Origin of the sequence: Bradyrhizobium sp. Y36 (genome assembly GCF_002531575.1) — a bacterium.
Classification (GTDB): Bacteria; Pseudomonadota; Alphaproteobacteria; order Rhizobiales; family Xanthobacteraceae; genus Bradyrhizobium.
In genome coordinates this window covers 284,362-338,151 of the sequence record NZ_NWTI01000004.1, presented here as the reverse complement: position 1 = coordinate 338,151, position 53,790 = coordinate 284,362, and the positions used below count along the sequence as shown (strand labels likewise).

Annotated in this window: 63 protein-coding genes (2 of these 63 cut by a window edge); 33 read left to right on the top strand and 30 right to left on the bottom strand. The window is 64.9% G+C overall.

The genetic code is table 11. The features are described from left to right. A protein-coding gene (locus tag CO669_RS10390) for a Do family serine endopeptidase (protein WP_198963934.1) crosses the window boundary here: on the top strand, positions 1–114 show its final stretch. Its footprint begins 1,434 nt before the window's first position; only the last 114 of its 1,548 coding nucleotides appear in the window; its start codon lies off the left edge, out of view; it ends in the stop codon at positions 112–114. A 274-nt stretch (positions 115–388) separates the two neighbouring features. After that, positions 389–751 (top strand): hypothetical protein, encoded by a 363-nt coding sequence (locus tag CO669_RS10385; RefSeq protein WP_097659702.1) that lies wholly within the window; start codon positions 389–391, stop codon positions 749–751. A 12-nt stretch (positions 752–763) separates the two neighbouring features. On the opposite strand, the gene CO669_RS10380 is transcribed toward CO669_RS10385, so the two are convergent. Both CO669_RS10380 and CO669_RS10375 read right to left on the bottom strand, forming a co-directional pair. Further along, the gene (locus CO669_RS10380; protein WP_097659701.1) at positions 764–1,054 is read right to left on the bottom strand and encodes a DUF6496 domain-containing protein; all 291 of its coding nucleotides are present in this window, start codon (positions 1,052–1,054) and stop codon (positions 764–766) included. A gap of 80 nt (positions 1,055–1,134) precedes the next feature. Beyond that, entirely contained in the window at positions 1,135–1,329 is a 195-nt protein-coding gene (locus CO669_RS10375; protein WP_097659700.1) for a DUF3072 domain-containing protein, read from the bottom strand. A gap of 115 nt (positions 1,330–1,444) precedes the next feature. On the opposite strand from CO669_RS10375, the gene CO669_RS10370 reads away from it, so the two are divergent. Continuing rightward, positions 1,445–1,666, top strand: coding sequence for a hypothetical protein (locus CO669_RS10370; protein ID WP_097659699.1), 222 nt, complete (start codon positions 1,445–1,447; stop codon positions 1,664–1,666). A gap of 23 nt (positions 1,667–1,689) precedes the next feature. Then, entirely contained in the window at positions 1,690–1,899 is a 210-nt protein-coding gene (locus tag CO669_RS36315; RefSeq protein WP_097659698.1) for a hypothetical protein, read from the top strand. A gap of 100 nt (positions 1,900–1,999) precedes the next feature. On the opposite strand, the gene CO669_RS10360 is transcribed toward CO669_RS36315, so the two are convergent. Together CO669_RS10360 and CO669_RS10355 are read right to left on the bottom strand one after the other, a co-directional pair. Then, the gene (locus tag CO669_RS10360) at positions 2,000–2,248 is read right to left on the bottom strand and encodes a hypothetical protein (protein WP_097659697.1); all 249 of its coding nucleotides are present in this window, start codon (positions 2,246–2,248) and stop codon (positions 2,000–2,002) included. A 94-nt stretch (positions 2,249–2,342) separates the two neighbouring features. Continuing rightward, positions 2,343–2,600, bottom strand: a complete 258-nt coding sequence (locus tag CO669_RS10355; RefSeq protein ID WP_097659783.1) for a hypothetical protein — start codon at positions 2,598–2,600, stop codon at positions 2,343–2,345. Between the two features lie 139 nt (positions 2,601–2,739). Here CO669_RS10355 and CO669_RS10350 point away from each other — a divergent pair, with 139 nt between their 5' ends. After that, positions 2,740–2,955: a hypothetical protein gene (locus tag CO669_RS10350; protein WP_097659696.1), complete on the top strand. Its 216-nt coding sequence runs from the start codon at positions 2,740–2,742 to the stop codon at positions 2,953–2,955. A gap of 87 nt (positions 2,956–3,042) precedes the next feature. Here CO669_RS10350 and CO669_RS10345 read toward each other — a convergent pair whose 3' ends face one another. Both CO669_RS10345 and CO669_RS10340 read right to left on the bottom strand, forming a co-directional pair. Continuing rightward, positions 3,043–4,533 carry an HWE histidine kinase domain-containing protein gene (locus tag CO669_RS10345; protein WP_097659695.1) on the bottom strand — a complete coding sequence of 497 codons (1,491 nt, stop codon included), beginning with the start codon at positions 4,531–4,533 and terminating at the stop codon, positions 3,043–3,045. A 14-nt stretch (positions 4,534–4,547) separates the two neighbouring features. Further along, positions 4,548–10,844 carry a HAMP domain-containing protein gene (locus CO669_RS10340; protein ID WP_097659694.1) on the bottom strand — a complete coding sequence of 2,099 codons (6,297 nt, stop codon included), beginning with the start codon at positions 10,842–10,844 and terminating at the stop codon, positions 4,548–4,550. 278 nt (positions 10,845–11,122) lie between these two features. Between CO669_RS10340 and CO669_RS10335 the strand changes: the two genes are divergently transcribed. Next, complete coding sequence (locus tag CO669_RS10335) at positions 11,123–11,416, top strand: hypothetical protein (protein ID WP_097659693.1); 294 nt, start codon at positions 11,123–11,125, stop codon at positions 11,414–11,416. A gap of 6 nt (positions 11,417–11,422) precedes the next feature. Here the strand turns inward: CO669_RS10335 and CO669_RS10330 are convergent, their stop codons facing one another. After that, positions 11,423–11,935: a DUF4142 domain-containing protein gene (locus CO669_RS10330; RefSeq protein ID WP_097659782.1), complete on the bottom strand. Its 513-nt coding sequence runs from the start codon at positions 11,933–11,935 to the stop codon at positions 11,423–11,425. A gap of 95 nt (positions 11,936–12,030) precedes the next feature. On the opposite strand from CO669_RS10330, the gene CO669_RS36310 reads away from it, so the two are divergent. The 3 genes from CO669_RS36310 (at position 12,031) to CO669_RS10320 (ending at position 12,750) form a co-directional block, all read left to right on the top strand. Further along, positions 12,031–12,225: a hypothetical protein gene (locus CO669_RS36310; RefSeq protein ID WP_097659692.1), complete on the top strand. Its 195-nt coding sequence runs from the start codon at positions 12,031–12,033 to the stop codon at positions 12,223–12,225. Further along, on the top strand, positions 12,222–12,473 hold the full coding sequence (locus tag CO669_RS34950; RefSeq protein ID WP_143278650.1) for a hypothetical protein: 252 nt from the start codon (positions 12,222–12,224) through the stop codon (positions 12,471–12,473). The genes CO669_RS36310 and CO669_RS34950 overlap by 4 nt, the downstream gene beginning before the upstream one ends. A gap of 70 nt (positions 12,474–12,543) precedes the next feature. Beyond that, positions 12,544–12,750, top strand: coding sequence for a hypothetical protein (locus CO669_RS10320; protein ID WP_097659691.1), 207 nt, complete (start codon positions 12,544–12,546; stop codon positions 12,748–12,750). Positions 12,751–12,884: 134 nt separating this feature from the next. Here CO669_RS10320 and CO669_RS10315 read toward each other — a convergent pair whose 3' ends face one another. After that, on the bottom strand, positions 12,885–13,133 hold the full coding sequence (locus CO669_RS10315) for a hypothetical protein (protein WP_097659690.1): 249 nt from the start codon (positions 13,131–13,133) through the stop codon (positions 12,885–12,887). A gap of 172 nt (positions 13,134–13,305) precedes the next feature. On the opposite strand from CO669_RS10315, the gene CO669_RS35940 reads away from it, so the two are divergent. Next, the gene (locus tag CO669_RS35940) at positions 13,306–13,464 is read left to right on the top strand and encodes a hypothetical protein (protein WP_198963933.1); all 159 of its coding nucleotides are present in this window, start codon (positions 13,306–13,308) and stop codon (positions 13,462–13,464) included. A 148-nt stretch (positions 13,465–13,612) separates the two neighbouring features. On the opposite strand, the gene CO669_RS10305 is transcribed toward CO669_RS35940, so the two are convergent. The 7 genes from CO669_RS10305 to CO669_RS10275 all read right to left on the bottom strand — a co-directional run bounded on the left by CO669_RS10305 (position 13,613) and on the right by CO669_RS10275 (position 18,887). After that, positions 13,613–14,098, bottom strand: a complete 486-nt coding sequence (locus CO669_RS10305; RefSeq protein WP_097659688.1) for a DUF3147 family protein — start codon at positions 14,096–14,098, stop codon at positions 13,613–13,615. Further along, positions 14,098–14,445: a DUF3147 family protein gene (locus CO669_RS10300; protein ID WP_097659687.1), complete on the bottom strand. Its 348-nt coding sequence runs from the start codon at positions 14,443–14,445 to the stop codon at positions 14,098–14,100. Before CO669_RS10300 ends, CO669_RS10305 begins: the two co-directional genes overlap by 1 nt. After that, the gene (locus tag CO669_RS10295) at positions 14,442–15,020 is read right to left on the bottom strand and encodes a phosphatase PAP2 family protein (RefSeq protein ID WP_097659686.1); all 579 of its coding nucleotides are present in this window, start codon (positions 15,018–15,020) and stop codon (positions 14,442–14,444) included. The genes CO669_RS10300 and CO669_RS10295 overlap by 4 nt, the downstream gene beginning before the upstream one ends. A gap of 95 nt (positions 15,021–15,115) precedes the next feature. Further along, entirely contained in the window at positions 15,116–16,006 is an 891-nt protein-coding gene (locus CO669_RS10290; RefSeq protein WP_198963949.1) for an SDR family oxidoreductase, read from the bottom strand. 216 nt (positions 16,007–16,222) lie between these two features. Beyond that, positions 16,223–16,774, bottom strand: a complete 552-nt coding sequence (locus CO669_RS10285; RefSeq protein WP_097659684.1) for a DUF4142 domain-containing protein — start codon at positions 16,772–16,774, stop codon at positions 16,223–16,225. A gap of 85 nt (positions 16,775–16,859) precedes the next feature. After that, a complete protein-coding gene (locus tag CO669_RS10280) occupies positions 16,860–17,087 on the bottom strand; it encodes a hypothetical protein (protein ID WP_097659683.1) in 228 nt (75 codons plus the stop codon). A 3-nt stretch (positions 17,088–17,090) separates the two neighbouring features. Next, positions 17,091–18,887, bottom strand: coding sequence for a thiamine pyrophosphate-requiring protein (locus CO669_RS10275; RefSeq protein ID WP_097659682.1), 1,797 nt, complete (start codon positions 18,885–18,887; stop codon positions 17,091–17,093). Positions 18,888–19,026: 139 nt separating this feature from the next. Here CO669_RS10275 and CO669_RS10270 point away from each other — a divergent pair, with 139 nt between their 5' ends. Continuing rightward, complete coding sequence (locus tag CO669_RS10270) at positions 19,027–19,401, top strand: PRC-barrel domain-containing protein (protein ID WP_097659681.1); 375 nt, start codon at positions 19,027–19,029, stop codon at positions 19,399–19,401. A gap of 24 nt (positions 19,402–19,425) precedes the next feature. Continuing rightward, entirely contained in the window at positions 19,426–19,584 is a 159-nt protein-coding gene (locus CO669_RS35935; protein WP_198963932.1) for a hypothetical protein, read from the top strand. Positions 19,585–19,689: 105 nt separating this feature from the next. Here CO669_RS35935 and CO669_RS10265 read toward each other — a convergent pair whose 3' ends face one another. Further along, the gene (locus CO669_RS10265) at positions 19,690–20,154 is read right to left on the bottom strand and encodes a winged helix-turn-helix transcriptional regulator (protein WP_097659680.1); all 465 of its coding nucleotides are present in this window, start codon (positions 20,152–20,154) and stop codon (positions 19,690–19,692) included. A 162-nt stretch (positions 20,155–20,316) separates the two neighbouring features. On the opposite strand from CO669_RS10265, the gene CO669_RS10260 reads away from it, so the two are divergent. The 6 genes from CO669_RS10260 to CO669_RS10230 all read left to right on the top strand — a co-directional run bounded on the left by CO669_RS10260 (position 20,317) and on the right by CO669_RS10230 (position 25,933). Next, positions 20,317–21,054 (top strand): SDR family oxidoreductase, encoded by a 738-nt coding sequence (locus tag CO669_RS10260; protein WP_097659679.1) that lies wholly within the window; start codon positions 20,317–20,319, stop codon positions 21,052–21,054. A gap of 164 nt (positions 21,055–21,218) precedes the next feature. Further along, positions 21,219–22,220: an NAD(P)H-dependent flavin oxidoreductase gene (locus CO669_RS10250; RefSeq protein ID WP_097659678.1), complete on the top strand. Its 1,002-nt coding sequence runs from the start codon at positions 21,219–21,221 to the stop codon at positions 22,218–22,220. A 108-nt stretch (positions 22,221–22,328) separates the two neighbouring features. After that, positions 22,329–22,748 carry a hypothetical protein gene (locus CO669_RS10245; protein ID WP_097659677.1) on the top strand — a complete coding sequence of 140 codons (420 nt, stop codon included), beginning with the start codon at positions 22,329–22,331 and terminating at the stop codon, positions 22,746–22,748. Between the two features lie 70 nt (positions 22,749–22,818). Further along, positions 22,819–23,151: a hypothetical protein gene (locus CO669_RS10240; protein WP_097659676.1), complete on the top strand. Its 333-nt coding sequence runs from the start codon at positions 22,819–22,821 to the stop codon at positions 23,149–23,151. 118 nt (positions 23,152–23,269) lie between these two features. After that, positions 23,270–24,844 (top strand): alkaline phosphatase D family protein, encoded by a 1,575-nt coding sequence (locus tag CO669_RS10235; protein ID WP_097659675.1) that lies wholly within the window; start codon positions 23,270–23,272, stop codon positions 24,842–24,844. 270 nt (positions 24,845–25,114) lie between these two features. After that, positions 25,115–25,933 carry an aldo/keto reductase gene (locus CO669_RS10230; protein WP_097659674.1) on the top strand — a complete coding sequence of 273 codons (819 nt, stop codon included), beginning with the start codon at positions 25,115–25,117 and terminating at the stop codon, positions 25,931–25,933. A gap of 182 nt (positions 25,934–26,115) precedes the next feature. Here CO669_RS10230 and CO669_RS10225 read toward each other — a convergent pair whose 3' ends face one another. Both CO669_RS10225 and CO669_RS10220 read right to left on the bottom strand, forming a co-directional pair. After that, positions 26,116–26,346: a hypothetical protein gene (locus CO669_RS10225; RefSeq protein ID WP_063203543.1), complete on the bottom strand. Its 231-nt coding sequence runs from the start codon at positions 26,344–26,346 to the stop codon at positions 26,116–26,118. A 151-nt stretch (positions 26,347–26,497) separates the two neighbouring features. Beyond that, positions 26,498–26,950 carry a hypothetical protein gene (locus CO669_RS10220; RefSeq protein WP_198963931.1) on the bottom strand — a complete coding sequence of 151 codons (453 nt, stop codon included), beginning with the start codon at positions 26,948–26,950 and terminating at the stop codon, positions 26,498–26,500. Between the two features lie 157 nt (positions 26,951–27,107). On the opposite strand from CO669_RS10220, the gene CO669_RS10215 reads away from it, so the two are divergent. Further along, the gene (locus CO669_RS10215; RefSeq protein ID WP_174719210.1) at positions 27,108–27,380 is read left to right on the top strand and encodes a helix-turn-helix domain-containing protein; all 273 of its coding nucleotides are present in this window, start codon (positions 27,108–27,110) and stop codon (positions 27,378–27,380) included. 18 nt (positions 27,381–27,398) lie between these two features. Continuing rightward, entirely contained in the window at positions 27,399–28,253 is an 855-nt protein-coding gene (gene hpaD, locus CO669_RS10210) for a 3,4-dihydroxyphenylacetate 2,3-dioxygenase (RefSeq protein WP_097659781.1), read from the top strand. A 6-nt stretch (positions 28,254–28,259) separates the two neighbouring features. Here the strand turns inward: hpaD and CO669_RS10205 are convergent, their stop codons facing one another. Both CO669_RS10205 and CO669_RS10200 read right to left on the bottom strand, forming a co-directional pair. Continuing rightward, a complete protein-coding gene (locus CO669_RS10205) occupies positions 28,260–29,492 on the bottom strand; it encodes an aminotransferase-like domain-containing protein (RefSeq protein WP_097659671.1) in 1,233 nt (410 codons plus the stop codon). 94 nt (positions 29,493–29,586) lie between these two features. After that, complete coding sequence (locus CO669_RS10200) at positions 29,587–30,114, bottom strand: DUF3124 domain-containing protein (protein WP_198963948.1); 528 nt, start codon at positions 30,112–30,114, stop codon at positions 29,587–29,589. Positions 30,115–30,181: 67 nt separating this feature from the next. Between CO669_RS10200 and CO669_RS10195 the strand changes: the two genes are divergently transcribed. From CO669_RS10195 to CO669_RS10180, 4 genes are all read left to right on the top strand, one after another. Then, positions 30,182–31,912, top strand: coding sequence for a cation:proton antiporter domain-containing protein (locus CO669_RS10195; protein WP_097659669.1), 1,731 nt, complete (start codon positions 30,182–30,184; stop codon positions 31,910–31,912). A gap of 174 nt (positions 31,913–32,086) precedes the next feature. After that, on the top strand, positions 32,087–33,163 hold the full coding sequence (ribB, locus tag CO669_RS10190; protein ID WP_097659668.1) for a 3,4-dihydroxy-2-butanone-4-phosphate synthase: 1,077 nt from the start codon (positions 32,087–32,089) through the stop codon (positions 33,161–33,163). Between the two features lie 139 nt (positions 33,164–33,302). Next, a complete protein-coding gene (locus tag CO669_RS10185) occupies positions 33,303–34,517 on the top strand; it encodes an acyl-CoA dehydrogenase (protein ID WP_097659667.1) in 1,215 nt (404 codons plus the stop codon). Positions 34,518–34,707: 190 nt separating this feature from the next. Next, on the top strand, positions 34,708–35,628 hold the full coding sequence (locus CO669_RS10180; RefSeq protein WP_097659666.1) for an MBL fold metallo-hydrolase: 921 nt from the start codon (positions 34,708–34,710) through the stop codon (positions 35,626–35,628). 113 nt (positions 35,629–35,741) lie between these two features. On the opposite strand, the gene CO669_RS10175 is transcribed toward CO669_RS10180, so the two are convergent. Together CO669_RS10175 and CO669_RS10170 are read right to left on the bottom strand one after the other, a co-directional pair. Beyond that, on the bottom strand, positions 35,742–36,596 hold the full coding sequence (locus tag CO669_RS10175) for a DUF1499 domain-containing protein (RefSeq protein ID WP_097659665.1): 855 nt from the start codon (positions 36,594–36,596) through the stop codon (positions 35,742–35,744). Between the two features lie 165 nt (positions 36,597–36,761). Further along, positions 36,762–38,390 carry a fatty-acid--CoA ligase gene (locus tag CO669_RS10170; RefSeq protein WP_097659664.1) on the bottom strand — a complete coding sequence of 543 codons (1,629 nt, stop codon included), beginning with the start codon at positions 38,388–38,390 and terminating at the stop codon, positions 36,762–36,764. 64 nt (positions 38,391–38,454) lie between these two features. On the opposite strand from CO669_RS10170, the gene CO669_RS10165 reads away from it, so the two are divergent. Beyond that, positions 38,455–39,552, top strand: coding sequence for an extensin family protein (locus CO669_RS10165; protein ID WP_097659663.1), 1,098 nt, complete (start codon positions 38,455–38,457; stop codon positions 39,550–39,552). A gap of 36 nt (positions 39,553–39,588) precedes the next feature. Here the strand turns inward: CO669_RS10165 and CO669_RS10160 are convergent, their stop codons facing one another. Then, a complete protein-coding gene (locus CO669_RS10160; RefSeq protein ID WP_097659662.1) occupies positions 39,589–40,275 on the bottom strand; it encodes a L,D-transpeptidase in 687 nt (228 codons plus the stop codon). 337 nt (positions 40,276–40,612) lie between these two features. Between CO669_RS10160 and CO669_RS10155 the strand changes: the two genes are divergently transcribed. Next, positions 40,613–41,590, top strand: a complete 978-nt coding sequence (locus CO669_RS10155; protein ID WP_097659661.1) for a magnesium transporter CorA family protein — start codon at positions 40,613–40,615, stop codon at positions 41,588–41,590. Between the two features lie 184 nt (positions 41,591–41,774). Beyond that, complete coding sequence (locus tag CO669_RS10150) at positions 41,775–41,993, top strand: hypothetical protein (RefSeq protein ID WP_097659660.1); 219 nt, start codon at positions 41,775–41,777, stop codon at positions 41,991–41,993. Positions 41,994–42,143: 150 nt separating this feature from the next. On the opposite strand, the gene CO669_RS10145 is transcribed toward CO669_RS10150, so the two are convergent. Further along, positions 42,144–42,896 carry an SDR family NAD(P)-dependent oxidoreductase gene (locus CO669_RS10145; protein ID WP_097659659.1) on the bottom strand — a complete coding sequence of 251 codons (753 nt, stop codon included), beginning with the start codon at positions 42,894–42,896 and terminating at the stop codon, positions 42,144–42,146. A gap of 25 nt (positions 42,897–42,921) precedes the next feature. Continuing rightward, positions 42,922–43,563, bottom strand: a complete 642-nt coding sequence (gene pdxH / locus CO669_RS10140; protein ID WP_097659658.1) for a pyridoxamine 5'-phosphate oxidase — start codon at positions 43,561–43,563, stop codon at positions 42,922–42,924. A gap of 92 nt (positions 43,564–43,655) precedes the next feature. Here pdxH and CO669_RS10135 point away from each other — a divergent pair, with 92 nt between their 5' ends. Then, positions 43,656–44,084: an RT0821/Lpp0805 family surface protein gene (locus CO669_RS10135; protein WP_245444258.1), complete on the top strand. Its 429-nt coding sequence runs from the start codon at positions 43,656–43,658 to the stop codon at positions 44,082–44,084. Positions 44,085–44,192: 108 nt separating this feature from the next. Beyond that, the gene (locus CO669_RS10130; protein WP_097659657.1) at positions 44,193–45,155 is read left to right on the top strand and encodes a DnaJ C-terminal domain-containing protein; all 963 of its coding nucleotides are present in this window, start codon (positions 44,193–44,195) and stop codon (positions 45,153–45,155) included. Positions 45,156–45,469: 314 nt separating this feature from the next. On the opposite strand, the gene CO669_RS10125 is transcribed toward CO669_RS10130, so the two are convergent. Beyond that, positions 45,470–46,240, bottom strand: coding sequence for an anti-sigma factor family protein (locus CO669_RS10125; protein ID WP_097659656.1), 771 nt, complete (start codon positions 46,238–46,240; stop codon positions 45,470–45,472). A gap of 106 nt (positions 46,241–46,346) precedes the next feature. After that, positions 46,347–46,835: a sigma-70 family RNA polymerase sigma factor gene (locus CO669_RS10120; RefSeq protein WP_097659779.1), complete on the bottom strand. Its 489-nt coding sequence runs from the start codon at positions 46,833–46,835 to the stop codon at positions 46,347–46,349. Between the two features lie 173 nt (positions 46,836–47,008). Here CO669_RS10120 and fabI point away from each other — a divergent pair, with 173 nt between their 5' ends. The 4 genes from fabI to CO669_RS10100 all read left to right on the top strand — a co-directional run bounded on the left by fabI (position 47,009) and on the right by CO669_RS10100 (position 50,897). Beyond that, complete coding sequence (fabI, locus tag CO669_RS10115) at positions 47,009–47,824, top strand: enoyl-ACP reductase FabI (RefSeq protein WP_097659655.1); 816 nt, start codon at positions 47,009–47,011, stop codon at positions 47,822–47,824. Between the two features lie 13 nt (positions 47,825–47,837). Next, positions 47,838–48,437: a histidine phosphatase family protein gene (locus CO669_RS10110; RefSeq protein WP_097659654.1), complete on the top strand. Its 600-nt coding sequence runs from the start codon at positions 47,838–47,840 to the stop codon at positions 48,435–48,437. Between the two features lie 105 nt (positions 48,438–48,542). Continuing rightward, entirely contained in the window at positions 48,543–49,631 is a 1,089-nt protein-coding gene (gene aroC / locus CO669_RS10105) for a chorismate synthase (RefSeq protein ID WP_097659653.1), read from the top strand. A gap of 75 nt (positions 49,632–49,706) precedes the next feature. Next, positions 49,707–50,897 (top strand): adenylate/guanylate cyclase domain-containing protein, encoded by a 1,191-nt coding sequence (locus CO669_RS10100; protein WP_097659652.1) that lies wholly within the window; start codon positions 49,707–49,709, stop codon positions 50,895–50,897. Positions 50,898–50,939: 42 nt separating this feature from the next. Here the strand turns inward: CO669_RS10100 and CO669_RS10095 are convergent, their stop codons facing one another. The 3 genes in view from CO669_RS10095 to leuC are tightly spaced (at most 46 nt apart) and all read right to left on the bottom strand, a layout consistent with a single transcriptional unit that may run on beyond the window. Further along, positions 50,940–52,262, bottom strand: a complete 1,323-nt coding sequence (locus CO669_RS10095; RefSeq protein WP_097659651.1) for a 2-hydroxycarboxylate transporter family protein — start codon at positions 52,260–52,262, stop codon at positions 50,940–50,942. 46 nt (positions 52,263–52,308) lie between these two features. Beyond that, positions 52,309–52,911, bottom strand: a complete 603-nt coding sequence (gene leuD, locus CO669_RS10090; protein ID WP_097659650.1) for a 3-isopropylmalate dehydratase small subunit — start codon at positions 52,909–52,911, stop codon at positions 52,309–52,311. Beyond that, positions 52,908–53,790, bottom strand: the 3' portion of a protein-coding gene (gene leuC / locus CO669_RS10085) for a 3-isopropylmalate dehydratase large subunit (protein ID WP_097659649.1). 542 nt of this gene lie beyond the right edge of the window; 883 of the gene's 1,425 nt are visible here — the last part of the coding sequence; its start codon lies off the right edge, out of view; it ends in the stop codon at positions 52,908–52,910. The genes leuD and leuC overlap by 4 nt, the downstream gene beginning before the upstream one ends.

Genomic DNA, 53,790 nt, shown 5'->3' with positions numbered 1-53,790 from the left:
GTCGGCGACGTGCGCGCGGAGCTGACGCAGGCCAAATCGTCCGGCAAGCGCAGCGTGCTGCTGCAGGTCAAAAGCGCGGAGGCGACGCGGTTCGTCGCGGTGCCGCTCGCCTGAGGCGAACGACCATTCCTCTCCATTCAAAAGGGCGACCCTCGGGTCGCCCTTTCCTTTCGCCTTCAAGCTCGCGGCGGGCCCCCGATAACATTCTCGTTAACGGCAGAGATGGTGACCCGCTTCATACGAAAAAGCCGTGTTCGCCGCTCAGAGTTCCGTGTCGCGCAACCTTCTGCGGCAATGACGCCGCACAGACAGGGTTGCAAGCGTGGAACTTCGAACTTCCGCCCGCTTTGTGGAACTGGCCGGTGGTTCGGATTTGATCGGTGCCGACATGGATCGATTGAAGCTCTCGCTGAGGGGGGCGCTGCTTGCGGCGCCATTCGTGCTCTGGGGCGGCAACGCGCTCGGCCGTGATGACGGCCGCTACGCGGACTCGCCGCTCAAGCCCTGGTTCGACAGCCTGCGCAGCCATCTCGGGCCGTGCTGCTCGGATGCCGATGGCTTTGCCGTCGCCGATCCCGACTGGGATTCGCACAACGGGCACTATCGCGTGCGTCTCGACGGGGAGTGGGTCGAAGTGCCTGATGAAGCCGTCATCACCGAGCCGAACCGCGCCGGCCGCACCATGGTGTGGCCGGTGAAGACCGCGTTCGGGGTTTCGATCCGCTGCTTCATGCCGGGCAGCATGATCTGAGATCAGTCAGCGTCAACGCTTGCTGGATTTGCGCTTCGACGATTTCCTGGCTGTCTTCCTGGCCGTCCTCTTCTTGGCCGCCTTCTTCTTCGCGGCCTTCTTCGCTGTTTTCTTGGGGACCTTCTTGCCCTTCTTGCGTGCCTTCGACAGTCCGATCGCGATCGCCTGCTTGCGACTCTTCACGCGTCCGCCACGGCCTTTGCGACCGCTCTTCGCCGTGCCCTTCTTGTATCGCCGCATCTCGCTTTCGACATCGCTGCCGGAGCTGCGCGAGTAGCGGCGCTTCTTTGCCTTGCGTGCCATGCATATTCTCCCTTGGCCGGGGGAGAACCATTCGACGCGGGCATCGTTCCGAAAAGGCGTAGCAGGTTGCGGGCGCAAACCTAGAAGGAATTCGCCAGCTCGATCTCCGCTTCCAGCACCCGGATGCGCCGTGCAGCTTCAGTGAAGGACAGATCGCGCGCAAATTGTGCGGGCTGATAGGCCTCTTCACTCAGCCGTTTCAGCTTCAGCCCCTGCGCCCGGGTCATCTGCTCGGCGAGAAAGACCCTGGCGTTGAATTGACCTTGAACCTGCATCTGACATCTCCCTCCTGAATTCCTGGCTTGACTATATGTTCTTATTTTGTTCTAACAAGCCATGGACAACAGAATTAATGAAATTCGACGCAAAATCAGCGCCTTGAGACTGGAAATGGCCGGCGCCGAGGCGGCCGTGCGCGCTTCCATCGACAGCGATCGCGATTGCACCGAGAAGGCCCTGGCGCAGATGGAGCTGCGCCGGAAGATCAATCTTCTGATCGGCGAGTGGAAGGCTGCCGGCGGCGGCGATGTCCTGCCTGACGTCCGCAACCCGGTTCGCCTTCATTTCGTGAAGACCGTCGGCAGGTCCGGGCGCGCGATCTCGCGGCGCTGAACCGTCGAGGAGGGGGAGGCGTCGTGGAGGACGACCCGGACGCTTACCGGATCCTGCGGTTACGCGCTGAGATTCTCGAACTCGGCTCTGCCATCCGGCAATTGCAGCGTGCGGGTCTCGATGATGCCGCGGCCCAGCTTCTGATCGGACGTAAGCGGGCGCAGCTCGAGCAACTCGTGAAGACGGACTCTGCAAGCCGCGGGCTCAGCCTCGGAATGCGTCGACCGCAATGAGCTGACGCCGGCGTCCGCCGATGCCGCGTGCGAGCCGACAATCATCACGACATCAAAGGCCCCGCGTTGCCGCGGGGCCTTTGGTGGCAGTGGCATGAGCTCACTTGGTGTTGCTCATGCCCTTGCTGTTCTGGTTCGTCATGGTGCCACCCTGGTCTGAACCGGGACCCGAACCGCCCTGGCCTGAGGGATCTGCGCCCTTCGACGCCTTGGTGTTGGCGCCGGTGGTCTGCGACGACGACATCGAAGAACCATGTTTGGCCTTGTGCGACTTGGCCTGCGCGGCGAGCGGCGCGGCGGCAAGGCCGGTGGCCAGCATTGCGGTGAGAACGAGCTTGGTCGTTGTCATGCGGAGGAACTCCCTGAGTTAAATTGACGCAGGCAGCCAACCGACATTTGGCGCTGGAGTTCCTCACAAAGGTTCTGCCGCGCTTCACCATGCTTCAAGATTGCTTGTCCTCGACGAGGATGAACACGACGCCGGTGAGGGTCGCGCCGATCGCGAACGTCGTCACCAATGTGAGGGCAAAGACAGTCGCGGCCTGGCTTCCGCCGTGATTGAGCAGGCTGGCGACGGCGGGATTGCAAAGGATCAGTACGAGACCGAAGACGAGGCCGAGGGCCGCGCCCATCATGGCATGCGTCATCAGCTTGATGAGGCCTCTCGCAGAGATCAGGTCGTGCGACTTTCTTGCGCGCATGGGAACCATATCCCGATCTGACGTGCAACGCCCGCGCGATTTGCCGGTTCCAAACGAATGAAGGAATTGTCATCTTCGGCTTCATCGGGCGTTCATGCCGGGCTTGCGAGGATGGGCACGTCAAACGGGAACATTCGCTATGGGTAAGGTTGTCTTTCTTTACCGCTCGCTGGCCTACCGCAACGCGGCCGCGGACATTCTGCGCAAGGCGCGCAAGCTACCGCGCGGCGCGGAGCGAAGCGCGGCGCGACGCTACGCCCGGGCGCTCCGCGATCTCGCCTGTACGGAGGCCTGGCTCGAAGGCCGGGTCGCGCGCGAACCGCGGGCGGCGCGACGGATGATGGCGTCCGGCTAAGCTCTTTGCCTTCCGGTCTCGCCGGAAGGCACGGCTCGCTTCCCTCGTGCTGCCGCGGTCTCGATGCGACCATTCGCTCGAAAACGTCTAACCCGATGCGCGCTGCAATTCCGCGGAGCTGGCATCCTCGAACTTGCCGGATGCGCTCGTCGCCGACGTCTTGCGTGTCAACGGCACCTCCAGACGGCATAACAGGCCTTCAGCTCGCCAGTCGAACTGTGCTTGTCCACCAAGCTGCGACTCGACGCTCGCAAGCAGGCTCCGCGTGCCGAAGCCGCGGGATTTCGGCGTCATGACGAGCGGACCGCCGGATTCCTCCCAGCTCAGCGTCAGCAACTGGTCCTCGACCTGCCAGCCGATCGCGAGCCGTCCCGACCGGGTCGAGAGCGCGCCGTACTTGGCCGAGTTGGTGAACAGCTCGTGCAGCGCGAGCGCCAAGGTCTGGGCCGTCGTCGGCAGCAGCTGGACCTTGGGCCCCGCCAATACGATCTGGCCGCCGAGCGAGTAGGGCGCAAGCTCCTCGTCGATCAGCCTGGAGAGCTCGGCGCCCTGCCAGCTCGACAGCGACAGGATGGTGTGCACGCGCGCGAGCGCATTGATGCGGCCCTCGACGGCGCTGACATAGGCCTTGACCTCGTCGGCACGGGTGAGGCGCACGATCGACTGCGCCAGCGCCAGCGCATTCTTGGCACGATGATCGACTTCCCGTGCCAGCAGGTTCTGCCGTTCCTCGGCACGCTTGCGTTCGGTGATGTCCACGGTGACGCCGCTCACGCGCACGACCCGGCTGTTGTCGTCCACCGTCGCCGCCGCCGTGCCGACGCACCAGCGCACCTCTCCGTCGGGCCGAATGATGCGGAATTCGGTCTCGTAGGCCCGCGTGCCTTTGTTGAACTCGGCAATCGCCTTGCGCAACTGATCGACGTCATCGGGATGCAGCAGCGCCTGAACGTTGGGCGGGTTGACCTCGAAGCTCTCGGGGCTGACGCCAAAGATGCGATACTGCCCCTCGTCCCACATCCAGTCGCCGCTGATCCAGTCCCAGTCCCAGGAGCCCATCTTGCCGGCGGCGATCGCCATGCTGCGCCGCTGCTCGCTCTCGCGCAGCTTCGCGGTGGAGTTTTCCAGTTCCGCCGTGCGTGCGCGGACGCGATCCTCAAGCTCCTGGTTCAGCCGTTCGAGCTCGCGGGTCTTGCGGTAGAGTTCGCAGAACACCTTGATCTTGGCACGCAGCACCTCCGGCACGACCGGGACCGGCACGTAGTCGACCGCGCCCATCTCGTAGCCGCGCAACCGGTCGATGTCGCTGACCTGGATGGCGGAGATGAAGATCATCGCGGTCTTCTGGAAGCGCGGATGCTCGCGGATCATCGCGGCGAGCTCGAAGCCGTCGAGCTCGGGCATGCAGACGTCGACCAGGATCACCGCGATCTCGGTCTTGAGCAGCACCTCCAGCGCCTCGCGTCCGGACGAGGCGATGACGAGGTTCTCGTCGAGATCCTTCAAGATCACCTCGTAGGCGAGCAGCTTGGCCGGCTGGTCGTCGACGAGGAGGATGTTGACCTTTTCGTGGTCCATTCGCGGATCCAAACTCAGCGGTGCAGCCACATGCGGATCGCAAGCAGCAATTGATCGGTGTTGACGGGTTTGGCGAGATAGTCGGACGCGCCGGCCTCCAGGCATTTTTCGCGGTCGCCCTTCATCGCCTTGGCGGTCAGTGCGATGATCGGAAGGCGGGCGAAGGCCGGATTTTCGCGAATGACGCCGATGGTCTGATAGCCATCCATCTGCGGCATCATGATGTCCATCAGCACGATGGCGATCTCCGGGTTGGATTCGACCAGGGTCACCGCCTCGCTGCCGGTCGTCGCCGTCAGCACCTTCATGCCGCGCCGTTCCAGCACGCTCGACAGCGCGAAGATGTTGCGGGCGTCGTCGTCGACGAGCAGCGCGGTCTTGCCGATCAGATCCTCGTCGGAACTGTTCAGCTTCTCCAGCATGCGCTGCTTCTCGAGCGGAAGTTCCGTGATGACGCGGTGCAGGAACAGCGCGGTCTCGTCGAGCAGCCGCTCCGGCGATTCCACGCCCTTCACCACGATGCTGCGCGCCATGGTGTGGAGTTCCGCGTCCTCCTCCGCCGAAAGCTCGCGGCCGGTGAAGACGACGACCGGAACGTTCGACAGCGCCTCGTCGTTGCGGATCTGGTCCAGCACCTCGAAGCCGCTCATGTCGGGCAGGCGGAGGTCGAGCACCACGCAGTCGCAGGGCGCCTCGCGCAGCGTCGAGAGTGCGCCGGCACCGGTGTCGGTCGTGACGATTTCGATGTCGTCGTGATGCAGCAGCTCGCGGATCGAGAGTTGCTCGGCCTCGTTGTCCTCGACGATCAGGAGCCGTTTGCGTCGCGGCCTTGCATATTCCTTGATCTGGGTCAGCGCGGCCGAAACGCCTTCGGTCGTCGTCGGCTTGTTGACGAAGGAGAACGCGCCGCGCGCCAGCGCATGTTGGCGGTCCTCGTCGAGCGTGATGATCTGCACCGGGATGTGGCGGGTCAGCGGATTGTGCTTGAGCTGGCTCAGCACGGTCCAGCCGAGCATGTCGGGCAGGAACACGTCGAGCGACACGGCGCGCGGCTGGTATTGCTTGGCGAGCTCCAGCGCCTCGGCGCCGAGGGCGGCGACCAGGACCTTGAAGCCCTTGTCGCGCGCGAGGTCGACCAGCACGCGCGCATAATGCGGGTCGTCCTCGACGATCAGGAGAATGCTGTCGCCGGGTTCGAGGTTGAGCCGGTCGTCGGGAAGCTGCTCGATGACGCGCTGCTGTTCGGGGGCGGCGGGCTGCAGCGCCGGCGGCTGCCCATGCAGCTGCGGCGCGGGCGCGGTGCGCGGTGCCAGCGTCGGGCCGGAATATTTGAGCGGCAGATAGAGCGTGAAGGACGAGCCCTTGCCCGGCGAGCTGCGCAGATGGATCTCGCCGCCGAGCAGGCTGGCGAGCTCGCGGCTGATGGCGAGGCCAAGACCGGTGCCGCCGTATTTGCGGCTGGTGCCGGCGTCGGCCTGCTGGAACGCCTCGAAGATCAGCTTCTGCTTCTCCAGGGGAATGCCGATGCCTGTGTCGGACACCTCGAACGCGATCACGGCCGGGGCGGAGTTCAGCACCGGGTGATCCGTTCCCCAGCCGCCGAGCGCGCCGGTCACCTTGAGGCGCACCTCGCCTTCGGCGGTGAACTTGAAGGCGTTGGAGAGCAGGTTCTTCAGGACCTGTTGCAGACGCTTGGAATCGGTGACGATGCTGCGCGGCAGGTTCGGATCGATGTCGATCTTGAACGACAGATCGCGATTGTCCGCCTCGTGCCGGAACGGGCGCCCGACGGTTTCGAGCAGGTTCGCGGTCAGGATTTCCTCGGCGTCGACCGTCACCGTGCCGGACTCGATCTTGGACAGGTCGAGAATGTCGCTGATGAGATTGAGCAGGTCGGTGCCAGCGCCGTGGATGGTGCGGGCGAACTCGACCTGCTTGGCCGAGAGGTTGCCGTCCGGATTGTCGGTGAGCTGCTGTCCCAGGATCAGGATCGAGTTCAGCGGCGTGCGCAGCTCGTGGCTCATATTGGCGAGGAATTCGGACTTGTACTTCGAGGTCAGCGCAAGCTCGGTCGCCTTTTCCTCCAGGGCGCGGCGGGCCTGCTCGATCTCCTGGTTCTTGCGTTCGACCTCGACGTTGCGCTCGGCGAGCTGCTGTGCCTTCTGCTCGAGCTGGTCGTTGGTCTGCTGCAATTCGCGCTGCTGGGTCTGAAGCTCGCCGGCGAGCTGCTGCGACTGCTTGAGCAGGCCTTCGGTCTGCATCGTCGCTTCGATCGAATTGAGCACGATGCCGATGGAGTCGGTGAGCTGCTCCAGGAACGTCATCTGCGAGGTGGTGAAGGAGACGAGCGAGGCGAGCTCGATCACGGCCTTGACCTGGCCCTCGAACAGCACCGGCAGCACCACGAGGTTCTTCGGTGCGACGCGGAACAGCGCCGAGTTGATCGGCACCACGTCGGATGGAATGTCGGCGATCACGCGCGGCCGCTTGTCGAGCGCGCACTGGCCGATCAGGCCGTCGCCGAACTGCAGCACGCGCTGATAGGGGTAGATGCCGTCGCTGGCGTAGGAGGCCAGCAGCAGCAGCTGCGGATTGTCCTCGCTCTCGACCTGGTAGATCACGCCGGTATGGGCGTTCACCAGCGGCGACAGCTCGGTGAGCAGCAGCCGGCCGACGGTGGTGAGGTCGCGCTGGCCCTGGAGCATGTTGGTGAATTTGGCCAGGTTGGTCTTCAGCCAGTCCTGCTCGGTGTTCACGTCCGTCGTCAGACGGAGGTTCGTGATCATCGTGTTGATGTTGTCCTTGAGCTCGGCGAGCTCGCCGCGGGCATCGACCTGGATCGACGGGGTGAGGTCGCCCTTGGTCACGGCGGTCGCGACCTCCGCGATCGCGCGCACCTGCGAGGTGAGGTTGGCCGCCAGCAGGTTGACGTTGCCGGTGAGGTCCTTCCAGGTGCCGGCGGCGCCCGGCACGTCGGCCTGACCGCCGAGGCGGCCTTCGACGCCGACCTCGCGCGCCACCGACGACACCTGGTCGGCGAAGGTCGCGAGCGTCGCGGTCATGTTGTTGATGGTGTCGGCGAGAGCTGCGACCTCGCCCTTCGATTTCACCGTGAGGTTCTGCTTGAGGTCGCCGTTGGCGACCGCCGTCACCACCTTGACGATGCCGCGAACCTGCTCGGTCAGGTTCGCCGCCATGACGTTGACGGTGTCGGTGAGGTCCTTCCAGGTACCGGCGACACCGGGCACCTGGGCCTGGCCGCCGAGTTCGCCCTCGGTGCCGACTTCGCGCGCGACGCGCGTGACTTCGCCGGCGAAGGCGTTGAGCTGGTCCACCATGGTGTTGATGGTGTTCTTGAGCTCGAGGATTTCGCCCTTCACGTCGACGGTGATCTTGCGCGACAGGTCGCCGCGCGCCACGGCGGTGGTGACTTCGGCGATGTTGCGGACCTGGGTGGTGAGGTTCGCGGCGAGCAGGTTGACGTTGTCGGTGAGATCCTTCCAGGTGCCGCCGACGCCGGGCACGACGGCCTGACCGCCGAGGCGGCCTTCGGTGCCGACCTCGCGCGCCACGCGCGTCACTTCGGCGGCGAAGGAGCGGAGCTGCTCCACCATGGTGTTGAGGGTGTCCTTCAGCAGAAGGATCTCGCCTCGCACGTCCACCGTGATCTTCTTGGAGAGGTCGCCGCCGGCGATCGCGGTTGCGACCTCGGCGATGTTGCGGACCTGGGCCGTGAGGTTCGAGGCCATGAAGTTGACGTTGTCGGTGAGGTCCTTCCAGGTGCCGGCAACGCCGGACACTTCGGCCTGGCCGCCGAGCTTGCCTTCGGTGCCGACCTCGCGGGCGACGCGCGTCACTTCGCCGGCGAAGGCGTTGAGCTGGTCGACCATGGTGTTGATGGTGTTCTTGAGCTCGAGGATTTCGCCCTTCACGTCGACGGTGATCTTGCGCGACAGGTCGCCGCGCGCCACGGCGGTGGTCACCTCGGCGATGTTGCGGACCTGGGCGGTGAGATTGCCCGCCATCGAGTTCACGGAGTCCGTCAGATCCTTCCAGGTGCCGGCGACGCCGGGCACGTTGGCCTGGCCGCCGAGGCGACCTTCGGTGCCGACCTCGCGCGCCACGCGCGTGACCTCGCCCGCGAAGCGGTTGAGCTGGTCCACCATCGTGTTCAGCGTGTCCTTCAGCTGAAGGATCTCGCCGCGCACGTCCACGGTGATCTTGCGCGAGAGGTCGCCGCCGGCGATGGCGGTCGCGACCTCGGAGATGTTGCGGACCTGGGCGGTCAGGTTGCCCGCCATCGAGTTGACGTTGTCGGTGAGGTCTTTCCAGGTGCCGGCGACGCCCGTGACCTGGGCCTGGCCGCCGAGCTTGCCTTCGGTGCCGACTTCGCGCGCCACGCGCGTGACTTCGCCGGCGAAGGCGTTGAGCTGATCGACCATGGTGTTGAGCGTTTCCTTCAGCTGAAGGATTTCGCCCGACACGTTCACGGTGATCTTCTTCGACAAATCGCCCTTCGCGACGGCGGTCGCGACCTCGGCGATGTTGCGGACCTGACCGGTCAGGTTCGAGGCCATCGAGTTGACGCTGTCGGTGAGATCCTTCCAGGTACCGGCAACGCCGCGCACCTGGGCCTGGCCGCCGAGCTTGCCTTCGGTGCCGACCTCGCGCGCGACGCGGGTGACTTCGCCGGCGAAGGCGTTGAGCTGGTCCACCATGGTGTTGATGGTGTCCTTCAGCTCGAGGATCTCGCCGCGCACGTCCACGGTGATCTTCTTCGAGAGGTCGCCGCCGGCAACCGCCGTCGTCACCTCGGCGATGTTACGAACCTGTGCGGTCAGGTTCGACGCCATCGAGTTGACGCTTTCGGTCAAATCCTTCCAGGTGCCGGCGACGCCGAGCACGTTGGCCTGGCCGCCGAGCCGCCCCTCGGTGCCGACCTCGCGCGCCACGCGGGTGACTTCGCCGGCAAAGGCGTTGAGCTGGTCCACCATGGTGTTGAGCGTTTCCTTCAGCTGAAGGATCTCGCCCGACACGTTCACGGTGATCTTCTTCGAGAGGTCGCCGCCGGCGATGGCGGTGGCGACGTCGGCGATGTTGCGGACCTGTGCGGTCAGGTTCGATGCCATGAAGTTGACGTTGTCGGTGAGGTCCTTCCAGGTGCCGGCGACGCCGGGCACTTGCGCCTGGCCGCCGAGCTTGCCTTCGGTACCGACCTCGCGCGCCACGCGCGTAACTTCCGAGGCGAAGGAGTTGAGCTGGTCCACCATGGTGTTGATGGTGTCCTTCAGCTCCAGGATTTCGCCGCGCACGTCCACCGTGATCTTGCGCGAGAGGTCGCCGCGCGCCACGGCAGTCGTCACGTTGGCGATGTTGCGCACCTGCGCGGTCAGGTTGCCGCACATCGCGTTGACGGAGTCGGTCAAGTCCTTCCAGGTGCCGGCGACGCCGGGCACGATGGCCTGGCCGCCGAGCTTGCCGTCGGTGCCGACCTCGCGCGCCACGCGCGTCACTTCGGAGGCGAAGGAGCGGAGCTGGTCGACCATCGTGTTGATGGCTTCCTTGAGCTGGAGGATCTCGCCGCGGACGTCGACCGTGATCTTCTTGGAGAGGTCGCCGTTGGCGACCGCGATCGTCACCTCGGCGATGTTGCGAACCTGGTTGGTCAGGTTGTTCGCCATCGAGTTGACGCTCTCGGTCAGGTCCTTCCAGACGCCGGTCACCTCAGGCACCTGGGCCTGGCCGCCGAGCTTGCCTTCGGTGCCGACCTCGCGCGCCACGCGCGTCACCTCGGAGGTGAACACGCCGAGCTGCTTGATCATGGTGTTGACGATGTTCGCCGACTGCAGGAATTCGCCCCGCAGCGGACGGCCGTCGACGTCGAGCTTGACGGTCTGGAGCAGGTCGCCTTGCGCGACGGCGGCGACTGCGCGCGTCACCTCGCGCGTCGGCCACAGCAAATCGTCGATCAGCGTGTTGACCGAGCCTTCCATGTCGGCCCAGGAACCGGAGGCGAGGCCGAACTTGACGCGTTGCCGGGTCTTGCCCTCGCGGCCCACGACCTGGCCGACCAGCTCGAGCTGCTGCGCCATGCGCTGGTTGGCCGCGATGATTTCATTAAAAGTGTCGGCGATCTTGCCGTCGATGCCGAGATAGTCGCCGCTCATGCGCACCGAAAAATCGCCGCTGCGCATCGCCTGCAGGGCGAGCAGCAGTTCGGCCCGGGAATCCGGATCCGACACACCGTTGGTTTTTGGCTTTGGGACGCGACGACCGGACCGTGATGCAGCTCCGGGATCGAGGTCGCTCATACTGTTTCCCCCGCAGGCGTCGGCCGAATCTTAAGGCAGACGCGTTTGGTCAAAATAGAGCGTCAGCCAAATTCGAAATCAAGCGCCAAGGTACGACGCGAGGAATGGAACCTGCCTTGCTCAGCCCGACGTCAATAACCGCAATCCTATGAAAAGGTTCCACCCGGGTTCCCAAAAAAACTTGCGACGGCGGAGCGCTGCCAATCCAAGTCCTTTCCGGCCTCTGCCGGAACGGAGCGCGGAGCCTCGCGGTTAGCCTGCAAAACAGGAGAAACACTATGAGAGCAGGACTGGCCGCCATCATCGTCGTGCTGTTTGCAGGAACGGCCTTGGCCCAGGGCGGCGCCCCCAGCGGCCGCGGATCCGTGACCGGTGATCCCGCCGCCAGCTCCGCCAACCCAAAGGCGGATACGCCGACCACGGGCTCGGCGGCCCGGTCAAACCCGAGCGGTAGCGGCACGTCGTCGTCGGGCGGCAAGGATGACAATGGCGATGCCGGCCGGGACAAGATGCCGGAGAGCAATCGCACGGTGCGGCCGGAGAGTCAGCAGCATCATCCGAACGACAAGTAGCGGCCTCTACTTGTCCGCCATGGTGCGCTCGGCATCCCTAACCTGCGCGCGCAGCAGCGGCAGTTGCTCGCGCGCGAACGCCGCAAGGGCCGCATTGTCGGGCGCCTTCAGATAGCGTTCGAGCAGGTCGATGGCGGAGTCATATTCGGGAATTTGCGAAGCATAGAAGCTTCGGACGTAAGTGGGTCCGTCCGACGTTTCGGGCTCGACGAGGCTTGCGGCGACGGACGCCGTTTTCCCGGCATGGGGCTCTGCTCCTATGGCGTCCTGAATCGGCTTCAGGGCCTTGTCGCGCTTGGCGGCTTCCTCCGCGCGCAAGGCGGCGAGGTTCTTGACCTCGGCATTGCCCTTCAGATCGGTGCTTTCGAGAAGGCCCTGCTGGAAGCGGCTGAAGTTGTAGAGGCCGCTGATGACGTCGGTCGCGCTCGGCGGACGGCCGAGCGACTTCTGCTCACCGGAGCTGTCGGCAAGCGCTGCGGTGCCGATAAAGGCCAGAACGATCGCGACGGGAATTCGCATCGCGGTCAACTGCCGAGAGCGGCGCGAAGTTCCGGGGAACATTACGATCTGGCAACCGGGTTGCGAGGCGCCAGTTCCGTCCCCACGTCTTATCCATGAAACAGTCCGACATCTTCAGAGACAACGCCGACAATTGTCTTCAGCTCGCCGAGCGAGCCGACGGACAACCCGCTCACAAGCGCTATTCGCGTATGGCGGACGCCTGGAGGGCGCTCGCCCATGAACAGGATTGGCTGGACGGCGAAATCCCGCCCCTGACGGGGCGTTTCCCGCGACCGCAGGACGCGTGAGCGATCTTCGCTTTGTGAACTCGCGTGTGAGCGCGCTCACAGAATGGAAGCAACCCATCCAGCATGATCGGGGACAGTCAATCGCCTTGATTTCGATTCCAGAAGGAGGTTTTGCGATGGCTCCACGTCTGGCTCTTCTTTCACTCGTTCTCGCCTTTGGCGTCTCGGTCGCATTTGCGACGGTAACGACGGTGCGTCAGGTTCATCTGGAGAATACGTCGGCCACGATCCACGCCGCGCACAGCTAGCGCCGCTTCGGAACATTCGCCGCCGTGATGCGTAACCGCTTCGACACATCAGGAGAGGCGAAGGTACATCATGGCCCATTCCGACCACGGCATCGTCAAGGACAAGCGGGCAGAGGATCAGCCGCGCGACAAGCAGCGTGCCCAGACCGTGCACGAGACCGATCCGCAGAAGAGTTCGCCGTCGCGTGAGGCGACGCGCGATCCCAAGTTGAACGACAACAGCAAGACGCCGGGCTCCGGTGCGATGCCCGACGGTTCAAGCGACGCGACAGGGTAGGTTCGGGGAACCAATCCACATGTGACGAGTCGAATGATTGCTTTCGGCTGTCATGCCCCCGGTGCGCCGGAAGCAATCTCCAAGAGCGACCCCGGTACGCCCCGTGCCGGGGTCGTTTGCTTGAGGAGTACGGGTCAGTCCTCGGCGCCGCCCTCGGGGTCCCCTTGGGTATGTCCATCAGGGCCGCGGCCAAACACACCGAAGCTGCTCGATTTCACGCCGGGGCTTGCATCGACGTCAGCTGCGGCGAGGCCGAACTTGAGCAGCTCGCGGACTGCGGCGGCGCGTGTCGGCATGCGATGCTTGAACCGGAAATCGTCAACGGCGGCCAACTCTTCCGGCGAGAGCATGACTTGAAGCCGCTCGGCGCGAAGGTCGTTCATGGTCGATCACGCAAAATGAGTAGGTTGAGTAGGATGCTCAACAAGCCAACTTGTCGCGAGTTCCACAAGAGTCGCGAAAGTTGCCAAATGAGTATAAATAACTAGCAAAATCAATAAGCTATATCGAAACGACTCCCGCGCTGGCGCATTCTCTTGGAGAGGGAGAGACGCCATGACGGACGAAGTCAGGTTGCCCCGAAAGCTCTCCGACGAGCCGGAAGCGCAAAAGCCGGTGCGTCCGAGCCACCAGAAGGTCATCGAACAAGTCGAGCGCTGGGCCAACAGCCCAGGGCTGCAGCCACCGAGGACGGAAGATGCGAAAACGCTCTGAGCCACATACATTCGAACAACGTCTCACCGCGCAGAAGCAGCGGCTGGAGCATGAACTGTCGGGCCTGCCGGATGGACGGCAGCGCGACGGTGTTCTCGCGCGCATCAACCAGCTTCACATCGCTGCAGAGATGCACGGGTACCTGATGCTACGGGACGATGCCGCGGCGTCTCGCTGATGGCCCGATGCGCCCGCTCTGTCGAGGGCGGGATGTGATGCGAAGCTTTCGCCGCAGCCACCATGCCGACACCGCCACAGCCGCCCATACCAGGATGGCAGCGAGGAACGCGCCGGCCGCGCTTGCCGCAATCACGACATGGAACACGAACGCGAAGGCCGCGAGGCCGAGGCTTCCAAGGCCCGCGCCCGCGGCATCGAGCGATGCGGCCTCACGCCCGCGTCTGCGTCCGCTAAGGCCCGCCTTCTCCTTGGCGCGACGTTCATGACTTTCGATCAAGGTCGCGCTGGCGCAGAAGATGGCGGGCAGGGCGAGGAAAAGTCCGCCGACCGAGACGCCGAAACGCGAGCTCACGATCCCCGCCAAAACCGTCGCCAGCCCGCCGAGCAGGAAGCGAACGCCATACTCGTACCATCGCGTCTGTTTCACGGCGGATGAGGACAGCTTCACCAGCATCAGGCCGCACCTCCGAAACCCGCGAGCAGACCGAAGGCGACGAGGAGCCATACAGCAAAGGCGACGATGGTCGCCGGCAATGCGGAGAGACGAAACCTCATCAGGAGCTGGCACACGCCAAGGCTGTAACAGGCGAGCGCAAGGGCGCCGTAGATCATCGTCCAGCTTTCGGCCGCGACATAGGACCGGCCGTGCTGGACGACCGCGATGCTCAGTGTCGCCAGCGCGACCGACGGTGCCGCTCCGAGCAGCCCGGCAAAGCTCTTCGGCCGCAACATGTCGCCAAGGATCGAGAAGACGGAGACGATCAGGCCGCCGACCACGAAGCGCAGGAGATATTCGGTCACGGCCGTATCCGCGGAGCTTCGGGCCGGCGCTTACCAAGGGTAAGGGGCCTCATCAGCCTTTCGACGACGACGCCGAGCGCAAAGCCTGCCACCACGTCGCTGGTCCAGTGCGCAAGCAGGACGATGCGAGTCATCGACAGCGCTATGGCGATGCCGCGCGCCGCCCGTCGCCGGGCCGTCGGCAACAGGCCGGCCGCCGCGGCGAGCGCGCCCATATGCACCGCGTGACCGGAGGGAAACGCGTCGCTGGGCCGCCCCGAGAAAGGGATGCCGCGGCAGTGGCCGGTGACGGTCAGCCGGTCCGGCCGCGTCTGGTCGAACACGGACTTCAGCAGGTGCGGCAGCACGGCCGTCGCCAGCGAGACCGACAGGACGTGATCGGCGAGGCGGCGTTGCTGTGGTCGCCGCAGCCGGGTGTAGAGCCATCCTGCCGCGGCTAGCGCGACCAGCACATGCTCGTCCGCACCCCAGGTCATTGCCTGGGCGGCGTGCTCGAGCCCTGAATTGGTGTGCTCCGCGATCTCGTTCGCGATCGTCGTATCGATCCGGGCGGGTTTGACTGTTACGAGCGCCATCGGTCAGCCGGCGATTTTTCCTCCATGACGGTTTTGTAAAAGCTGGGAGACAAGATCGTTCCCGAGTTGCAACGCAAGCACCCGCGTTGCCGCCGCTACGGCTGTCCGGATCCGCCGGCGGCGCCATAGACCTGACCGGTCGCATAACTGGCATCGGCGGCGGCAAGCTGCACGTAGATCGAGGCGAGCTCGACTGGCTGGCCGGGACGGCCGAGCGGCGTCATGCCGCCGAACTTTTCCAGCTTCTCCATCGTGGCCCCGCCGGAGACCTGGAGCGGCGTCCAGATAGGTCCGGGCGCGACGCCATTGACGCGGATGCCTTTCGAGGCGAGCTGCTTGGCCAGCGACTTCACATAGTTCATCGTCGCCGCCTTGGTCTGCGCATAGTCGTAGAGATCGGGCGAGGGATCATAGGCCTGCTCGGAGGTGGTGCCGATGATGCAAGAGCCGGGCTTGAGATGCCGCAGCGCCGCCTTGATGATCCAGAACGGGGCGTAAATGTTCGTCTTCATGGTGGCGTCGAAATCTTCCGACGACACGTCGAGGATGGAGGCGCGGGTCTGCTGCCGGGCTGCGTTGTTGACGATGATGTCGAGGCCGCCGAGGCCCTGCACCGCCTGCTCGACCAGCTTGCCGCAGAAAGCCTCGTCCTTGAGATCGCCCGGGATCGCAACTCCGGTGCGCCCTTCCTTCTTGATCAGCGCGATCACCTCCTGTGCGTCGGGTTCTTCCGCCGCCAGATAGTTGATGGCGACGTCGGCGCCCTCGCGGGCATAGGCGATCGCGGCAGCGCGGCCCATGCCGGAATCACCGCCCGTGATCAGGGCCTTGCGGCCGGCGAGCCGGCCGGAGCCTTTGTAACTGGTCTCGCCATGGTCGGGCTGCGGCTCCATCTTGCCGGCAAGACCCGGCCAGGGCTGCGATTGCTTCTTGAACGGCGGCTTCGGGTAGCGGCTGACGGGGTCGATCAGATTCTGCTCGGCCATGGGCGTATCTCCTTTTGCTGTCGAAGATGCCAGTGACGTGACGGCAAGCGTTGCGCCCGCGGCATGCACGAGATGCCGGCGGGTCATCGACGTCTTGCTCTGTTGCGTCATGGGGATCTCCGCGATGTCGCAAAGCCAACGTGCGGAGCGGGGCATCGTTGCTAAAACGCAAAGGACACCGGCGAGACCGGTGTCCTTTGTCGGTTTTGATCCGAGTTACTTGGACTGGCCGACGCTCGGCGCCTTGCCGAGATTCTTGGCCATGTCGAGGTGATGTTTCAGGGCAGGCAACGTCTTGCCGGCCCAATTCTTGAGGTCGGCATTGTCGCCGCCCTTGGCGTAACGCTCGAACAGCGAGACGGCGTCTTCATGGGCGCTGATCTGATAGGAATTGTAGTCCGAGCTGAAGTCCTTGCCGTTTGCGTTCTTCAGCTTGTCGAGCTTGCTCTGGTGCGAGCTGTCGAGCTGCGTCGGAAGCGTCGCCTGCACCTTCTTGTCGCTGACCAGACCCTTGAGCTCGGTGCTGGTCTTGGTGTGATCGGTAATCATCTGCTGCGCGAAGGATTTCTCCTCCGCATTGCCCTTCTGGGCGGCGAGCTTGCTCGATTCGATCTCGAACATGTCGCTGATGGCGACCTCCTTGACGAAGTCGGCGGTCGCAGGTGCGACGCCAAGCGCCGAGTTGACGCCGGTCTTCTCGCCCAGCGACTGGGCGAGCGCGGGGCCTGCGAGAAGTACGCAGGCAAGGGCAATGACGGTCCGTTTCATGCTAGTCCCTCTAATTGGGCGCGCAGCGCCGTGCCGCGCGATGTTGCGCCGATCAACACGCCGCCCGGGCCGAGGTTCCTAAGCGCTAATCCGTCGGGTTTCGCCCGGTGCGCGGATTGATGGGATCGGTCGGCTTGCGCCGCAGCCGCTCGGGCAGGAACGGCTCGGCGGGAGAAGCCGTGGCGTCGGCGCGCACGTCGGCATGGCGCTGCGCGCGTTCATGCGGCGTCTTGTTGTCGTTGAAGTGCTGCTTCACGTCGACGCCGTCGACGGGATCGTTGACGCCATGCTGGATGTCGCGGAAGTCGCTCATGGTTCATTCCTTTCCGGGCAGGATGGTTTCGAGCACCTGCCGCGCGGCGCCCTTGATGACGCTGGTCTCGTTCGGGTCACCCTTCATCAGCGCGAGGGAAAAATTCTTTGCCTGTTGAAGCGTGATGTGCGGCGGCAGCGGCGGCACTTCGGGGTCGGTCTTCACCTCCAGCACGACGGGCATCTCGCATCCCAACGCCTGTTCCCAGGCCGAGCCGAGCAATTCCGGGCTGTCGACGAAGATTCCGCGCAGGCCGACGAGCTCGGCGAAGCGGGAATAGGAGACGTTGGGGATGCGCTGCGAGGCTTCGAATTTGGGATCGCCGTTGATGATGCGCTGCTCCCATGTCACCTGGTTGAGGTCCTCGTTGTTGAAGACGCAGACGACCAAGCGCGGGTCGCGCCAGGATCGCCAGTATTTCGCGGCGGTGATCAGCTCGGCCATGTTGTTCATCTGCATCGCGCCGTCGCCGACGAGGGCGATCACGGGGCGATCGGGATGGGCGTATTTCGCAGCGAGCGCATAAGGCACTGCTGCTCCCATCGAGGCGAGGCCACCGGAGAGCGAGGCGATCATGCCGCGCCGCATCTTCAGATCGCGCGCGAACCAGTTGGCGCAGGAGCCGGAATCGCTGGTGATGATGGCGCGGTCGGGCAGGCGCGGGGACAATTCCCAGGCCACGAGCTGCGGATTGACCGGCGCGGCAGGCTGATGTGCCCGGCCATCCAGCGTCTTCCACCATGTCGCGACGTCCTCCTCGATGCCCCGGCGCCAGGCGCCGTCGCTCCTTGGCTTCAATCGCGGCAGCAAGGCGCGCAGCGTCTCGGCGGCATCGCCGACGAGGCCGACCTCCATGGGAAAGCGGATCGACATCATGCTGGCGTCGATATCGATCTGAACGCCGCGCGCGGCGCCCTCCTTCGGCAGGAACTCGGCGTAGGGAAAGGCCGAGCCGACCATCAGCAGCGTGTCGCATTCCATCATCATGTTGTAGCTGGGCTCGGTGCCGAGGAGGCCGATCGAGCCGGTGACCCATGGCAGGTCGTCGGGCAGCGCGGCCTTGCCGAGCAGCGCCTTGGCGCAGCCGGCCGACAGGCGGTCGGCGACGGCGATCACCTCGTCGGTGGCGCCGACTGTGCCGGCGCCGACCAGCATCGCGACCTTCTTGCCGGCGTTGAGCACCTCCGCGGCGCGATCGAGATCGTCCTCGCGCGGCATGATGCTGGGGGCGCTGTAGCCGATGCCGGAATGCAGGGTGCCGTGTGCGCGGGGCGGGCTTTCGTAAGGCTCTTCCTGCAAGTCGTTGGGCAGGATGATCACGGTGGGCGTCCGCCGCGCCAGCGCGATCCGGACCGCGCGGTCGATCAGGTGCCGCACCTGTGCGGGCGAGGAGGCTTGCATCACGTAGGCACCCGCGACGTCCTTGAACATCGAGAGCAGGTCGAGCTCCTGCTGATAGTGTCCGCCGAGCGCGCTGCGAGCCTGCTGGCCGACGATCGCGAGCACCGGCTGGTGATCGAGCAACGCATCGTAGAGCCCGGTGATGAGGTGCGAGGCGCCGGGACCTGAGGTTGCGATGCAGACGCCGAGCCGGCCGGAGAATTTCGCATAGGCGCTGGCCATGAAGGCCGCCATCTCCTCGTGCCGCGCCTGCACGAAGCCGATCTCGCATTCCTTGCCTTGGGCCCGGTTCATCGCGCCGAACACGCCGTTGATGCCGTCACCGGGGTAACCGAAGATGTGGCGCACGCCCCATTGATGCAGACGCTGGACGATGAAGTCGGAAACGGTCTGGGACATCGCGCGGCCCTTGGCTGTGTATGAAGTTCAGAGAACCGCTCCTTCCCTGCGATGTTCCTGGCCGCCGCCGGGGAACATCGATCCCGGAACGATCGCTCGCGCACCCGGTTGGTTCACATTGGCTGAGTGGAGGATCGAGATGCTGAATCAAAGCGAGCTGGGCCGCAGCGAAATGGAACGGCTGATCGGCAGCGACAAGGTGGAGGGAACGTCGGTCTACGGCGCCGATCGCAACCGGATCGGTTCGATCGAACGCGTGATGATCGACAAGGTGAGCGGCAGGGTGTCGTACGCCGTGCTCGGCTTCGGAGGATTTCTGGGCCTCGGCAACGACCACTATCCGTTGCCCTGGCAGTCGTTGAAGTACGACACGGAGCTTGGCGGCTATGTCACCGGCATCACCGCCAACGCGCTGGAGGGCGCGCCGAAATACGCCGAGCGAAGCGACTGGAACTGGGGCGACGATGCCGCGATGCGCGGCGTCAACGCCTATTACGGAGTTCCCTTCGCCTGAACCGCGTCATGGAAAGGAAAATCGATGAGCAAGGAACGCCCCACCGACGATCCCCGGCATCAGAACGACTGGGGATCGCATGCCCAGACGGACAAGCCCTGGAAGGGTAACCCGGAAAAGGAGCAGAAGCCGCGCGAGGTGAAGCCCGATCTCGAAAAGTGGCAGGAGACCAAGACGCATTGACGATGCGCTGAACAACACCAGGGGAGGCGCGTCCGTGTCTCCCCGGCGTCGGCAGGCGACCGGTAATCGTGGAATCCGGTGCGCTTGATGACGCGCCCGCCCGGTTCAACCCACCGCTTCCTTTCGCCCCGGCCCCGCATGCACATGCACCTGCTTGGCATGCAGCGGCTCGCCGCACTCCGAGCAGACCATCACGGGGTCGAACAGCTTGCCGCAACTCTTGTGCTCGTGCAGCAGCGGGCGGCCGCGCTCGTCGCCCATGTGGGTGTCGCCCCAATGCACCATGGCCATAATGATCGGGTAGAGATCGAGCCCCTTCTGGGTGAGGATGTATTCGTAGCGCTTGGGCGCGTCCGAATAGGGCACGCGGCGCAGGATGCCTGAGCGCACCAGCTTCTTCAGCCGCTCCGAGAGCAGATGACGCGTGATCTGGAGCGAGGATTGAAACGCCTCGAACCGGCGCACGCGCAGGAAACATTCGCGCAGGATCAGCAGCGTCCAGCGATCGCCGACCACGGCAATGGTGCGGGAGAGCGAGCACTGCTCTTCGTCCAGCGTGTCCCATTTCATGGTCGGTCTCCGGCTCAGGTCAAGTCAGTCAGAAAAAGGAACTGACTTGAATACTCAAAGGTATTTCTGGACAAAGCTAACATCCGGAGTGGAGGTTTGACAGTTCTATTTTAGAACTATAGCCTCCCTTTCATCACACCGCGCTCACCGGAGGAGGCGACCTTGCCTAAGCGAAACGCGACAGCCGCCGTGATCGGGGCCGGCGATTTCATCGGCTCGGAGATCGCCAAGAAGTTTGCGGCTGAGGGGTTCACGGTCTTCACCGGCCGCCGCAACGGCGACAAGCTGACGCCGCTGGTGAAGGACATCGAGGCCTCGGGCGGGGAGATCCACGCGCGTTCGCTCGATGCGCGGAAAGAGGAGGAGGTCGTCTCCTTCCTCAACGACGCCGACACGCATGCGCCGCTCGAGGTCTGCATCTTCAACGTCGGCGCCAACGTCAATTTCCCGGTTCTCGACACCACCGAGCGCGTGTTTCGCAAGGTGTGGGAGATGGCGTGCTATTCCGGCTTCCTCGCCGGCCGCGAAGCGGCGCGGCTGATGCTGCCGCGCGGCGGCGGCAACATCTTCTTCACCGGCGCAACGGCGAGCTTGCGCGGCGGCAGCGGTTTTGCCGCCTTCGCCAGCGCCAAGTTCGGCCTGCGCGCGGTGGCGCAGGCGATGGCGCGCGAGCTCGGTCCGAAGAACATCCATGTCGCCCATCTCATCATCGATTCCGGCGTCGACACCGAATGGGTGCGGCAGCGCCGGCTGGAGGCGCTCGGTCCGAACGCGCTCGACAATCCTGATCTCCTGATGCCGCCGGCCGCGGTCGCGGATGCCTATTGGCAGCTCTACCGGCAGCCGAAGAGCGCCTGGACCTTCGAGATGGAGATCCGCCCGTTCGGAGAGAAATGGTGACCGCGGCCCGAAAGTCCGGCTAGAGCGTTTTCGAGCGAAGTGGATACCGGTTCGCGGGAAGAAAGCGCGTCAAAACAAGAATCTAGAGCCCCGTTCCGATTTCATCGGAACGGAAACGGCTCTAGACTGAATCAACTCAAGCAAAATTCCGGGGAGGTATTTAAGTGAAGACCGCGATCACCGAACTGTTCGGCATCGAGCATCCCATCATCCAGGGCGGCATGCATTTCGTCGGCTTTGCCGAGCTTGCCGCCGCCGTCTCCAATGCCGGCGGGCTTGGCATCATCACGGGTCTGACGCAGAAGACGCCGGAATTGCTCGCCAAGGAGATCGCGCGTTGCCGCGACATGACCGACAAGCCGTTCGGCGTGAACCTCACCTTCCTGCCGACCTTCGCGGCGCCGCCTTATCCCGAATACATCGCGGCCATCGTCGAAGGCGGCATCAAGGCGGTGGAGACCGCGGGCCGCAGCCCGGAAGCCTACATGCCGGCGCTGAAGGCGGCCGGCATCAAGGTCATTCACAAATGCACCTCGGTTCGCCACTCGCTGAAGGCCGAGCGCATCGGCTGCGACGCCGTCAGCGTCGACGGTTTCGAATGCGGCGGTCATCCCGGCGAGGACGACATTCCCAACATGATCCTGCTGCCGCGTGCGGCGGAGGAATTGAAGATTCCGTTCGTCGCCTCCGGCGGCATGGCGGACGGGCGCAGCCTCGTCGCGGCGCTGTCGCTGGGCGCGGCCGGCATGAACATGGGCACCCGCTTTATCGCGACCAAGGAAGCACCCGTCCATCAGAACGTGAAGAACGCGCTGGTCGCGGCAACCGAGCTCGACACCCGCCTGATCATGCGCTCCTTGCGCAACACCGAGCGCGTGCTGCGGAACGCCAATGTCGACCGCCTCATCGAGATCGAGCGCGAGAAGGGCGACAAGCTGACGATCGACGACATCCACGACCAGGTCGCGGGCGTCTACCCCAGGATCATGCTGGAGGGCCAGATGGACGCCGGCGCCTGGAGCTGCGGCATGGTCGCCGGGCTGATCCACGACATCCCCTCCTGCAAGGAGCTGGTCGATCGGATCATGGCTGAGGCGGAACAGATCATCCGCAGTCGTCTGATGGGGTTCCTGGATGGGACGGCGACGACGCGAAAGGTCGCCTGACACCGCCAAACTTCTTAACCAACACGGGAACTGACCGCTGGAATTGGCCGCGACGCCTCCTAAATAAGGATAAAATAGCCCTTTCATAATCAATTTCAGGAGGCATCCGTGGTCCTGAAGAGCGTTCATTTTGCAGTTGCCGTTGCCCTCGTGGTCGCATGGGGCGGCATCGCGCGCGCTGACGACTACAAGCCAGACGAATATCTCGGTCTCGATCTCTCCAAGGCGGTATTGTCGCCGAAGCGGCTCGGGCCCGAGACGCAGTTCGCACCGGTCGCGCTCGAAGCGCGCGGCGGCAATGAGGCGCAGGCACGCGCGGAGCCCGTCGATGTGCCGAAGAAGGTTGCGGCCGAACGTGTTCGCGTGAGCGAGCCGAAGATCGCGCATGCCAGGCCCGCCCAGCCGCGCGGGGTGGCCCGCAGCAAGCTCGCGCATCGCCACGGCAACCCGCTCGACGCGCAGGCGATGGATACCCGTATCCAGACCTGGCCGTGCCGCAGCGGCGGCATCTGCAACTGGAAGCACTAGGCGCATACTTGCTTGCGTTGTGATCGATCTTTGCGGCGTCGATTGAGACGACGCGACAGGACGACATTCGATGTCCGACGTCCGCTATCGATGCCTGCTGGCAGTGTGTGGTCTGGGTGTCTTGAACTTCCTCGCCTTCGTGATTGTGGCGGTCGCAATCGGAGGTGACGCCTACAATGGCAGGATCGTCGGGAATCATTTCTATGTCGCTGAACATGGAAAGTTCACCGAGGTCAGCGAGGCTGTGTACACCTATAGTTTGTGGCACGTGCGCAGCGTCTTCATCACGCATCCCCTCGCCATGTTGACCGGTTACCTTGCGAAAATGGAGCAGCAGGCGAGAACGGCGGCGAGACGCTCGCCCGGCCGTGATCAAATCGGCACGCTCCCGAATTCAACCTAGAGCGGGCCACGGCCGTCATTTTCGCGTCGCAAAACCGTAGGCCTGGGGTCAAGAAACCGTCAGCCGGGAGTCAAACGGCGCAGGCACCTTCCGTCGCGATTCGACGAAGGTTTCCTGAATGGCATCGCTCCGCGCATCGTGCGCATGGACCCGGCGGCAATTCCTGGTCCGCTCGACCTCCAGTCTCGCCGTCGCCTCGCTCGGCACACTCGCCGCGCCACACCTCAGCCGCGCCGCCGACCGGCCGCAGATCGCAGGCGGTCTTCAATCCGGCGATGTCTCTGGCGACTCCGCCGTGATCTGGGCGCGCACCGACCGGCCCGCGCGGATGCAGGTGGAATGCTCGACCGTCGAGAGTTTCAAGACCATCATCGCGTCGGCTTCGCGCGACGCTCTGCCCGACGCCGATTTCACCTCGAAGCTGCTGCTGAGCGATCTGCCGCCCGGACAGGACATCTTCTATCGCGTGCGCTTCGACGACATCGCCACCGGCCTTGCCGGCGAAAGCCGCGTCGGCCATTTCCGCACCGCGCCGGCCGCGGGCCGGTCGATCTCGTTCGTGTGGTCGGGTGATGTCGCGGGACAGGGCTGGGGCATCGACATCTCGCGCGGCGGCTATCGCAGCTATCGCACCATGCTCGACAACCGCCCGGATTTCTTCATCCATTCCGGCGATCACATCTACGCCGACTGCACGATTCCCGCCGAGCAGGCGCTGCCGAACGGCGAGACCTGGCGCAATCTCGTGACCGAGGAGAAGTCCGAAGTCGCGCACACGCTGGCGCAGTTTCGCGGCAACTACAAATACAACCATCTCGACGATCATTTCCGCGCCTTCCACGCTGAAGTCCCGATGTTCGCGCAATGGGACGACCACGAGGTCAGCAACGACTGGTCGCCCGCGGGCACTTTCGACGATTCCGGCCATGAGGATGACGGCACGCCGCGGCTGGTCGCGCGTGCCCGGCGCGCCTTCTTCGACTTCATGCCGATCCGCGACATCGGCGCGCGGCAGGGCCGGGTCTATCGCAAGATCGCCTATGGTCCGCTGCTGGACGTCTTCATGATCGACATGCGCAGCTACCGCGACGAGAGCTGGAACAAGGGCAATGACAAGCGCGGCTGGATCCTCGGCGCCGAGCAGCTCGCCTGGCTCAAGCGCGAGCTCGCCGCCTCGCGCGCGACCTGGAAGGTGATCGCGGCCGACCTGCCAATCGGCCTGATCAGTCTGGACGCCGTCGCGCTCGGCGACGGGCTGCCCGACCGGCGCGAGCACGAGATCGCCGACCTGCTCAGCTCGATCAAGCGCGCGAGCGTGCGCAACGTCGTCTGGCTCACTGCGGACATGCACTACACCGCCGCGCATTACTACGATCCGAACCGGGCGCAGTTTCAGGATTTCGAGCCGTTCTGGGAGTTCGTCTCCGGCCCGCTGCATGCCGGCAGCTGGGGCCCGGGCGAGCTCGACAACACCTTCGGTCCGGCCGCGATGTACCAGAACGGCTGCAGCGCCGCGCAAGGCGAGAACCTTGCGCCATGCTTCGGACTGCAATTCTTCGGCCGCGTCGACATCGATGGCAAGAGCGGCGTGATGACCGTGACCTTGAAGGACGTCGACAACCGCGACCTCTGGTCGGTCGACATCGTGCCGCAGCGGCAGGCACGGCCCGCCGTGGTCGCGCAGCATTCGTGAGGGGGCGTACGACGCCTTGCCGCGTCGTCATGCCCGGGCTTGTCCCGGGCATCCACGTTCTTCGTGCCGCGGACCAGGGCGTGGATGGCCGGGACAGGCCCGCCATGACGGCGGGATGCATCGCGCGCACCTAACCCGATCTTGATTGGCGGCCGTCCGCCGTCCTCGCTATACTTGCGTCTCCCGCCACGTCTTTTCCATCACCGAAGAGTCTGTTCCTCGCGGCCTCACCGCGCGACCGGCGGGACGCAATATGTCAGGAGCCTGTTCATGGACAATCTGAAGACACAGGGCATCAGCATGCCCAAGCTCGGCCTCGGCACCTTCCGCATGCAGGGCGACGCCTGCCGCGCCGCGGTCGAGAGCGCGCTGTCGATCGGCTATCGCCACATCGACACCGCCGAGATGTACGCGAACGAGGAGCCGATCGGGTCAGCGATCGCGGCATCCCGCCTGCCGCGGAACGAGCTGCACATCACCACCAAGGTCTGGCACGAGAACCTCAATCCCGATGCGATCCGCCGCGCCTTCGACGCCAGCCTGACCAAGCTCAGGCTCGACCATGTCGACCTCTATCTCGTGCACTGGCCATCGACATCGGCGAATTGGGGCGCGGTGTTCGAGACCTTGATGAAGCTGAAGGAGGAGGGGCGTACGCGCGCCCTCGGCGTTGCGAACTTCACCACGGCGCTGCTCAAAATCGCGGTCGAGGAGGTCAAGGCGCCGATCGCCTGCAACCAGATCGAATATCACGCCATGCTCGATCAATCGAAGGTGCTGGCCTATCTCAAGGTCAAGTCGATCCCGCTGGTGGCCTATTGTCCGCTGGCGCAGGGCAAAATTGCTTCCGATCCGGTGCTCGGTGAGATCGGCGCCAGGCACAACGCGACCGCGGCGCAAGTGGCGCTGAAATGGCTGCTCGACCAGGACGGCGTCGCCGCGATCCCGAAAGCCTCGCGCCGTGAGAGCCAGCAGGCCAATCTCGATGCGCTGAAGATCACGCTCGACGATGCCGACCGCCAGAAGATCGCCGCGCTGCCGAAGGACAGGCGCTGCGTCAATCCAGGCTTTGGGCCGGCGTGGGACTAGCTTCTATCTACGCGCGCATGGCAACAAGCGTAGGGTGGACAAAGGCGCACTTGCGCCGTGCCCACCCTCTCTCCTCAATCACTTTGGAAGCGGTGGGCACGCTTCGCTTTGCCCACCCTACGAGACTGACGATGCGCAAAGAAAATGGCCCCGTGAGGGGCCATTTCCATATGCGTTCTCAGTTAGTCCCAGTGGCGATGGCTGCGCTTGATCACCACGACCTTGTCGCGATGGTGGCCGCGATGCCAGCCGTAGTCGCGATGCCCGCGGAATTCGGCGCGGGCGCCGTACGGGCCGTGATGATGATGGTGATAGCCGCCGCGCTTGATCACCACAGTCTCCGCACTTGCCAGCGTCGGCGCCGCGATCGCGAGCGCGCCCAGGGCCGCAACCACATAACCAAGCTTCTTCATGATGTCCTCCTCCAATCGAATGCAGATTTAAACCGCGCATTCACGCGAACGTTCCGGAGGAACTGCGGGAGAATTCTGAACGGCTGTTCAGACAGGGCATGCTCGTGCAAGCGCAGAGCGGTGTTTCGAAAAGCGCGCGCGAGTGCAGCGCTCAGTCGCAGCGGTGTTGTGTCGGTGTCGGCGCGGCCGTCGCAACGTATTTGCCGTCCTTGATCGTGTACTCGCCGCGCTCGCTGCGATTGTAGATCGCGCGCAGGCTGCCGTCCTTCGCCAGCAGCAGCCCGAACTCACGCGCCTGGCGCAGAGAGGGGAAGTACACCGTGACATTGAGCAGGCCCTCGGCGTTCACCGTGGCCGACACCACCTCGTTCTCGTCCCTGGCATCGCCGAAGTCGCGCCGGTACATCACCCGGCCGTCCTTCCGGATCTCGTAGGTCAGGAGCGCGCCCTTGTCGCGGTCGGGCCTCGCCGCGCAGTCGACCGCCCATGAGCCGAGCAGGCCCCATTGCTCGACCGTCGCAGCCAGCGTCTCGGCACCTGCCGTGGGGCAGGTCGCCGCCCACAGCATCGCTGCCGCGATTCCGCGGCTCAAACCACGTGTCATGTCCTGAAAGAACCCCGCCTCGAAGAATTCCAATGTAGCATCCCGCCCGCTTCCGTCCATGGCCGCCCCCGATCGCTCGCGAATTTGATCCGCGTCAATGAGGGCGGTCTTTTCCGGGCTAGGATGGCGTTTCCCGAAGGCGAACCTGGATAGAGCAATGCTGAATCAAGTCATGGATTTTGCGGGCGAAGTGCTGCCGGGGAGCTGTGCCGTGCCGCCGTATTCCGAGACCGAGTTTCTGAGTGAGCTGGGTGATCGCCTGCGGTCCTCGCGCATGCGCTGCGACCTGTCGCGCCGCGAGCTGGCCCGCCGTTCCGGGATTTCCGAGCGCTATATCGCCCAGATCGAGGCCGGCAAGGGCAACGTCTCGATCGTGCTTCTGCTGAGGCTCGCCTCCGCGATCCACGGCAGCCAGCCCCAGGCGGCCTGACGCTTCGAGGTGACCGGCATGGGGCAGCTCGTTCTCGCCGCCAAGGTCACCCATGTTCCATCATTGATGCTGTCCGAGCTGTCAGGCAGCCCGCTGCGCGATGCGCGCGAGCCGGCAATCAGCTCCTTGCGGGAGCTCGGCCGGCGGGCGCAAGAGCGCGGCGTTACCTGCTTCGTCGTGTTCGACACCCACTGGCTCTCCAACTTCGGCTACCACATCAACGCGAATGCGCGGCATCGCGGCTCGTTTACGAGCCACGAGGCGCCGCACATGATCCGGGATCTGCGCTACGATCTGCCGGGTGATACGAAGCTGGCCGAGGCCATCGCCGGCAGGGCCGGGGATGCCGGCCTGAACGTGATCGCCCATCAGGTGGCCAGCCTCGGGCTCGAATACGGCACCATCGTGCCGATGCACTACATGAACCCGGACGGGTTTGCGAAGGTGGTCTCGGTCGCCTCGCCGCTGTTCACCTCGTTCGAGGAGAGCCGCATCCTCGGTGAGGCAACCCGCCGGGCGATCGACGAATCCGGCGAGCGGGTCGCGATCCTGGCCAGCGGTTCGCTCTCGCACCGGCTCTGGCCGAACAAGAAGCTCGGCCCCGAGGCGTGGACGTCGATCGCCAGCGAGTTCAACCGCCAGGTCGATCTGCGCGTGCTCGAGCTGTGGCAGAGCCGCCGCTACCGCGAATTCCTCGACATGCTTCCGGACTACGCCACCAAGTGCAACGGCGAAGGCGGCATGGCCGACACCATCATGCTGTTCGCCGCGCTCGGCTGGTACGACTATCAGGGCGCCGCCGAGCAGCTCTGCGATTACTTCCCGTCCTCCGGAAGTGGCCAGGTCAACGTGGAGTTTCACGTCGAGGCGTGAGGCCGCTCAGGCCCGTTTCTCCACATTGGCGCTGCGGGCGGGCACGCCGAACTCCTTGCGGCAGACCTCGGCCAGCACCGCGACACCTTCGCGGATCTGCTGATGCGTCGGACTCGCAAAGCACAGCCTGAGCCGGGAGGCGGAATGGCTCTTGTCGGTCGACCATTCCGGTCCCGGATTGATCGAGACGCCCGCGGCGAGCGCGGCCTGATAGAGCTTCAGCGTATCGACCTGGTCGGGCAGCTTCACCCACAGGAAGATGCCGCCCTTCGGCTCCTCGAATTCGGCGGCGGTGCCGAACTGTTCGTTCAGCGCCTCCATCAGCGTGTCGAGCTTGGTGCGCAGCGCCTTGGTCAGGGCCGGGACATGGCTTGCGAAATGCGGCTTGCAATAGGCGGCAAGCACCATCTGCTCCAGCGCACCGGAGCCCGCATCGGTCTTCAGCGCCAGCATCCGCGACATCACCGCCCAGGGCGCCACGATGAAGCCGACGCGCAAGGCCGGCGCGATCGATTTGGAGAACGAGCCGATATGGATCACGCCGCCGCTCTCGCTCATCGCGTGGATCGCCGGCGGCCGCTGTCCTGACCAGACGAGGTCGGCATAGCAATCGTCTTCGAAGATCGGCACGCCGTACTCTGTCGCGAGCCGCACCAGCTCGGCGCGGCGGCTCTCGGGCATGATGCTGCCGGTCGGGTTCTGCACGGTCGGGATGGTATAGATGTATTTCGGGCGGATGCCGCGGCTCTTGAGGTCGGCCAGCGTGGCGGCGAGCGCGTCCATGCGCATGCCGTCCTTGTCGAGGGGGACGCCCACCACATTGACGCCGAGCCGCGCCAGGCGGGTCAGCGAGCCCTGATAGCTGTCCTGCTCGAAGATCACGGTGTCGCCGCGCGTCAGCAGCGTGGCGTTGACGAGGTCGAGTGCCTGCAGCGAGCCGGAGACGATCAGGAGATCGTCGACGGTGCAGCTGATGCCGGCATCGCGCTTGAGTTTCGTCACCAGGAATTCGCGCAAGGGAAGATAGCCCTGCGGCCCATGCGCCAGCCCGTAAGTGGCGAGCGAGCGGCCCTCGCGCCGCAGCACCGCGTTGGTCGCCTCAATCAGCTCGTCGAGCGGGACCTGCTCGGAATCGTTGTTGCCGCCGACGAAGCTGTATTTGGCAAGGCCCGTCCAGCGCGCAGAGGGGGCAGGCAGCCCCGCCGGAAACAGGGGCGCGAAATCGAAGCTGGACGTCATGGGGGCGTTCCTCGTTTTGTTCTTGTTGAGCCAGTCGGCGTTGCACCGGCCAACCTTGTTTCTTGTTCTTGCCGGCCGTCCTGGTCGGACGGCCTTACTTCTTCGCCACCGTCCGGGTCGGACGGCCCTGGCTGATGAAAGCGTAATGCGCATTAACGACGCCGCCAACCATCAGGGCCTCGACCACGGGCTCGGCGATCTCGCCGGTCGCGGCCCAGTCGACCAGGAAATTGGCCCCGGTCCCGCCGCGCACGTCGTCGGTCGGAATGAAGATCGAGACGGTGGCCAGCGGCTTCAGCGCCACCTGGCCTTTCAGGTAGGACTCGACCTGCTTGCCTGCAGTGTCGAAATAGGCGATGCGTTTGATCACCAGCGGCTGGGTCTCGGAGGCGTTGTGAACACTCAAGGTCACCGAGAAGTCGACGCGCAGCTTGCCCTGGCTCATGGCCACGCTGGAGTAAGCCGGCACGTAGAACCCGCCGGAGACGACGAGTTCCTCCTTTGGCATTGCGGTGAGGGAATCGGCAAAGTTCTGTTCAATATTGACCTTGGATTGTGCGGCCGCGGGCACGGCAAAGGCGAGGGGGCATAGCAGCATTGCTGCGAGCAGCCCCTTTTGCATGTGACGAATTGCTCGCTTGCCGCGCCGCAACCTGTCTCTAGGGTGCGGCAAAACGGACCAATTTGGTATGCACGAGCTCATTCGCGACATCACTCTCTGTATTCTGTTTGCCTGGATGCTGGGCTTGCTCGCCCATTTCTCCCGGCAACCGCTGATACTGGCCTATCTTATCGCCGGCTTTTGCATAGGTCCATTCGGCGCCGGCTGGGTCCATTCGCAGGACTCGATCGGCGTCATCTCCGAGCTCGGTCTGATCTTCATGCTGTTCATGATCGGGCTGGAGATCGACCTGAAGAAGATCGTGCGGGCGGGAAAGGTGATCCTGTTCGCGGCGGGCGGCCAGCTGGTCGGCGGCTGCCTGCTCGGGGTCCTGTTTTTCGTCGGCATCGGCCTGTCGCTCGGCGGCGGGCATTTCGATGCCGTCTATCTCTGCGTCGCCTGCGCGCTGTCGAGCACCGTGATCATCGTCAAGGTGCTCTACGAGAAGCGCGAGCTGGACACGCTGCCGGGGCGCATCACGCTCGGCGTGCTGGTGCTGCAGGACATCTTCGCCATCCTGTTCCTGGCGGTGCAGCCGAGCCTCGCCAATCTGCAGGCCAGCGTCATCCTGCTCTCGATCGGCCGGGTCGCGGTGCTGGTCGCCGCCGCGCTGCTGGTCAGCCGCTACGTGCTGCCGCGGCTCTTCCACCAGATCGCCCGTCGTCCCGAGCTGATCCTGCTCGGCGCGCTGGCCTGGTGCTTTCTCGTCGCCGAGACCGCCGAGCGGCTGTCGCTGTCGCGCGAGATGGGCGCGCTGATCGCCGGCGTCTCGCTCTCGACCTTTCCTTACGCGCTCGACGTCACCGCCAAGGTCACGACGCTGCGCGACTTCTTCATCACCCTGTTCTTCGTCGCGCTCGGCATGACCATTCCCGTCCCGGGCCTGTCCGTGATCGGGCTGGCGCTGATGATCGCCGCCTTCACGGTGGTGAGCCGCCTCGTCACCACCTTCACGCCGCTCTATCTGATGAAGCAGGGCCTGCGCGCCAGCCTGTTGCCGGCGCTGAACCTCGCGCAGATCTCGGAATTCTCGCTGGTGGTGATCCAGACCGGCGTCGCCGACCACCACATCGCAGCCGAGACGGCGAATGCCGCCTCCTTCGCCTTCGTGGTGCTGGCGGTGCTCTCGACCTTCGCGATGAGCCGCAGCGACGAGATCACCCGCTGGGCGATCGGACCCTTGAAGCGGATCGGCCTGCGCGACCTCGACCACGGCAACGGTCACGGCGAGGAGGGGCACGAGGGCGGCCATGGCGAGGCCCGCCGCATCGTCATCCTCGGCTTTTTCCGTGCGGCGAGCGCGCTGCTGGCCGAGATCGAGCGGCAGGCGCCGGTGCTGCTGGAGCAGATCACCGTGATCGATTTCAACCCCAATGTGTACCAGACGTTGCTGTCGCGCGGCCTGCACGTGATCTATGGCGACATCAGCAGCGCCGATACGCTGCTTCATGCCGGCGTCGGCAAGTCCGAGATGATCATCCTCAGCGTGCCGGATGCGTTATTGAAGGGCGCCAGCAACGAGAAGCTGGTCCGTCACGTCCGCACCCTGAATCCGACCGCCATGATCGTTGCCACAGCCGACCTGCTGTCGGACGTGGACGAGCTCTATGCGGCAGGCGCCAGCTACGTCACCGTGACCCGGCTCAGCGACGCTCATGAGCTGTTTACCGTGATCGAGGCCGCGCAGGCCGGCCTGCTGGCCGACAAGCGCGCCGAGCTCGACCAGCGGCTTGGCGAGCGCCGCGAAGTGCTGCCCTGACGGGGACCGGCCGCTTCCGCCCCGGCAATCCGCGCTTATATCCCTGGTATCTTCGGTGCAAGCCCGCCGCAATTGGGCGGGCCTGCCCGCGGCATATGCGGTTGCGTCCAGGACACTAGCGCGGGGCCCCAAGTCCGGCTAAGCCTCCCGCCCATAACCGATAGAGATTGGGACATGCCCGATAGCGTCCAGGAAGTCTTGCAAGCCTTTGCCCGGGGTGAACTCGTGGTCGTCACCGACGACGACGACCGCGAGGGCGAGGGCGATTTGATCGTCGCCGCCTCGCTCTGCACCGCCGAGAAGATGGCCTTCATCATCCGTCATACCTCCGGCATCGTCTGCGCGCCCGTGACCACGGAGGACGCGCGCCGCCTGCGGCTCGATCCGATGGTGGCCCATAACGATTCCGCGCACACCACCGCGTTCACGGTCTCGATCGACTACAAGCCCGACGGCGGCACCGGCATCTCGGCCGAGGAGCGTGCCTCGTGCTGCCGCGCGCTCGCCAATCCGAATGTCGGCGCCAACGATTTCGCCCGTCCCGGCCATATCTTCCCGCTGATCGCCAAGGACGGCGGCGTGCTCTTGCGCTCCGGCCATACCGAAGCGGCCGTCGACCTCTGCAAGCTCTCCGGCCTGCCGCCGGTCGGCGTCATCAGCGAATTGATGAACGACGACGGCAGCGTGATGAAGGGCGAGCAGGTCGCGCAGTTCGCGGCCAAACACAAGCTGAAGCACGTCACCATCGCGGACATGATCGCCTATCGCCAAGCGCGCGAGAAGCTGATCGAGCGGGTCTCCACCTTCGTCACCGAAAGCCCGATCGGACCCCTGCAGGGCTATGCCTACCGCTCGCCGTTCGATTCCATCGCCCACGTCGCCTTCGTCTATAACGGCGTCGGCGACGGCAGGAACGTGCTGACGCGCTTTCACAAGCCGAACATCGTCAAGGACATCTTTACCGGCCACAAGCGCATGGCCGCCGTGCTCGAACATTTCAAGAAATCGGGGCGCGGGGTGCTGGTGTACTTGCGCGACGGCGCGGCCGGCGTTCCCGTGGCGGCGCTGCCGGACGAGTCGGCAACGGAGGCCGACCGCAACCGCCAGTGGCGCGAAGTCGGCGTCGGCGCGCAGATCCTGCGCGATCTCGGCGTCACCTCGATCCGGCATCTCACCTCCTCGGTGCACGACTACAAGGGCCTGTCGGGCTTCGGCATCGAGATCGTCGCCAACGAGCAGCTCGAGAGCTAGCGCCGTCGCGCCGGGGCGAGCGGCGCACGTCTCCGGGATTCACGCAGACCCGTACATCTGCAACGCAATTGCACTTGTTGCCGCGGCGCTTTAGTTTGTCGGGCAATTCTTGACGGAACCAGACGCGAAAGGACGTTTCATGAGCGTGCGCCCCCAGGCCAAGGACAAGCCGGCTGCGGCCTCTTTCCAATGGGACGATCCGTTCCTGCTCGACGAGCAACTGACCGAAGACGAGCGCATGGTGCGCGACACCGCGCGCGCCTACGCGCAGGACAAGCTGCTGCCGCGCGTCACCAAGGCCTATCTCGAAGAGAAGACCGATCGCGAGATCTTCAACGAGATGGGCGAGCTCGGCCTGATCGGCATCACGCTGCCCGAGGAATATGGCTGCGCCAATGCGAGCTACGTTGCCTACGGCCTCGTCGCGCGCGAGATCGAGCGGGTCGATTCCGGCTATCGCTCGATGAATTCGGTGCAGTCCTCGCTGGTGATGTATCCGATCTACGCCTATGGCGACGAGAACCAGCGCAAGAAGTACCTGCCCAAGCTCGCCAGCGGCGAGTGGGTCGGCTGTTTCGGCCTGACCGAGCCCGATGCCGGCTCCGATCCGGCCGGCATGAAGACCCGCGCCGAGAAGGTCGCGGACGGCTATCGCCTCACCGGCAGCAAGATGTGGATCTCGAATGCGCCGATCGCCGACGTGTTCGTGGTCTGGGCCAAGTCGGCCGCCCACGACAACCAGATCCGCGGTTTCGTGCTGGAGAAGGGCATGAAGGGCCTGTCCGCGCCGAAGATCGGCGGCAAGCTCTCGCTGCGCGCCTCCATCACCGGCGAAGTCGTGATGGACGGCGTCGTCGTCCCCGAGGACGCGCTGCTGCCCAACGTCTCCGGCCTCAAGGGCCCGTTCGGCTGTCTCAATCGCGCCCGCTACGGCATCTCCTGGGGCGCGATGGGCGCCGCCGAGGACTGCATGCACCGCGCCCGTCAGTACACGCTCGACCGCAAGCAGTTCGGCAAGCCGCTCGCCGCCACCCAGCTGGTGCAGAAGAAGCTCGCCGACATGGAGACCGAGATCGCGCTCGGCCTGCAGGGCTCGCTTCGCGTCGGCCGGCTGATGGACGAGGGCAAGTTCGCGCCCGAGATGATCTCGATCATGAAGCGCAACAATTGCGGCAAGGCCCTCGACATCGCCCGCGTCGCCCGCGACATGCATGGCGGCAACGGCATCTCGGCCGAGTACCACGTGATGCGCCACGTCCATAACCTCGAGACGGTCAACACCTACGAGGGCACCCACGACGTCCACGCCCTGATCCTGGGTCGTGCCATCACGGGCATTCAGGCGTTCTTTTAGTCGCCGCGGAATTCCGTGGTGGCTGCATTGCTCCGCTGTCATCGTTCGCCTTGTGCGCAGTTGCGCACTGGGGCGGACGATCCGGTATTCCAGAGACCTCGCTTTCACCTCAGGCGCCACGGCGTACTGGATACCCCGCCTTCGCGGGGTATGACGGCAGAGAGTGTTGGCGGCACGTACAGGAAGTCCCATGTCCGACAATGACGACGTCCCGTTCAACCGCGACTTTCCGCTGAAGCCGGGCATCGTCGAGGAAGTCCGTCCGGGCGTGCGCCGCGTGCTCTGCAACAATCCGAGCCCGTTCACCTTCACCGGCACGGTCAGCTACATCGTCGGCACCGGCAACGTCGCGATCATCGATCCCGGTCCGGACGATGCGGCGCATGCGGGAGCGCTGCTCGAGGCCGTGCGCGGCGAGACGGTGAGCCACATCTTCGTCACCCACACCCATCGCGACCATTCGCCGAATACCGCGCGGATCAAGCAGGCGACCGGCGCACCAGTCTATGCCGAGGGCCCGCACCGGGCCTCGCGCCCGCGCTTCGAGAGCGAGAAGCACAATCCGGAATCCGGCTCTGACAGGGACTTCGTGCCCGACATCAGGATCTCCCATGGCGACGTCGTCGAAGGCGACGGCTGGCGGCTCGAGGCCGTGGCAACGCCCGGGCACACCGCCAATCATCTGGCCTTCGCTTGGCCGGAGCGAAAGTTCAATTTCGTCGGCGACCATGTGATGGGCTGGTCGACCTCGATCGTGGCGCCGCCCGATGGCTCGATGATCGATTACATGGATTCGCTCGACCGGCTCGCCGCCCGCGATGAGGATCTCTATTTCTCCGGCCACGGCCCGGAGATCCAGGAAGGCCAGCGTTTCGTGCGCTTCCTGATCCGTCACCGCAAGGCGCGTGAGGCCTCGATCCTGCACCGCCTCGCCAAGGGCGAGACCGACATCCCGACCATGGTGCGCGCGATCTATATCGGCATCGATCCGCGTCTCACCACCGCGGCCGGTTACTCGGTGCTGGCGCATCTGGAAGATCTGGTCGCGCGCGGTGTCGTGGCGACCGACGGCGATCCCGTGATTGGCGGGACGTATCGGATGGCAAGCTAACCTCGTCATTCCGGGGCTCGCGAAGCGGGAACCCGGAATCCATCGGGCCGCAACATTTGTCGATGAATGGATTCCGGGCTCGTGCTTCGCACGCCCCGGAATGACGGCTGGGCCTATTTCTTCACCGTCTTTGCCGGCGCCTTCGGCGGCGTCACCGGCGTCTTCTTTACGGGCTTGAGCGCATCGGCATCGGCGGCGGTGTTGAGATCCTCGATGAATTTCTTGACGCGCGCGGCGTTGCTGCCGAGATCGCTGTCGAAATTGCGCGAGGCCGAGCGGATATCGACGCGGGAATCATCGCCGTCCGCCACGAACCTCATCGAGATGTCCTCGCGAAACCCCATGATCGGCGTGCGTGCCACCGCCTCGATGCGGCCGATGCGGCGCGGCGGCTGCGGGGCGCGCTCGTCGATGACGATCCATTTGCGCTTGTTGACGAGCTGCAGCGCGATCGCATAGGCGCGGTCGACGGAAATCTCGAGCTCGACGGGCTCGATATCAGGGTAGAAGTGGCGCTGCTGCTCCGCCGAATAGAGGCCGGCATAGACCGCGGGGTTGGCGCCCTCGCCGGTGCGCAGTCGCGCCAGCGCCTCGAAACGCGGCGGATCGATCGGATCGGTGGTGATGTCGTAGATCGCCGGCAGCTTGCGATATTGCAAGGCCAGATAGGCTGGATAGGCCAGGATCGCACCGTCGATCAGGAAGGCGAGCAGGATGCGCGCCATGCCGCGCGAGCCGTTCTGCCAGATCGCGGCAAAGCCGGCGAGCCCGAACAGGATCGAGAGGCCTGATATCGCAAGGCCGCCGAAGAAGGTCGCAAGCGCCGGCTTCGGCTCCAGGAAATCGAAGCGGACGATGATGATCGAGACCACCACCGCCACCACCGCGAACACGGCCAGATTGCGCGCCCAGCTGGCGAGGCTGGACACGGGCTCCGACTGATAGGGAGCGGAAAACCTGCGGGCCATCGGGTGAGCTCTGCCGGGGCTTCTGAAGAGGTGCCGGCCGACGCGGCGCGACGATGAGCCGTTGAGACCACGGCCCGGGGGCAAATTCAAGGGTGGGGGCCGCTACTCCCGTCATTCCGGGTTCGATGCTTCACATCGCCCCGGAATGACGTTCGAGCGATGGACTTACGCCGCCGCGTTCGGGAAGCGGTAGTCCTTGAACTGGTCGCGCAGCGCCGTCTTCAGGATCTTGCCGGTCGCCGTGTGCGGAATACCGTCGACGAAGGCGATGTCGTCGGGCATCCACCATTTGGCGATCTTGCCGTCCATGTAAGCCAGGATGTCCTCGCGCGTGGCCTGCTGGCCTTGCTTGAGCTGGACGATCAGAAGCGGGCGCTCGTCCCATTTGGGGTGGAACACGCCGATCACGGCGGCTTCCGCCACGGCCGGATGGCCGACCGCGAGGTTCTCGAGGTCGATCGAGGAGATCCACTCGCCGCCGGACTTGATGACGTCCTTGGAACGGTCGGTGATCCGCATGTAGCCGTCCTCGTCGATGGTCGAGACGTCACCGGTGTCGAAGAAGCCCTCCTCGTCGAGGATGTTGCTGTCGACGCGGTAATAGGCCTTGGCCACGGCGGGGCCGGAAACCTTGAGGCGGCCGAACGTCTTGCCGTCCCAGGGCAGCTCCTTGCCGGCATCGTCGGTGATCTTCATCTCGACCGCGAAGGGGGCATAGCCCTGCATCTGCAGCACGTCGAGCCGTGCATCGCCCGTCGCGTTCTGGAACGGCGGCTTCAGCGCCGCGACGCTGCCGATCGGGCTCATCTCGGTCATGCCCCAGGCGTGACGCACGTTCGATCCCATGTCGAGGAAGGCCTTGATCATCGAGCGCGGCATCGCCGAGCCGCCGCAGATCACCATCTTCAGGTCCGGCAGCTTGAGGTTATTGGCGGACATGTGCTGGAGCAGCATCAGCCACACCGTGGGCACGCCGGCGGTGTGCGTCACCTTCTCGGTCGAGAGCAGCTCGTAGACCGAGGCGCCGTCGAGCTTGGCGCCGGGCATGACCAGCTTGGTGCCTTGCGAGGGCGCGGAGAAGGCGATGCCCCAGCTGTTGGCATGGAACAGCGGAACCACCGGCAGCATTGTCTCGGACGCGCTGGTGCCGAGCGCGTCGACATTGTTGGCCATCAGCGCGTGCAGCACGTTGGAGCGATGCGAATACAGCACACCCTTCGGATCGCCCGTCGTGCCGGACGTGTAGCACATCGCGGCTGCCGTGTTCTCGTCAAAGTCCTTCCATTTGAATTGGCCGTCGGCCTCCGCGATCCAGTCCTCGTAGGCGACGACATTCTTCAGCGTGGTCTCGGGCATATGCGCCTTGTCGGTCAGAACGACGTAGCGCTCCACGCTTCCCAGCTTGTCGGCGATCTTCTCCAGGACCGGAACGAAGGTGAGGTCGGTCATCACGATGCGGTCCTGCGCATGGTTGATGATCCAGGCAATCTGCTCGGGGAAAAGGCGGGGATTGACGGTATGGCAGATGGCGCCGATCCCCATGATGCCGTACCAGACCTCGAGATGGCGCCAGGTGTTCCAGGCGATCGTGGCGACGCGGTCGCCGAGCTTGATGCCGTCGCGCTCCAGCACCTGCGAGACCTTGAGCGCGCGCTTGTGAATTTCGGCATAGGTGGTGCGATGGATCGGTCCCTCGACCGATCGCGTGACGACCTCCTGCTTGCCGTGAATCCTGGCGGCGTGTTCGATGATCCGGTGGCAGAGCAGGGGCCAATCTTGCATCAAACCAAGCATTCCGACGTTCCTCCGAGAAGTCGCTGGGCGCGTTGTCGCTCTCAGCGTTGGGCCAAAGATTGCCATGAGTTTTAGCCTGCCGGACTTTCGCCGCAAATGGTCTTGTCGCGGCTATATGTCCGCTGGCGCGGCAATGGTTACCGCTGCGCTCGGGCTGTCGCTCCTGCTCGCCGAGAGGGCCGAGGCGCGAAAATATAATTCGCCGCTGGACATTTTCGGCATTGCCGCGCCACGGCCGCACAAGGCGGTTCATGCCGCCCGGATCCCGCTCCCCAGGCCGCGCCCCGAGGAGGCGCCCAAGGCGCAGGAACAGGCCCCGGCCGAGGCCGAGGGCAAACCTTCCTCCGACAAGGCGTCGGCCGATAAACCGGCCGCCAACAAGCCCGCCGAGGCCGCGCCGCCGCCCGAGAAGCAGGCTTCGGCCTGCCGTCTGGCGCTGACCGAGGAGATTGCGATCGCGCCCTCCATTCCCGACATCCGCGGTCCCGGCGCCTGCGGCGGCGAGGATCTGGTGCGGCTGGAGGCCGTCATACTGCCGGACAAGCGCAAGGTGACGGTCAAGCCGGCGGCGATCCTCCGCTGCACCATGGCTTCCGCCATCGCCGATTGGCTGCGCAAGGACATGGTGCCGCTGGCCACCAGCCTCGGCACGACCATTGGCGAACTCGACAATTTCGACAGCTTCGAGTGCCGCGGCCGCAACCGCGTCGCCGGCGCGCTGCTGTCCGAACATGGCAAGGCCAACGCGCTTGACGTTCGCGGCATCAAGCTCGCCAACGGGCAGTCGATCGGCCTGACCGACCGCACCATGCCGCGCGAGGTGCGCGAGCGCGTGCTGCACTCGGTCTGTTCCCGCTTTTCCACCGTGCTCGGCCCGGGCTCGGACTGGTACCACGAGGACCACATCCATCTCGATCTGGCGCAGCGGCGCAACGACTACCGGATCTGCCAGTGGAACGTCTGGGAGCCGCTGCCGCAAATCGCCCCGCTATTGCCGGCGGAACGTCCGGAGGAGGCGCCCCCGCGCGAGGTCGCGGCCAAGCCCGAGACCAGGGAAGGCGCTGACGAGGAGGCGGAGAAGGCACCCGCGCCCGCGGAGAAGCCGGCGGCCGAAGGCAGCAAGTCTCAGCCGCACAAGCCGGCAACAAAAAAGCGCCGGTGAAACCGGCGCTTTTAAATCTCGGAAATCAGCAAGCGATCAGTAGCTGCCCGCCTGGCCGGTCTGGCTGCTGCCGAGCGCCAGCCGCGAATTGTAGGGGGAGTCGCCGTGCTTCGGCTCGAGCACGACCACGATCGTGCCGACCTTGACGCGGTCATAGAGGTCGATCGCGTCCTCGTTGGTCAGGCGGATGCAGCCCGACGAGATCGAGGCGCCGATATATTCCGGCTGGTTGGTGCCGTGGATGCGGAACAGCGTGTCCTTGCCGCCGGAATAGAGGTAGATCGCGCGCGAGCCCATCGGATTGTCCGGGCCGGGCGCGACATAGGTCGGCACGCCCAGGCGCGAGATCTCACCCGGGGTCGGGTGCCAGGCCGGCCACTCGGTCTTGCTGCCGACCTTGGCGATACCGGACCAGGCCATGGCTTCTTCGCCGACGGTGATGCCGTAACGGATCGCCTTGCCGCCTTCCTGCACGTAGTAAAGGTAATGGTTGTCGGAATCGACCACGATCGAGCCCGGCGACTCCTTGCGGTGATAGTCGACGATGGCACGGCGGAACGGCTCCGCAACCGGGGTGTTCTCGTAGCGGACCTTGGCAAGCAGTTCCTTGTCCTTCGGCTTGAAGGCCTTGGTGTCGGTCGCCTCGAAATGCGTGGCCTGCATGCAGCCCGACAGCATCAGGCCAGCGGCCAAAATCCCAAACGTAACTTTCAGCGACGACATGGTTTGGTTCCAATCAAAACAATACCGTGCGGAATACCTGAGCTTAACGCCCAAGTTCCTCGACTCCGTTAATCCCATTATCGTTGAAATCTGCCACAATTCCAGCACTGAAGCCCTTTTCCCGCGCTGCGAGAGCTTACCTGTGGCTTTTCTGCCGCAAATTTTGCGGTCCCGTGAAGATTTTTGGGCTACGGGAGCCGGACTGTCGATTCCGTGCCACAGTTGAGCCATGGCGCTGCCACAAATGCAAACGCTTCCTTAATGCAGATGTCATCGTGAACTGGCCAGAATCGCGCTAAGGGCTGTCATTCTGTCGCAGGTACTGTCGGAGTCGTGCATGTTTTCGGTGTTTGTTCCCTCCGAGTCTGCCCTGAAGAAGGTCGTGGTCGAGGATCTCGCGGCATTGCCGGAAAACGCGGTCTGGATTGATCTGGTCAATCCCAGTGCGGCCGAGGACAAGGCGGTGGAGCGGCTCGCGGGCATCGCCATCCCGACCCGGGAAGACATGCAGGAGATCGAGATCTCCAGCCGTCTCTACATCGAGAACGGCGCGCGCTACATGACCGCGACGCTGATGTGCCACTCCGATACCGACATGCCCAGGACCACGGCGGTGACCTTCATCCTCGGCGACCACCGCCTGGTGACGGTGCGCTACGATTTGCCGAAGCCCTTCGCCCTGGTCGAGGCCAAGCTCGCCCGCTCCTGCACGCCCTCCGTCACCGGCGAGACGGTGCTGATGGAGCTGCTGGACGCCGTGATCGACCGCTGCGCCGACATCCTGGAGCGCTGCGGCGCCGAGATCGACCAGGTCAGCCACGACATCTTCGAGCCGGAGAGCGAGCGCCACGGCCACGCCAAGCAATATTCCCAGATCCTGATCTCGATCGGCCGCAAGGGCGACCTGACCTCCAAGGTCCGCGAGAGCCTGGTCTCGATCGGCCGCGTCGTCGCCTTCCTCTCGGCGGTGGTGGAGGGGGTGAAATGGTCGAAGGACATGCGCGAGCAGCTCAAGACCATGCAGCGCGACGTCGTCTCGCTGACCGACCACGCCTCCTATCTCTCGAGCAAGATCACCTTCGTGCTCGACGCCATGCTCGGTGTCGTCAATCTCGAGCAGAACAACATCATCAAGCTGTTCTCGGTCATGGCCGTCGTCCTGATGCCGCCGACGCTGATCGCCTCGATCTACGGCATGAACTTCAAGGCCATGCCGGAACTCGAATGGGTGCACGGTTATCCGATGGCGCTGGTGATGATGCTGATCGCCGCGATCGTCCCGTACTGGATCTTCAAGTTCAAGAAGTGGCTGTAATACTACCGAGACCTTACGCCGTTCGCAGAGACACGGTGGTTGGTGTCGCAGAATAGAGCGGGATTGCGGCCGCGCGGTGATGAGTGCTCAGTGCCCCAATTCCTCCGGTAAAATTTGAGCGGTGGGCTGAACGTTTGCGCGAAACTTGTCTGCGATAAGCAGTGCGTAGCCGCGAGGAACAACCATGGTTGAAAAACACATAACGTCGCCCCGCAACGTCATCGACCTGGCGAACTATCGTCAGGCGATGACGAGCGGCAAGGCGTCGTCGATGTCGGTGCGCATGTGCCGGCACTGTGGTGCTCCGCTGCTCGACGGTGAGAACGACGACGACTGCTCGACCGCATTCAGCACGGCCGCTCCGCGGCCGCGCGACAGGTCGCGTCGGATTCGAATCGATTGAGGAACGGAAGGTAAGGGCGATCCAGGTCTTGCGGCGGCGTTGTCTGGATCGCCTTGCTTCCCTCAGCACTATTCCAATTGCGTCATTGCTTCGCTTGCGCCGCCGCTCCTTGAGCTTCGGCGGACAAGCCGCTCGCAATGACGGTGACACCTACACGTGCTGGCCGCCGTTGATGTGGATCTCGGCGCCGTTGACGTAGGAGCTGGTGTCCGTGCACAGCACGTAGATGATCTTGGCGACCTCGTCGGGCGTGCCGAGGCGGTGCATCGGGATCTGCTGTTCGACGATTTTCTCGGTGCCCGGCGACAGGATCGAGGTGTCGATCTCGCCCGGCGCGATCGCATTCACGCGCACGCCGACGCGGCCGAAATCGGACGCCATCTCGCGCGTCAGGGATGCGAGCGCGGCCTTCGAAGTGGCGTAGGCGGCGCCCGCGAACGGGTGCACGCGCGAGCCGGCGATCGAGGTGACGTTCACGACCGAGCCCTTGGCCGCCTTCAATTCCTCGATCAGCCCGCGCGCGATCATGATCGGCGCGAAGAAGTTGACGTGGAAGACGTGCGTCCAGGTGTCGAGATCGGTGTCGACCGACCCGAGGCGGGAGCCGCCGGGGCCCTTCGGCGAAATCGCGGCATTGTTGACCAGCGCATGCAGCGTGCCGCCTTCGAGCCGGTTGCGGATGTCGGAAATCGCGCGCGTCGTATCCGCGGGGTTGGCGAGGTCGACCTGGATGTGGTCCTCGGGGCCGGCGTCCCACGGGCAGTCCTCCGGAAACGGATGCCGCGAGCAGGTGATGACGCGCCAGCCCGCGGACGAGAAGCGGATCACGGTGGCGTGGCCGATCCCGCGGCTGGCTCCGGTCAGGAGCAGCGTGCGGCGCGGCGCATTGGACGAATGCGGCATGGACATCTTTCAGGTCGGCCCAGTCTTACGGATACATCCGCGTCTTGGACCACGGTTGGCCGGCCGCGTCACGGCGAAATTCGATGCGGTCGTGCAAGCGGAACGGGCGGTCGTGCCAGAACTCGATCCGCGAGGGGGTGACGCGCCAGCCGCTCCAGCCCGGCGGCCGCGGCACTTCCCCGATGACGTGTCTGGCCGCGACTTTCGCGATGGCTTGCTCGAAGGCGAAGCGGCTCTCCAGTGCCTCGGACTGCTTGCTCGCCCAGGCCCCGATCTGCGCCTGCTTCGGCCGGGTGGCGAAATAGGCGTCGGCCTCGGCGTCGGTCACCGGCGTCACGTTGCCGCGGATGCGAACCTGACGGCGGAGCGACTTCCAGTGAAAAAGTAAAGCGGCCTTAGGATTTGCGGCGAGTTCGCGGCCCTTCTGGCTCGCGATGTGGCTGTAGAACACAAAACCCTCGGTATCGAAGCCTTTCATCAGCACCATGCGCACATCAGGCAGGCCGTCAGGGTCGACGGTTGCCAGCGCCATGGCGTTCGGATCGTTCGGCTCACTCTTGATCGCCTCGTTCAGCCAGCTCTCGAACAGCGCAAATGGCTCGTCGGCGGCGGTGAAATCACCGGATGTTAAGGGTGTCTGGTGTTTCATCGAGGTCGTGTCGGTCATGTCTGGAGTCCGAGTTGCGTCCCGCGGCCCAAAACGCGTTGTTGTCCGCTACCGCCCTATATAGGGCATGGGGACGCGTTGGCCTATCGGCGATGCGGCCGTCCGGCGTTGTCCTGACGATCATTCTCATCGGGCTCGGCACCGGCGGCTGCAGCTTTTCCCGCGGTGACAAGAGTGCCTACGCCAAGGCCGACGACAGCGACCTGACCGGCTCGATTGCGACGCCGGCCAAGGACGCCCCGCCGACCGAGACCGATCTCGCCTTTGCCCGCAACGCCGCCTCCGACGTCCTCAGCAAGGGCGACAAGGATTCCAGCCAGCACTGGGAGAATCCGGACACCGGGGCACGCGGCTCGGTGACGCCGATCGCGCAGTCCTATGCCGCCGAGGACGGCCGCAAATGCCGTGATTTCCTGGCAAGCTACGTCAACGGCAAGACCGAGAGCTGGCTCCAGGGCGCCGGCTGCCAAAGCAGCCGTGGCCGTTGGGAGATTCATACGCTAAAGCCGTGGCGGAGCTAGGATTCGCTCGCCTGACTAGTTGCAAAAATGCCACTCCGCCCCCACATGGACCGCAGGTGGGGCGGGGAGCCCTTGGAACAATTCGATATCTTGAAGGAGACGTGACGGATGCGCGACCCCTATGAGGTCTTGGGGGTGCCGCGGAGCGCCAGCGCTGCCGCGATCAAGAGCGCCTATCGCAAGCTTGCCAAGAAGCATCATCCCGACAGCAACAAGGACGACCCGAAAGCCGCCGAGCGCTTCTCCGAGATCAACTCGGCGAACGAGATCATCGGCGATGAGGACAAGCGCAAGCAGTTCGACCGCGGCGAGATCGACGCCGAGGGCAAGCCGCGCTTTCAGGGGTTTCCGGGCGGCGGCGGGCCGCGCGGCCGCGCCGGTCCGGGCGGGTTCGAAAGCTATTCGTTCCGCTCCGGCGGTGGTCCCGGCGCGGGCGGCGGCGCGTTCGAGGACATTCTCAACAGCATGTTCGGCGGCGGGATGCGCGGTGCGCGTCCCGGAGCAGGCGGTGCCGGGCAGTTCGAGTTCGACACTGGCGGGGTCGGGCTCGATCTCGACGTCAACGTCGCCATGTCCGTCTCGCTGGAAGAGTCGGTCAAGGGTGGCGAGAAGCGCGTCCGCTTGCCGACAGGCAAGGAGCTCAACGTCAAGATTCCGGCTGGCGTCACCGAGGGCCAGCAGATCCGCCTCCGGGGGCAGGGCGAGAGCGCACAGGGCCATCCGCCCGGCGACCTCCTGATCACGATCAACATCGCGCCGCACCCGTTCTTCAAGGTCGAGGGTGCCGACCTCAGGATCGACCTGCCGGTCGCGCTCTACGAGGCGGTGCTCGGCGGCAAGGTCCGGGTGCCTACCCTCGGCAATGCCGTGGAGCTTTCGGTCCCCAAAAACACCTCCAGCGGCCGGACTTTCCGCCTCAAGGGCAAAGGCCTGCCAAAATCTGGTGGAACCGGGGATCTCTTCGTCACCATCAGGATTATGCTACCGGATGGGAACGACGCCGAGCTTGAAGCATTGATGGAGAAGTGGCGGGACCAACACCCCTACAATCCACGTAGCGGGCTCGGCTAGGCGTTCGAACTAAAGGGGTTCTCCTAAAGGCCTAGGGCATCGTCCTGGAGATGATGCCCATCATATGCCTGAGGCGTGGTAGCGCTTCACGAATTCGACGTGTCGGCTGTCCGGCGGGGCAGCCGATAAAAAGGTGCGGCCTCGAGAGGGGGACCAGCGCGGTACCAAAAACCCCAATCGAGGCCGCCCGCGTCGATCGGCGGATCGAACGCTGCTCATTTTCGCGTGATCATCCGGTGCGATAATGAGACGCGCCGATGTCCTGATTCCAAATTTTCAATGACGGAATCTAGGCACCGCGCTCGGGCGGTCGTCTAGGTGCCGTTTTTCTCGGCCTGATCGTAGACGGCCTGCGCCACCTTGGTCAGCCGCTCGCGATCGCCGCCGCCGCTGACGACGTAGCCCACGCCGCGCTCGGCCCAGAACAATGCGCCGTCCTTGTCCGTCCTGGCGTAACGCATTTGCGTCGCACCATTCTCGGTCTTGGCGGTGTAGATCGTGTAGCGCTCGCCCGACGTGCCCTCATACATCAGGAACGACGCCGGACCGTTCGGCCCCGGCAAGAGCCGGCCGCCGACGAGCTTCAGTCCGCTGCCTTCCAGGTTCGGCGCGAACACGGTCCAGCCGCAGCGCCGGGTCAGCCACGCCTGCAGGTGGTCGCGCTCGTTGCCGCCGACCTCGACGGGGTGGCGGACCTCGACGACATAGAGGCGGTGGGCGTCGAGTGCGTCCGCCGTGAAGCTCTGGAAGGTCGAAGGTGCGCTGGCGGCGCCATGCGCGACCCAGCCGGCCGTGCCGCCGGCCACGAAGGCGACCAGCACGGCCGCGGCGGCCCCATAGAGCCATTGCCGCGGGCGGCGCTCCAGCCGCTCGAGCTCCAGCCGTGCCGGCACCGGCTCCTGGGCGATGGAATCGTAGCGGGCGTGCAGCATCTCCGCCATGGTCCGCCAGGACTGCACCCGTTCGGCATCCTCGGGGTGGGCGGCAAGCCAGGCCTCGACATCGGCGCGGCGCTCGGCCGGCAGCTCGCCGTCGACATAGGCGTGCAGTTCGTCCTCGGTCACTGGGATATTGCGGTCGTTCATATTGATCGTCTCTGGCTCTGTGGCCCTAAAAGTCGTTCAAAGCTCAATTTCGTTCGCTGCATCGAAGAACTGCATGCGGACACTACGCGATGCATCAACCCTGCCATCATTTCACCCGCCTGAGCGCCGGGCGCTCGCCCTCCAGCGAGGCCTTGACGTGGGCGCGGGCGCGGGCGAGGCGTGACATCACGGTGCCGATCGGCACGCCCTGGATGTCGGCGACCTCGCGGTAGCTCATGCCCTCCAGCATCACCAGCAGCAGCACCGAGCGCTGCTCCTCGACCAGCGTCGCCAGCGCCCTCTCGATGTCGCGCCCTTCGGCTTCGGTGCCGCTGGCATCCGGGTTGTTCTCCGTCAGCTGCATGAATTGCGGCCGCCGTGCCAGTGAACGCCGTCGATTCTTGTTGAGGTTGGTCAGGATCGTGTAGAGCCAGCTCCTGACATCGCCCCCGAGAAACAAGCGCTCCGAACGCAGCGCCCGCACCAGCGTGTCCTGCACCAGATCGTCGGCCGCGTCCGCATCGCGCGTCAGCGCGCGGGCGTAGCGGCGCAACGCCGGGATCATGGCTTCCACACTCTGGCGAAACGCGCTCATTGCGGTCTTGACGTCCTGATGTCGGGCGCGAGCGCCCATAGCGATCATAACACCCGAATGGAACGGCTATTCCGGCGCTCGAAACAGCGTTAACGCGGCGTATTAGGGCTGTACCGCAGGGGAGGGCTGGTGTACCTCCAGACCTTACCAAGAGTGCGACGGGACGTTCAGAAATGGCGCAGAATTCAGGTCTGATGCAGGGCAAGCGCGGAGTGATCCTCGGCCTCGCCAACAACCGCTCGATCGCCTGGGGCATCGCCAAGGCATGCCACGCCGCCGGCGCCGAGCTCGCCTTCACCTATCAGGGCGATGCGCTGAAGAAGCGCGTCGAGCCGCTCGCCGCCGAGATCGGTGGTCTCGTGCTCGGCCATTGCGACGTCACCGATGCCGCGACCATCGATGCTGCGTTCGCGGTGCTGAAGGAGAAGTGGGGCAAGATCGACTTCCTGGTGCACGCGATCGCCTATGGCGAGCAGCTCGACGGCCGCTACGTCGATACCACGGCAGAGAACTTCTCCAAGTCGATGCTGATCTCCTGCTACTCGTTCACGGCCGTGGCGCAGCGCGCCGAGAAGCTGATGACGGACGGCGGCTCGCTCATCACCCTCAGCTATTACGGCGCCGAGAAGTGGATGCCGCATTACAACGTGATGGGCGTCGCCAAGGCGGCCCTCGAGGCCAGCGTGCGCTATCTCGCCGCCGATCTCGGCGAGAAGAACATCCGCGTCAACGCGATCTCGGCAGGCCCGATCAAGACGCTCGCGGCATCCGGCATCGGCGACTTCCGCTATATCCTGAAGTGGAACGAGAACAATTCGCCGATGCGGCGCAACGTGTCGACCGAGGACGTCGGCGGTAGCGCGCTGTATCTGCTCTCCGATCTCTCGCGCGGCGTCACCGGCGAGGTGCATCACGTCGATTCCGGCTATCACGTGCTCGGCATGAAGCGGCCCGACGCGCCGGATATCTCGTTCGGCGGGAAGGACTAGCGCTAAATCCGGAATGGCCGTGCCCACGATCTACTATCTTCGCCACGGCGAGACCGAGTGGAACGCGCTCGGCAGGCTTCAGGGCACCAAGGACATTCCGCTGAACGCGCGCGGGCGCGGCCAGGCCGTACAGGCGGGCCGCATTCTCGCCGACCTGTTCAAGCGCGAGGGGCGCGACAAGGCTTCGTTGCCTTACGTGTCGAGCCCGCTCGGCCGTGCGCGCCAGACCATGGAACTCGCGCGCGGCCAACTCGAGCTGCCGGTTGCCGACTATGCGCTCGACGACCGGCTGCGCGAGATCGGCTATGGCAGCTGGGAAGGGCTGACGCTGGCCGAGAGCGAGGCGACTGATCCCGACGTGTACGCCCGGCGTCTCGCCGACAAATGGACCGTGGGCCCCGCCGGCGGGGAGACCTATGCCGACGTTCAGGTCCGCGTGCGCGCCTGGTACGACCAGCTGCAGACCGACACCGTCGCGGTCGCCCATGGCGGGACCTGCCGGGCTTTGATGGTTTCGCTCGGGCTGGAGACCCCGGTCAGCGCGGCCGAGCTCTTTATCGAGCAGGGCGCGGTGTACGTGTTTCGCGACGGGCGGCTGGAGAAGTTCAGTTAGGCTCAGCCTTCGTCATTCCGGGGCGCCCCGGATGATGGAACAGGGTTGAATGCAGTGTTTCCGGGCGCTACCACAAGTCAGAACCGACTTACGAGCTAGAGACGGATGTCCTTCAACACCTTCGGCCACATGTTCCGCGTCACCACCTTCGGCGAGAGCCACGGGGTGGCCATCGGCTGCGTGGTCGACGGCTGCCCGCCCATGATCCCGCTCACCGAGGCCGACATCCAGGGCGACCTCGACCGCCGCCGTCCGGGCCAGTCGCGCTTCACCACGCAGCGCCAGGAGCCGGATCAGGTCAAGATTCTGTCCGGCGTGATGGCGCATCCGGAGACCGGGGTGCAGGTGACGACGGGCACGCCGATCGGGCTCCTGATCGAGAACACCGACCAGCGCTCGAAGGACTATTCCGAGATCAAGGACAAGTTTCGGCCCGGTCACGCCGACTTCACCTATGAGGCCAAATACGGCCTGCGCGATTATCGCGGTGGCGGCCGCTCCTCGGCGCGCGAGACCGCGACGCGGGTTGCCGCCGGGGCCATCGCGCGAAAAGTGCTGCCCGACGTCAAGGTGCGCGGCGCGCTGGTGCAGATCGGTCCGCACAAGATCGACCGCGCGAAGTGGGACTGGGACGAGATCGCCAAGAATCCGTTCTTCTGTCCGGACAAGGACAAGGCCGCGTTCTTCGAGACCTATCTCGACGGCATCCGCAAGAGCGGCTCCTCGATCGGCGCGGTGATCGAGGTCGTCGCCGAAGGCGTGCCGGCCGGCCTTGGCGCGCCGATCTACGCCAAGCTCGATTCCGATCTGGCGGGTGCGATGATGACCATCAACGCCGTGAAGGGCGTCGAGATCGGCGCCGGTTTCGGCGCGGCGGAATTGACCGGGGAAGAGAACGCCGACGAGATGCGCACCGGCAATGACGGCACGCGCTTCCTGTCCAACCATGCCGGCGGCGTTCTGGGCGGCATCTCCACGGGACAGCCGATCGTGGTCCGCTTCGCGGTGAAGCCGACCTCGTCGATCCTGCAGCCGCGTCTCACCGTCGATCGCAAGGGGGCCGACACCGAGATCTTCACCAAGGGCCGCCACGACCCCTGCGTCGGCATCCGCGCCGTCCCGGTCGGCGAAGCCATGATGGCCTGCGTGCTGGCGGATCACTTTTTGCGCGACCGCGGCCAGGTGGGGCGCTAGCAAACAATTGTCGTGTCGCGGTACTAGCCCACCGCGCAGCTTGACGATCCCGCAACTTCGTCCGCAAATGCGGACATGCAAAGCTCCGAGCTCCAGCGCATCACCAACTGGCTGATCGACGGCGCGAGGTCGGCCGGGACCCCGGCCGAGATGATCGCCGACGTCTGCGAGCATCTGGTTGCAGCCGGCCTGCCGCTGTGGCGGTTCGGCATCTTCATCCGCACGCTGCATCCTGAAATTTTCGGCCGCAACTTCATCTGGCGGCAGGGCCAGGAGGTCGAGATCGGCACCGTTGATTTCGAGATCCTGGACACGCCCGAATTCGCCGCGAGCCCGCTCCGCATCGTGTTCGAGCAGGGGATCGAGGTCAGGGGGCGCATCGGCGATGCCGACAACGCACGGTTTCCGATCCTTGACGACCTGCGCGCCGAAGGGGCGACCGACTATCTCGCGGTGCCGATGCCGTTTCTCGACGGCTCGGTCCACGCGACGAGCTGGGTGACGCGACATCCCGGCGGCTTCACCGACGATCATGTCGCAGCCATCCGCTCCATCGTGACGCCGCTGGCGCGCGTTGCCGAGATCATCAGCCTGCGCCGTACCGCCGAGATGCTGCTCGACACCTATGTCGGCAACCGCGCCGGTGCGCGCATCCTCGGTGGCCAGATCCGGCGCGGTCACAACGACACGATGCAGGCCGCGATCTGGCTGTCGGATCTGCGCGGCTTCACGGCGCTGTCGGACCGGCTGCCGCCTGAAACGGTGGTCCAGATCCTCAATCACTATTTCGACTGTCAGGTCACCGCGATCCGGGGCCATGGCGGCGAGGTCCTGAAGTTCATGGGTGACGGCCTGCTCGCGGTGTTTCCGATCGACGAATATGTCGGCGATGCCACCCATGTCTGCGCGCGCGTGCTGGAGGCCGCGCACGAATCCCGCGCCAGCGTCGAGGCGCTGGCCTTTCCGGTCGGCGACGTCGTCGAGCGCTTCCGCTTCGGCGTCGCGCTCCACGTCGGCAACATCCTCTACGGCAATATCGGCGGCGGCAACCGGCTCGACTTCACCTGCATCGGCCCCGCCGTCAATCTCGCGGCACGGCTCGAGAAGATCACGAGCCGCCTGGGGCGGACGGTCGTCGCCTCGGAAGGCTTTGCCAAGGCCTGCCGCCACGACTGGCGCGAGCTCGGCGAGTTTCCGATCGCCGGATTCTCGAAGGCGCAGCGCGTGTATGGGCTCGGCGAGGAGACGCCGGTGGTGATGGCGTGACGCGGCGTCAGACGTGACCGTCCGCCGCCGCGCCAACGCGCCCTAGTAAGCCACCTTCATCGCGAGCGTCGCGATCACGATCATGATGGCACCCCCGACGCGCGTTGCGATCTGGGCGAAGGCCATCAGACCCATGCGGTCGGCTGCGCCGAGGATGGCGACGTCGCCGGTGCCGCCGAGCCCGGAATGACAAGCGGTCACGATCGCAGCTTCGACCGGATACATGTTGAGCCATTTTCCGACGAAGAAGCCGGATGCCACCATCGCCAGCACCGTCGTGGTGCAGACGGCGATGTAGCCGGGATTGAACGAGGCCACGAGCTGCTGCCACGATACCAGCAACGTTCCCATCGCGACCAGGATCGCGAAGGTGAGGTTGGTCGACATGAACTTGTTGATCTGGTAGGCGCCGAGCTCCATCTCCGCCGGCAGCAGCTTCGTCAGCTTGAGCGCGACCGCGGCGATGATCATCAGGATCGGGCCGGGGATGCCGGTATGGGGCGCAAGCGCCATGCCGAGCACGAACAGCACGCAGGACAGCACGATGCCCGCGCCCAGCAGCGCAAGGTCGATGGGCTGATCGGTTCGCGCGGGACCGAGAATGTCGTTGTCGCCGGTCTTGACCAGCATGCCCTGACCGTTGAGGTCGCGGCGTTTTTCCCCGAGGCGCGCAAGCAGCCCGGCTGCGACGATGGCAACGACGTTGCCGAGCAGGGCGGCGGGCACCATCTGCGCCACCAGGTCTGCCTGCGGCCGGTGCAGCATCTCCGAATAGGCGATCGACAGCGGCAGCACGCCTTCGGCAAGGCCGCCGCCCACGATCGGGATGATCACGAAGAAGAACGTCTCCTTCGGGCTGTGGCCGAACAGCAGCCCGACGGTAATGCCCACGGCGATCGCACTCAGCGTGCCGACCAGCAGCGGCACGAACATCCGGATGAAGCCTTGCACCAGGACGCGATGGGGCATGCCGAGGATCGAGCCTGCGACCAGACAGGCGATGAAGAAATACTGGAAATTGGCGGTGCGGAAGGTCGTCGCGATCGCCTTGAGCGCCGGCTCCGGCATCAGCCCGTAAGCGACCAGCGCGGCCGGCACGAACAGGCACAGGATCGCGGTGCCGCCGATCCGGTTCAACACCGGAACGGTCTGGCCGAGCTTGCCGAGCAGGAAGCCGAGCAGCATCAGAACCGAGAGGCCGCCGATCACGTCGTTCGGAAGCTTGCCGGTGTAGATGGCGGCCGCGCAAACCAGCACGGCCGCGAGATAGACCGTGATCGGCAGCGGACCGATCCTGAGCGATGCGCGCGCGGACGACGGAGCGGCCTGCACCGTGTCGTCGAGCTTCATGGTGGTGTCGGTCAAGAAAGCCTCCCTCTGCTGCTTCGTTTTGATTGACCCTGTGTTCGCTTCAGAACCAGGGATTGTCCGCCCAGTGCCGCCGCTCGAAGGCGCTGATGTCGTCGGCAAAGACGAGCGTGGAGCTGATCGCGTCGCCTCCGGTGAGGAACGCTTGTTTCCGCGCGGGCTCGATCGGGAAGGGCACGGTGCCGCCGCCGTCGATGCGGATCAGTTGCTGTTCGAGGTCGATGCTGAGGCGATTGCGCGCGGGGTTTGCGACGATGTCGGCGATCCCACTGACGGTGGCTGCGTCGAGACTGATGGTCAGCAGGCCGTTATTGGCGCAATTGTCGCTGAAGATGCCGGCGAAGGTGGTGCCGATCAGGGCGCGGATGCCGAGTTGCAGGAGACCCCAGACCGCATGTTCGCGGCTCGACCCGCAGCCGAAATTCGCGCCGACGACGAGAAAGCAGGCCTCGCGATACCCGTCTGTGTTCAGGATGAAGTCCGGATTCGGCCGGCCCGCATTGAACCGCAGCAGGTTGAAGGCGCCATGGCCGAGGCCGCTGCGATCGACACCCTTCAGGAACATCTTCGGCATGATCACGTCGGTGTCGATGTTGGGCGTCGTCATCGGCGCGGCAACGCCGGACACGTGATGGAACGGCGTCATGGCGCGTCTCCTCCGATCAGCTCGCGCACGTCGGTGATGCGGCCGGTGACGGCGGCGGCCGCGACCATCGCCGGGCTCATCAGATGCGTGCGCGCACCAGGGCCCTGGCGTCCCTCGAAATTGCGGTTGGTGGAGGAGGCCGAGCGCTGGCCCGGCGCGAGAATATCGTCGTTCATCGCAAGGCACATCGAGCAGCCGGACTGCCGCCACTCCACGCCCGCGTCGATCAGGATCTGCGCGATGCCTTCCGCTTCGGCCTGCGCGCGAACCTGGGTCGAACCGGGGACCACAATGGCGCGGACGCCTGAGGCGACGCGGCGGCCCCTGAAGATTTGAGCGGCGTCGCGCAAATCCTCGATGCGCGAATTGGTGCAGGAGCCGATGAAAGCGAAGTCGATCGGCACCGACTGGATCGGCGTTCCCGGCGCGAGGCCCATGTAGGCGAGCGCGCGCGTGGCCGCGGTCTTGCGTTCCGCGGTGGCGTTGCCGGAGGGATCGGGAATGCGTTCGGTCACGGCAATCGCCTGATCCGGGCTCGTGCCCCAGGTCACCAACGGCGCGACTTCGCCAGCGTCGATCGTCATCTCTCGGTCGAAGCGCGCGTCCGAATCGGAGCGAAGCTGCAACCAGGCTCGTGCGGCGCGATCCCACATCTCACCCTTGGGCGCGCGCGGCCGTCCCTCGAGATAATCGAGCACCTTCTGGTCGGGCGCGATCACGACGCCACGCGCACCGGCCTCGACGATCATGATCGACATCACGATCCGAGCCTCGACACTCATCGTGGTCAAGGCGGGGCCGGCGAACTCGACCGCATATCCGGTGGCGCCATCCGCGCCGATGCGCCGGATGATCTCCATGACGATGTCCTTTGACGTG

Coding starts and splice junctions, on each gene's coding strand:
- CO669_RS10385 (WP_097659702.1), top strand. CDS start 389: ATGGATCGATTGAAGCTCTCGCTGAGGGGGGCGCTGCTTGCGGCGCCA.
- CO669_RS10380 (WP_097659701.1), bottom strand. CDS start 1,054: ATGGCACGCAAGGCAAAGAAGCGCCGCTACTCGCGCAGCTCCGGCAGC.
- CO669_RS10375 (WP_097659700.1), bottom strand. CDS start 1,329: ATGCAGGTTCAAGGTCAATTCAACGCCAGGGTCTTTCTCGCCGAGCAG.
- CO669_RS10370 (WP_097659699.1), top strand. CDS start 1,445: ATGGCCGGCGCCGAGGCGGCCGTGCGCGCTTCCATCGACAGCGATCGC.
- CO669_RS10360 (WP_097659697.1), bottom strand. CDS start 2,248: ATGACAACGACCAAGCTCGTTCTCACCGCAATGCTGGCCACCGGCCTT.
- CO669_RS10355 (WP_097659783.1), bottom strand. CDS start 2,600: ATGCGCGCAAGAAAGTCGCACGACCTGATCTCTGCGAGAGGCCTCATC.
- CO669_RS10350 (WP_097659696.1), top strand. CDS start 2,740: ATGGGTAAGGTTGTCTTTCTTTACCGCTCGCTGGCCTACCGCAACGCG.
- CO669_RS10345 (WP_097659695.1), bottom strand. CDS start 4,533: ATGGACCACGAAAAGGTCAACATCCTCCTCGTCGACGACCAGCCGGCC.
- CO669_RS10340 (WP_097659694.1), bottom strand. CDS start 10,844: ATGAGCGACCTCGATCCCGGAGCTGCATCACGGTCCGGTCGTCGCGTC.
- CO669_RS10335 (WP_097659693.1), top strand. CDS start 11,123: ATGAGAGCAGGACTGGCCGCCATCATCGTCGTGCTGTTTGCAGGAACG.
- CO669_RS10330 (WP_097659782.1), bottom strand. CDS start 11,935: ATGCGAATTCCCGTCGCGATCGTTCTGGCCTTTATCGGCACCGCAGCG.
- CO669_RS36310 (WP_097659692.1), top strand. CDS start 12,031: ATGAAACAGTCCGACATCTTCAGAGACAACGCCGACAATTGTCTTCAG.
- CO669_RS10320 (WP_097659691.1), top strand. CDS start 12,544: ATGGCCCATTCCGACCACGGCATCGTCAAGGACAAGCGGGCAGAGGAT.
- CO669_RS10315 (WP_097659690.1), bottom strand. CDS start 13,133: ATGAACGACCTTCGCGCCGAGCGGCTTCAAGTCATGCTCTCGCCGGAA.
- CO669_RS35940 (WP_198963933.1), top strand. CDS start 13,306: ATGACGGACGAAGTCAGGTTGCCCCGAAAGCTCTCCGACGAGCCGGAA.
- CO669_RS10305 (WP_097659688.1), bottom strand. CDS start 14,098: ATGCTGGTGAAGCTGTCCTCATCCGCCGTGAAACAGACGCGATGGTAC.
- CO669_RS10295 (WP_097659686.1), bottom strand. CDS start 15,020: ATGGCGCTCGTAACAGTCAAACCCGCCCGGATCGATACGACGATCGCG.
- CO669_RS10290 (WP_198963949.1), bottom strand. CDS start 16,006: ATGGCCGAGCAGAATCTGATCGACCCCGTCAGCCGCTACCCGAAGCCG.
- CO669_RS10285 (WP_097659684.1), bottom strand. CDS start 16,774: ATGAAACGGACCGTCATTGCCCTTGCCTGCGTACTTCTCGCAGGCCCC.
- CO669_RS10280 (WP_097659683.1), bottom strand. CDS start 17,087: ATGAGCGACTTCCGCGACATCCAGCATGGCGTCAACGATCCCGTCGAC.
- CO669_RS10275 (WP_097659682.1), bottom strand. CDS start 18,887: ATGTCCCAGACCGTTTCCGACTTCATCGTCCAGCGTCTGCATCAATGG.
- CO669_RS10270 (WP_097659681.1), top strand. CDS start 19,027: ATGCTGAATCAAAGCGAGCTGGGCCGCAGCGAAATGGAACGGCTGATC.
- CO669_RS35935 (WP_198963932.1), top strand. CDS start 19,426: ATGAGCAAGGAACGCCCCACCGACGATCCCCGGCATCAGAACGACTGG.
- CO669_RS10265 (WP_097659680.1), bottom strand. CDS start 20,154: ATGAAATGGGACACGCTGGACGAAGAGCAGTGCTCGCTCTCCCGCACC.
- CO669_RS10240 (WP_097659676.1), top strand. CDS start 22,819: ATGTCCGACGTCCGCTATCGATGCCTGCTGGCAGTGTGTGGTCTGGGT.
- CO669_RS10235 (WP_097659675.1), top strand. CDS start 23,270: ATGGCATCGCTCCGCGCATCGTGCGCATGGACCCGGCGGCAATTCCTG.
- CO669_RS10230 (WP_097659674.1), top strand. CDS start 25,115: ATGGACAATCTGAAGACACAGGGCATCAGCATGCCCAAGCTCGGCCTC.
- CO669_RS10225 (WP_063203543.1), bottom strand. CDS start 26,346: ATGAAGAAGCTTGGTTATGTGGTTGCGGCCCTGGGCGCGCTCGCGATC.
- CO669_RS10220 (WP_198963931.1), bottom strand. CDS start 26,950: ATGACACGTGGTTTGAGCCGCGGAATCGCGGCAGCGATGCTGTGGGCG.
- CO669_RS10215 (WP_174719210.1), top strand. CDS start 27,108: ATGCTGAATCAAGTCATGGATTTTGCGGGCGAAGTGCTGCCGGGGAGC.
- hpaD (WP_097659781.1), top strand. CDS start 27,399: ATGGGGCAGCTCGTTCTCGCCGCCAAGGTCACCCATGTTCCATCATTG.
- CO669_RS10205 (WP_097659671.1), bottom strand. CDS start 29,492: ATGACGTCCAGCTTCGATTTCGCGCCCCTGTTTCCGGCGGGGCTGCCT.
- CO669_RS10200 (WP_198963948.1), bottom strand. CDS start 30,114: ATGCAAAAGGGGCTGCTCGCAGCAATGCTGCTATGCCCCCTCGCCTTT.
- CO669_RS10195 (WP_097659669.1), top strand. CDS start 30,182: ATGCACGAGCTCATTCGCGACATCACTCTCTGTATTCTGTTTGCCTGG.
- ribB (WP_097659668.1), top strand. CDS start 32,087: ATGCCCGATAGCGTCCAGGAAGTCTTGCAAGCCTTTGCCCGGGGTGAA.
- CO669_RS10185 (WP_097659667.1), top strand. CDS start 33,303: ATGAGCGTGCGCCCCCAGGCCAAGGACAAGCCGGCTGCGGCCTCTTTC.
- CO669_RS10180 (WP_097659666.1), top strand. CDS start 34,708: ATGTCCGACAATGACGACGTCCCGTTCAACCGCGACTTTCCGCTGAAG.
- CO669_RS10175 (WP_097659665.1), bottom strand. CDS start 36,596: ATGGCCCGCAGGTTTTCCGCTCCCTATCAGTCGGAGCCCGTGTCCAGC.
- CO669_RS10170 (WP_097659664.1), bottom strand. CDS start 38,390: ATGCTTGGTTTGATGCAAGATTGGCCCCTGCTCTGCCACCGGATCATC.
- CO669_RS10165 (WP_097659663.1), top strand. CDS start 38,455: ATGAGTTTTAGCCTGCCGGACTTTCGCCGCAAATGGTCTTGTCGCGGC.
- CO669_RS10160 (WP_097659662.1), bottom strand. CDS start 40,275: ATGTCGTCGCTGAAAGTTACGTTTGGGATTTTGGCCGCTGGCCTGATG.
- CO669_RS10155 (WP_097659661.1), top strand. CDS start 40,613: ATGTTTTCGGTGTTTGTTCCCTCCGAGTCTGCCCTGAAGAAGGTCGTG.
- CO669_RS10150 (WP_097659660.1), top strand. CDS start 41,775: ATGGTTGAAAAACACATAACGTCGCCCCGCAACGTCATCGACCTGGCG.
- CO669_RS10145 (WP_097659659.1), bottom strand. CDS start 42,896: ATGCCGCATTCGTCCAATGCGCCGCGCCGCACGCTGCTCCTGACCGGA.
- pdxH (WP_097659658.1), bottom strand. CDS start 43,563: ATGACCGACACGACCTCGATGAAACACCAGACACCCTTAACATCCGGT.
- CO669_RS10135 (WP_245444258.1), top strand. CDS start 43,656: ATGCGGCCGTCCGGCGTTGTCCTGACGATCATTCTCATCGGGCTCGGC.
- CO669_RS10130 (WP_097659657.1), top strand. CDS start 44,193: ATGCGCGACCCCTATGAGGTCTTGGGGGTGCCGCGGAGCGCCAGCGCT.
- CO669_RS10125 (WP_097659656.1), bottom strand. CDS start 46,240: ATGAACGACCGCAATATCCCAGTGACCGAGGACGAACTGCACGCCTAT.
- CO669_RS10120 (WP_097659779.1), bottom strand. CDS start 46,835: ATGAGCGCGTTTCGCCAGAGTGTGGAAGCCATGATCCCGGCGTTGCGC.
- fabI (WP_097659655.1), top strand. CDS start 47,009: ATGGCGCAGAATTCAGGTCTGATGCAGGGCAAGCGCGGAGTGATCCTC.
- CO669_RS10110 (WP_097659654.1), top strand. CDS start 47,838: ATGGCCGTGCCCACGATCTACTATCTTCGCCACGGCGAGACCGAGTGG.
- aroC (WP_097659653.1), top strand. CDS start 48,543: ATGTCCTTCAACACCTTCGGCCACATGTTCCGCGTCACCACCTTCGGC.
- CO669_RS10100 (WP_097659652.1), top strand. CDS start 49,707: ATGCAAAGCTCCGAGCTCCAGCGCATCACCAACTGGCTGATCGACGGC.
- leuD (WP_097659650.1), bottom strand. CDS start 52,911: ATGACGCCGTTCCATCACGTGTCCGGCGTTGCCGCGCCGATGACGACG.